Genomic DNA, 57,162 nt, shown 5'->3' with positions numbered 1-57,162 from the left:
ACCCGGATTTCTTCGAGGGCGGGTAATTCCAGTAGCAGATCCACTGCCTCGGACCGCATGGACTCCAGCAGTGCCACCGGGTCGATATCCGGGCGCAGCCGCAGCACGATCTCGGTATCGGCATCGTCTGCCGGCCGTTCTCGTGCCGTGTGCGGCCGATCAGCCGAAGGCGGCGAACCCGTCGCCGATCTTCTTATCGGTCTCCAGCGCGCGCTGCAGCGCGTTCTCGACCGCGATGGCGAGCTGATCCAGCTTGTGCAGGGTGTCCTCCAGTTCGGTGTTCACCGACTGGTGGGCGGTCTGGAAGCCTTCCTGGGCGCCCTGGCTGGCCATGGCGGCGAGGAAGTTGTCCTTGGCGGTGGCCAGGGCCTCGATCTCACCCTGGATCTTGCTGCCTTCGGTCTTCAGCGAGTCGAACAGCGCCTCCATGGTGGGGCGGTCGTACAAAATATCGCTCATGTTCCCAATTCCTTCTCAGTCGAGCAGATAGGTGACAGTGCTACCGATACGAGATCAGAGGCTGGTGTAGCCGCCGCCGGGGATGAAGGCGTCCTCGTCCATGCCCAGGATGGTCTGGGTCGCATCCTCGGTGGCCTTGGTCAGCTCGTCGAGCTTCTGGTTCAGGCGGTCGGATTCGTCGCTCCACGCCTGCGAGGTGGTGACGAACGACGCGTTCGCATCACCCTTCCAGCCCGCGCGGGCCGCATCGCTGGCCGAATCGACGGCCTTCACCGACTGCCGCAGGTTCTCGATGGCGGTGTACATTTCGCCGGTCGCCTTCTTGACCAGCTCGAGATCGAGATCAACACCCTGTGTAGCCATTACTGGGTTCCTTTCGTGAGGTTGTATTTCCGCCGAGATCGCAGGATCTCGCGCCGAAGAGAACGGTGGGTTATCACCTGGGGAATTACGGTGTCAGCCACCTCCCCCCGGGCAGACCCTCGAGCAACGTGGCGATTGCCTGCGTCACCCGGTGATCGCTACCCGTTGTGACCGTCGACCAGACCTGTTGATCCGGCGAGACAGTGGGCGCGGCCACGAGCCGGCCGCGTTCGGTGTCGTACACCGCTACGGCGCCCGGAGCGCGCGTGGTGCGACCGTCCTCGTGGGTGTAGGCCACGATTTCGGTGAAGGCCCGGCAGGAGGCGAACGCCGCGGCAAACACGGTGGCATCCCGGTCGGCCACGCCCAGGGCGTAGATGGCGTCCGCGAAATCGCCTGTGGTTTCCGCGGAGTCGAGCCGTTCGGCCAATTCCGCGGCCGGAGCGCTGAATCCGGCGACGGTGGCCGGTTCGGCGGGGCCCAGGGCGGTCAGCAGCGGCCCGGCCAGGGCGGCCGGCGAACCGTCGCACCAGATCGGCCGGATATCGAAACTGTCACCGTCGCGCACGGCCACCGCGTGTAGTTCGCCGCGGCGGGCCAGGCAGATTCGCAGCAGCCGATCCTCGGCGAAACCGCGAGCCACCAACTCCCGTTCGGGTTGGGCCAGGACGAACAGCGCCTGCGCCAGCGCGGATTCGACATCGCCTTCGGCATCGAAGATGCCGGCCGCGGTGAGCTCCGCGACCGCCCGGTCGCGGGCGGCCTGCCATTCGTCATAGGAGTCCTGTTGCGGTCCGGCGGCCAGCACCAGCGGCAAGGTCTGCACGCCGAGACGTTCGGCGACCGCGAGCAGTGCGTCATTGGTCAGAGTCGTCACGCACTACCTCCGGCTCGGACCTGCGGCGCGGCCGCCGGTGGCTCGACGCCACCGAGTACCGCGGGCGCGGCCCGCAGCTCGTTCTCGGCACCCAAGTGGTCGCCCTCGTCACCGGAGAGTCCGGCCCGCGGGAAACGCGAGGCCTCCTGCGCCGAACTCCCGGCGCCCGCCATCGCGCCCGGAGCCAGCGGCGCCGCCTGCGAGCTCGCACCCGCCGTGGCCGCCGGGGCGGTCTGCGGCGCCACTTCCCTGGTGACCCCGGACTGGGCGTAGATCGGCGCGTTGTAGGCCGTCTGCACCCGTGGCATCGCGGTGGGTATCGGCAGCGATCCGATACCCATCAGCCCCACCGGCATACTCCCCCGCGCCCCGGGCGCCGGGGCCGGCTTTGCCTCGGCGGCGGCCGCCGCATGTTCGGCGGCCAGCGCGGTTTCCGGCGCTATCACCGGCGGTGCGGTGTGCTGCCAGGCCAACGCGAGCGGTTCGGTGGCCTTCTCGTAGTTCTCCATCACGCGGGACGCCACGGCCTTCGCGACGTCCGAGTCGTTGTCCACCTCGGCGGCAACAGCTTTGATCGGCGCACCGACCATCCCCGTGACCGATTCCAGCATGCGCTGGACCTGCTGGATCTGCTCGATATCGGCGGTATGCGGCATGGCCAGCCGGGCCACCTCGTACGCGGCGACCTGCGCCTGGAACCGTGCCGCGTTGGCGGTCGCAGCCCCGGCCGCCTCGATCAGCCAATCACGCAGCGTCGAAACCTGGTGCAGCACTTCGCTACTGCGCCCGGAACCCCAGGCGCCGCGGATCTCGGTGACAGCCTTCTCGTACTCCACCACCGCCGCACCGAACGATGCCGCCAGCCGCGCCCACGCCTGGACGGCCTCGGCCATCGGCACCGAGCCCGGTCCGGTGGTGAGCTCACGGGCCAGCCGGTCGGCGGGGCGCGCGGGCCACACCACACCGGTGAAGCCGGGTTGTGGTGGTTCGATCATCGCTGGGGAATACCCTTCGCTCGTCGGCACTGCGGAAACCGGTCAGGCTTGCGGCGCGCCGCCGAGGTTTCCGGCGTTGTCGGTTTCCATCCCGTCGAACCGGGCGGTGCTGAGCCGCAGCGTGGCGGCCAGCTTGCGCATTTCCTGCACACTGGCCTGCGCGCTGGTCAGATACGACGTCGCGACATCGTTGTGGGTCTGCGACGCCCGGCCCGACACCTCGTCGGCACCCGCCGGGACCACCGTCAGCGCCTGCTGTACGGCCGCCAGATCGGCGGCCAGCCGGTCGGCCAGCGTATCCAGGCCCGACGACGCCTTCCCGGCCGCGACCGGGTCGAACCGGACGCCGTCGTACACCTCACCCATCTCTTTTTCCATGAGACCCTCCTGTGTCCTGGTAGCCGGCTCGCGTCACAGCGTGAGTTCTTTGTCCGGCGGTGGTTCCGATGTCGACTCCGCGGCGCCGACCACCGGCACCGCGACACCTTCGATTGATCCGACTACTTCGTCGCCGTGTTCGGCCGACACCAAGCCGCGCGCCGAACCATCGGTCACCGATTCGCCGTCGCGGGCCATTCCCGCGGCGCCCATCCCGGCACCCATCGGCATGTATCCGGGACCGTTGCCGGCGGCCGAACTGGTACCGCCGGTACTCGCCGGCGACGACATCCCGGCGACCGAACCCGCCGGATTCCCACCGAGCCCGCCCAGCGCCCCGACGGCACCGAGCGGGCCGGGTGCCGCCAATTTCGAACCCGGGAAGGCACCGAGCGGTGCCGGCGCGGCACCCACGGCGCCCACACCGGCGCCGAGTCCCCCACCGCCGGCCCCGAGACCACCGGCCCCGGCGGGGCGTTCGGAGTCGGGGCGGGCCCGGGGCGGCCCCGGGGGCCCCCCCCCCCGCGGGGGCGGCGCGGGGCCCGGGGGGGTGGGCGGCCCCCCCCGGCCCCCCCCCCGGCGCCGCGCCCCCCCCCCCCGCCCCCGCCCCCCCCGGCCCGGGGGGGGCTTGGGGTGGCGGGGGGGCCCGGTCCGCCCCGGGGGGCCCCCCCGCCGAGCGGTGCCGGCGCGGACAAGGCGGGATTCGCCTTCGCCAGCTGCCCCAGCGACTGTGCGGCCTGGCTCGCCGTACTGATCAGCGGCGTGACCATGCCGACCATCTGCATGAGCTGGCTCATCTGCTGGCTGGGGTCGACCCCCGTCGGCGCGTCGGTGATCTTCACCTTCTGGCCGGTTTGTGCCAGTCCGGCCCCCTCGACGCCGAGTTCGGTTTTGGTCTTGATCGTGATGGCCAGGGCTTCGGTCGCCGCCTCGATGGCCGAGGCCACCAGGTACGCCGCACCGGGGGCCGAGCCCGCGTACAGCGGAGCCAGCGCCAGCTTCGTCGAGAAGGCACCGACCACCAGCGCCATTTCCCCGCGACCGATCGCGACACTGGTCGCGCCTTTCAGGAGATGAGCTTTCTCGCCGGTGCTCTGCGCCTCGAGTTTGGCGGCGTCGGTCTGCGCCTGGCCCGCCTTCTCCGCCGCCTCCGTCGCCCCCATGCCCTGCCACATGCTCATCACGGCCTGCAGCGCGGAGGTGCCCAGCTGCAGCACGGTCTGCATCACCGTCGATACCTGGGACAACACCTGCGTGGGGTCCATATTCGGCGCCGGTGCGGGCGCGGCGGCCGGATCACCGGCACCGGGCGCGGCCGGCGCGGGAGCCGGGGGCGGCGCCCCCAGCTGCCCCGAACCGAAGGCCGATGCCAGATCGGTGAGCGGCCGCATCAGCGCACTCAGATCGAGCGTCGGCAGCGGCGGCAATCCCGGTAACTCGCCGAACGCCGGGAGTTCCGGCAAGTTCGGCAGACCCATGCTGTGGAGGACATCGTTCACCGGCATATCCAGCATGGGTGCCAGCGCACTGCCCCGCAGCAGCTCCAGGATGGTCGGATCCAGGGGGTCGGCGCCGGGTGGCGGCTCCACGCCCGGCGGCGGCGGAGCGGCTCCTGGCGTGCTCATGAGCGGGGGTTCACCGCGCCGATGTTCACAGCGTTACCGCCATCGGTGAGCTCGTAGCTCGCGGCGGCCTGATGCGCGGTGAGCGCGGTACCGGCGTGCACCGCGGCGAGTTCGGCGACAGAGGACAGATGGTTGGCCTGCGCGTAGGCGAAGGCGGCGAGGAATTCCTGGCCGATGAGCCCGAACGCCGGCACTGCGAAGGCAACCGTGGCCGCCTGATCGACCGCGGCGGTCGCCGCGATTCCGGCCGCCATGGCCGCGGATTCGCTGCCGTACACACGCACCGCATCCGGGACAACGTGAACGTGATTCATGTTTTTTGTCCAATCCCGAAACATCCCACAATGTTTCGTACTCAACGGTACCCAGCGGGTACCTCCGGCCGCGATCCTCGACCGGTTAACAGTCGGTGACTACCTCGTGCTTTCCGAATTGAAGGTGGTGATCAGCTCCGCCTTTTCCGAGATCGCCCGGCTCGCGGCCGCACGCGCTGTCTCGACCAGCGCTTTCTCGAATTCGGCGGGTGTCATCGTGGCGATCGCCCCGGTGAAACTCAGCCCGGTGAGGGCCGCGTTACCGTCCACTTCCACCGTCACCGCACCATCGGGTGACGTCTCGCGCACCGCGATCCCGGCCATCGCCTCCTGCAGGTCGGTCAGGCGGTAGACCTGCTGCTGAACGCGGGCGATGAGCTCATCCATCGTTTCGACCATGGCAACCTCACGAAATCTTTTCCGGCCCTACACTGATCGGAGCCAGCTCTCCGGTTCGGTCTCGTACTCCTGCTCGGCGACGATCTCCTGCCGCGCCACCTCTTCCTCGGTGGGCAAGCCCGTCAACCGCAGCATTTCGCTGGTGAAACCGGCCTCCTTCAGCTGTTTACGCCGCTCGAGACCCGCGCGTGCGGCGGACTGTTTGCACAGCCGCAAGATCTCCCCGGCCAGCGATTCGGGGTCGCGACGCAACTCGCCGGGCTCCACGGAGATCGCTACGGGCAAACCCATTTCGGATGTCCGGACCCGGATGGAGCCGGTAAGCGAATGGGCGGTGAACTCGGTGGGGAACTCGGCGTCCCCCGGAACTGCGCTCATCGTCCTCCTGCCGTATCTCTGGCGACGGAAACCGTCCCGAGTATGGATCGGGAAGGTGAACCGGGGGTTATGTCCCGGTATGAGAGAGAGTGCATGCTGCGAGAACGCCGAGGTCCGGTACCGGTTGCCAAGGCTGGGAACAGGGTCGGAGCGAACTGGCCGAGACCGGATATACGCTGGCGCCGTCCAATCCCGGGACTCCCACCCCCGGACCCCACAACTGAATCCCGAATCCGCCGGCGCGGCGCTGGCCGACCGGCCATGTCCTGGCGCGGTCCGGTTCCGGCCGCCGCACGGTGCACGCTGCGCCAATGAATGGATATCGCATAGCCATCAGCCCCTCCTGACCCCTCTTCACTCCCATGAGTGGTGCATCCGCATGCTCGGTCGAGGTTTCTCCCCCGGAACCAATTCTGTTAACAGTGTGCCCGTAGATCGGGTTGCACCGGAACCCCTTTCCCGTCCCGATCGCGAACTCGCAGGCCGACGCCGCGGTACCGGAGGACACGACCGCTACCACGATCACGGATCCCCGGTTTTCCGGTTACCTGCCCGATAACCTGGTCTACGTGCACGAACGGACGGGAGATCCGCAATGCGGCGTATCGACCTGAACTCCGACGACACGTCGATCGGCGACGACCTACGCCTGCACTACGAAGGCGTACCGTTCACCGGCGAGGTCGTCGAGGAGCTCGTACCGGGACAACTGCTGTCCCAGGAGTTCTACGTCGACGGCCTGCCGCACGGCAGCTACCGGGAGTGGTGGCCCGACGGCCGGCTGAAATCCGAAGGCGAGAACTACCGCGGTAAACCCCACGGGATGCTACGACGCTGGCATCCGGACGGCCGGCCCGCCGCGGCGATTCTCTTCGACGATCAGGGCGGTTCGGCGGCCGTCCGGGAATGGCACCACCACGGCCCGGCTCGGTAGTTTCCGGCGAATCAGTGCCGTTGCCGTTCGTCCTTGATCACCCGGACCACCTGCGCGATCTTCGAGTTCAGCGTCGTGGTGAACACCGCGGAATCGGCGGCCACCGCGACCGGCGGGTCGGAGTCGCGGATGATGTACCGTCCGTCGTCGATCAGATCGCGCCATTCGAATTCGAACCGCGCGATACCCCGCGGCCCGTATATCGAAAAGCCCTGTTCTACCGCGGCCGTGCCGGTACACAGCGTCGGCGCTGCCAGGAAGGCCGAACCGCGCTGCTGCGGAGTATCGGTGAACGAATCGTGGACGCTGGGGCCGCCGGGTGCCCGGTCGCCGTCGGACACCCGGCGCGGCAACTCGGTCTCCGGCCGGCCACCGGCCTCCCTTTCCGGCATCCGGGCGACCATTTCGTCGGCAAGTCGCAGCGCCTCACATTCGACTACTGTGAAACCCCCGCTGCGCCAGAATGTTTCGCCCGGCTTCGAGGTGACCACGAAACCCCTCGACTCCCGCCGCACGCCGATCATCCGGACGGTGCTCACGGGCTTTTCGGCGTCCCGATAATCACTACCGTTCAGGACGACCCGGATATCGGGGGCGATGAGGGTTTCCAGCACGGGATCGAAGCTGCCGCTCAGTCGTTCCCGCACCGCTGCCAGTGCCTGGGCCTTCTCCCGCCGGTAGGTTCCCGGGTCCTGAGTCGCGGTCGTGAAGTAGAACGGAAACGGTAACGGCGTACCCGTGGTCTCCGTCCACAGCGCGTGGTACTCGAGGTCGGTGAACGTCCAGGACCGCGGCGAACCGCCCGACATCACTGATCGACCACCGGCTTCGCCACGATCGACGGTTCGCCGATCCCCTCTTCCAGCCACTCCGTGGAATCGAGGTAATCCGCGCGTTTGTGATCCTTCTGCTGGCCGCCGCCCTGCGCACCGCCGGCGCCACCACCCATCGGCATCCCGCCCATGGGCGCGCCCGCCCCGGCCGGCGACGCCGCAACGACGCCGGTCGGCACCCCGCTGGCCGTGCCCGTCAGGACCGCGGCCCGCGGGAAGAGCTTGGACGCCTTCTCCACATTCGGGACCGGCGGCGACTTCGGCCCGCCGGCTGCGCCGGAACTTCCGCCCGCGCCACCGCCGCCGAGACCGGCGGGCAGTTTGCCGGCTTTCTGCAGCGCGGACTGGTAGTTCTTCACCGCGTCCTGCAGCGCCGGCATCCCGGGGAGCCCGGTGATACCGGCCTGCTGCAACGCCTGCTGCGCGGCCGTCGACAGTTGCTGCCCCAGCTGGCCCAGCTGTTGCAGGCCCTGCTGGGCGGCCTGCAGCATCTGCTGCGAGCCCTGCTGCTGTTCCAACGCCTGCTGTTGCTGCTGGAGCGCCTCTTGCTGCTGTTGGGCCTGGCGCTCGAGCTCCTGTTGCGCGGCCAGCAATTCGGCACGCTGTTGCTCGATCTGATCCACCGCGGCCTGCTGTTGCTGGAACGCACCGTTCTGACCGGGGCTGCCCCCTCCCGGAATGCCGCCACCGCCCCCGGTTCCGCCACCGCCGCCCCCGCCACCACCACCGTTGTTGTTGTTGGTGTTGTTGTTGTTCGGAGGGGGGAGGTTGGTCTGACCGTCGGGATCGGGCAGTTTCGGTATCGCCGTGGACGACAGTTCGATACCCGGTTCATACCAATTCCGGTATACCTGCCGGGCAAGCGTCTCGACCTGATAGACGAGGGTTTCGCCGCCCTCGGCATGGGTGTAGTAATGCGACTTCCGGGGCATACCCAGGCCGGTGTACATGATCCAGGCTGCCGCGTTGATCAAGTTGTCACCGAGCTGCCCCAGCGCGGTGACCAGCGGCGCACCACTGCCGAGGTAGGCGCGTACGGCCTGCGCGGCGCCGTCGGATCCGGTACCTGTCCAGCGGTCGGAGTCGAGCAGGCCTCGCATACCCTCGTTGAAATCGGTGAAACCGGTTTCCAACTGGGTTTTCATCCGGTACCAGTACGCGGCCTTGTCCTCGATGAACATCGAGTTGCCCCGAATCTGCTCGCCGAGCCACCAGAGCGGGTTGAACTCCATACTGTCCGCCGGCGGTACCTCGACGGAGAAGCCCTCCGCGCCCGGACTTCCGGGCAGGCCGGACAACGCCGCCGGGAGAGTGAACTTGCTGTTCGGGTCGCCGTAATTTCCCAGATCGGGAACGTCGGTATTGTCCTGCCGATAGCCGTCGGAATCCAGATGCGTGAACGCGTCTTCGACATCTCGACCGGCGTGGCTGGCATCGACCATCTCGGTGAAGAAGCCGCCCGCGTTCCCCTGGTCCGTATCCACGTACAGCTTTCCGGCCTCGACGAAGGCGTGGCCCAGATCGGTCACCCGCTCCCGATGCTTGGACATGATTTCGTCCTTGAAGTGGTCGGCCACCTCGTCGAACTTTGCCCGTAGCCGTTCGGCGCCGTCGGAAGGTCCGAGGCCCGTCATCGGTTTCAGCAGCGGCACGAGTCCCTCGACGACCCCGAAGACGCTGATCAAATCCGCGCACAGCCTGGCGGCGTCGGTGGCGACGCTCTTCTCGAACGAAAACCCGCCGCTCGCGGCTTGGTCTTTGAGGGCGCCCCAGGGATCGGCGGCCATATCTCACACTCCCGCAAAGTCGAAGGTCCGCGTGTCAGTGGTTTCCATTGGTGAGAAGTCGTCGTAGCGAAAAGCCGGTGGCCGGGAAATCATGGAACGGCCGCCCGAACGGTGATCGATCCGCTCACGCCCTCCTCCTCGCCGACAGCACGAGTTACAACCGAAGATCGCAGCCGGGACTTACCGTTGCCCCTCCACCGGCTGAACACGCGCCGAACCCTTCTCATACGGAGAGTACAAGCGCGTGAACAGGTACCGACGTGTCGAGCCGCTGGGTTCGCACGGTCAGATGAGCGTGCGGTTGCGGTGGCGGCACCGGCGCCGGAAATCCGGGAGGTACTGCGACGGCGCGACCGAGGACGACGAACGTTCCAGCACACCGTCGTCGGCCACATAGAAAATCGCCCGGCCGATCGCGATCTCGCCCGGCGCCACCGGGGCGAACACCATCCAGCCGCCGTCCACCCGGTCCGCGCGCAGAGTGTCCACCGGATAGCCGGACAGATCCTCCCCGCTCTCGGTGAGATATCGGCCGACCTGCTCTATCGCCTGCTGCTCCGGAAGCGGTTCCGGGGCGGTGACACCGCCCAGCATCAGCTGGTGGAAGGCGCTGTCGATATCGAAACCGTCCGCTTCGGGGAAGACGGCAGTCAATGCGGCGCGCGTGAGCGTGGCGGATTCGGCTGCGGCGATGAAGGTTTCGATTGCCGCCAGCCGTTCGTCGGACGGGTCGGACTCGAGGATCAGGCCGGAAACGATCCGGGCCACCGTTTTCGCGTCCCAGATACCCGGAACCGCACCCGCGACCGTCTCGGGAGCCGGGGACTCGCCCCGGTACCAGCGGTGACCGTCCCACCAGTAACAGAAGGTGAGTTGTCCCCTACTCGACCGCTCGTTCAGCACCGGCCCCGCGACCCATTCCGGCGCACCGCGGAACAACGCCGGCAGCGGTGCCTCCCGGTTGTAGGCCGCGTCCAGTTCCGGGGCGTTCCACACCCCACCCGAGAGCACGGCACGACCGCCCGGCAGCGAATGCAGCGTGCTGCCGCTGCGGCCCGCGCCCTCGAACCAGCGCACGCCGGGCGTCAGCCGGGGACCCCACTCCGACTTCACGGCCACGAACGCCGCGGACAGCACCGCCCACCGCGCCGCCAGCACCGGAAGGGCCGGAAAACCCTCCACGGGTTCGGCGGTTACCCCGGCCGAACGGTCCGCGGCGGCCTGGGCCGCAGCGGTCGCCGGGGAGCGCTGTTGCCGATCGCCGTGGAACAGGTAGGCGGCCAGCCACACGGGAAGGGTCTTGCGGGGAAATGCTTCCAGGTCGGCGCGATAGATCTCGGGCGCGAACAGCTGGTCCTCGGGAAACGGTTCGTCGCCGTAGTCGTAGTCGACCTCGATCTGCCCGGAACCGGTCAACCCGATCAGCAACCGCCACCACGGCCCGTCCCCCAATCGGGCGGATAGTTGCCGGTGTTCGCGGACCAGAGCCAGCACCTGCGGTGTCGGGGTCCAGCGGACGGCACGCTGTTGCGCGTCGGAGAAGATGGCGAAACCGACGTCGACCGCGATCGTCGAGGCGAAGACCGCGTCCACCCGCTCCCAGCCTTCGGGGGCGACCGCGCCCAGTTCCCGGGCTACCTGGTGCATCAGGGCACGGGCGCGTTCGGCGACGTCCTGCTCCCGGGGCGCCGCGGCCAGCGTGAAGCCGACATCGGGTTCGTCGTCGGGGGTCGGGGCGGCCGGCTGTTCCGGGGAAGCCGGCGCCGGCTGCCCGTCGATATCGGTGGGCGCGCCGGCAGCTGCACCGGGCGGCGCCTCGTCTGGTTTCGTCACTTGGGCAACATTCTCCTCGTACCGGTGCGCGGTCACTCGGGCCGCGGCGTTCAGCTGTCGCCGCGCGCGCGGCGCATCTCCTCGAACTGGCGGGCGAGTTCTTCGCGATGCTTACGGGCATTCGAACCATCGAGCTGACCGGCGAACGCCTCGCGGGCAGCGGTCACCAGGTCATCGGTGACATCCGGATACGCCCGCGCGATAGCCCACAGCGCTTCCTCGGTTTCCATATCGAGGCCGGTCTCGGTCCGCAGACCGCCGCCGTTGCGCACCGATTCGAGCATTTCGGCGAAGTTCTCCCGCAGCTCGTCGTCGGTCGGGTGGTCGATACGCATACCTGCTCCTCATCGATGTTGTTCCGGTCTCGGTCACGACGGCGCGCTCACTCCGCGAACACCCGGGCGCGGCGCTGCGGATCGGCGAGCACATCGCGCAGATAGGCGCCGAAATCCAGTTCCTCCGGGAGCGAACGATACGTCAGTTCACCGAGCTTGGACCCGCCCTGGAACAGGGCGAAACGGGTGGTCCGGTGGGCGACGGTGCCCACCTCGGCGACCACGGAATGCTCGAGGTCGATCGTATGGGTGCCGATCCGCAATCCGAGACGGCCGTGCTGCCGGTACAGGACGACGGGCACGCCGCCGATCTCACCGTACAAACCGCTGACCCGACCGGTGTTCGTCGGCGCGGCCTGCAGCGCGCCGGTATACGGGTTGAACTCGGAGGGCACGCCGAACCCGGCGAACGGCCGGACCAGCAGCGGAACGAACGCACCGGCACCCGCGGGGGGACCTTCGGCCGGTGGAGCTCCGCGGTACCGGGCCCGGGGGTCGGACTGCTGCGCCCCGCCGTTGGGCAGCGGCGGTACCACCGGTGGATACGGCATTCCCGGCGGGTACTGGTCCGCGGGCGCGCCACCACCGGGCGTTCCCGGCTGCGTGTGACCACCACCGCCCGGATGGCCCGGCGGATACGGCGGGTCCGGAGATGCGTAGTGCGGTGAGCCCGGGTACGGGCCCAGCGGCACTTCCGGATCCGGAGCCCCCGGAACCGGCGGCGCCGGGACCTGCGGCGGTGCCGGGTACGCCGGTGACCCCGGGGCCTGCGGTGGTGCCGGCTGCCACGGGAACTCCGGCCGCGCCGGCGGATGAGACGGACCAGGGTCGACCGGCGGCATCGGCAGATCCGGCGGACGGGGAACAACCGGCGGCTCGGGTGGTCCGGGCACGACCGGCGGTAAGGGCGGAACAGGCGGCACAGGAGGTCCCGGCGGAGCGGGTGGCTCCGGCGGCACCGGCGGAGCAGGCGGTACTGGAGGCACGGGCGGCGCAGGCGGAACCGGCGGAACCGGCGGCACAGGCGGCTCCGGCGGTACCGGAGGCACGGGCGGCACAGGCGGAACCGGAGGCACCGGCGGAACCGGCGGCACAGGCGGCTCCGGCGGAACCGGAGGCACCGGCGGAACCGGAGGCACCGGCGGAACCGGCGGCACAGGCGGAACCGGCGGCACAGGCGGCTCCGGCGGTACCGGAGGCACGGGCGGCACAGGCGGAACCGGAGGCTCCGGCGGAACCGGAGGCACAGGTGGCACAGGCGGAACCGGAGGCACAGGTGGCTCCGGCGGAACCGGAGGCACAGGTGGCTCCGGCGGCACAGGTGGCTCCGGCGGCACAGGTGGCACAGGCGGAACCGGCGGAACCGGAGGCACCGGCGGAACCGGAGGCACGGGCGGCTCCGGAGGCGCAGGTGGCTCCGGCGGGTCCGGGCGGTCGGGTAGTTCAGGGAGGGGGACCGGCCACGGTTTGCGTTCGTTTTCGAACGGAGGCGGGAAGTCCGGCTCCCATTCGTGTGGTCGTTTCGGGATATGGGAACGCAGGGAGGAACCGCGGGGTAGCGGAGGACGGCGGTTGGTACCGGAGCCTTCCTCGTCAGGTGTGTTCGGGCCGTCGGGACCAACGCGGTTCGTGCGGGGGGCCGGTCTTGTAGCGGGTTCTCCTCCGTTCGCCCGGCGGCCGGTCTCGTTCGTACCGGCACCGGATCCCTCGTCCGGTTGCGGCCGGTCGCGGTCGCCGGTTACCGGGTCGGTGCCGGCCGGCCGGCCGCGGTCGCTGCCCACGGGCTCGGATTCGCCGGGATCAACAGGATCACCCTCACGCACCACAGGATCGGATTCGCCGGGCCGGGCACGATCACCCTCACGCACCACAGGGTCGGATTCGCCGGGATCAACAGGATTACCCTCACGCACCACAGGATCGAGTTCGCCGGGCTCGGGTCGGTCACCTGTGCGCGGGGAGGGGTCCTCGTCGCCTGTGCTGGGGGCTGGGTGGTGGCCGTCCGGACTCGGTGCGGGTTCGCCGCCGTCCCGGCCGGGGACGGCGGGGAGGGCCGGGGCCGGGGTTTCGGGGTGGTGTTCACGGAGGCGTTCGAGTTCGGCGTCGAGCCGGGCGCGTTCGGCCTCGGCGTCGATCACCCGGCGGGCCGCTTCCTCGTATTCGTCGATACGGCGCTGGTACGCCGGCTGTTCGTCGACCCGCGTCGTCCGGCCGCGCAGTTCCTCGAGCCGCTGGTCCAGGGCGGTATGCGAGGCCAGATCCGATTCGTCCACGGGCAGGTCCGGATGGGGCGGCGGCAGGACCGCCCGGGCCCGCTCCACGGCGAGTTCGGCGCGGTCTCGTGCGGCAAGCAGCTCTGCCTCGTCCAGTTGCGCGGCACGCCGGGCGAGTTCGGCCAGGGCGGCGATCTCCCGGGCACGCTGGGTCACTTCACCGCGCAACTCTGCCTGCACCTCGGCGAGTTCGGCGGGAGTCAGCCGTTCGTCCTTGTCCAGGCGGCCGTCGCGGTACTTCTCGTAGACCTCGTTCCAGCGGTTCAGCTCGTTGCGGACCCGGACGAATTCGGGGTCGTCGTCGCCGATTTCGCCGCGACGGTGCCGGTCGAGGACATCGTCCCAGCGAGCCAGATCGGCCGGTGGCAGATCGACCCCGATCGTGCGGGCGAAATCGGGGTTCGCGCCGAGTTCCGTGGCGGGCAGCAGATCCGTTTCCGCGTCCAGCAGACCCATACGTTGCGGGGCGTCCGCGAGGTGGCGGAGGTCCTCGATCAGGTCCACCAGATGCCGCACCGCCCGGTGGTGTACGGGAATTTCGGCGCGTCCCACCCGCGGGTCGACGGCCCGGTCACCGTGCACCGCGGGATCGAAGATATCGACTTCGCTCAGGACCGCCAGATACTCGGTGAGGGCCGTGGCCAGATCGGCCCGGCTGGGCTCCCGGTACACCAGGTCCCGGATCCCGGCGCTGATCTGCCCGGGATTCGTGACCGCCACCGCATCGGACAGCGCGTCGAGACGACGCTGCAGGCGTATCGTCGCCCGCTCGACCGCCGCCTGGTCCAGCGATATCAGCGCCTTGGCGTAGGCGAGCATTCCCTCGATCTGCTGAATCCGCCGCGGGGCGGGAGTCGCGGGGTCGGCGATCACCGCCGCCGCGCGCCGGGCGGTCACCGGCGCGGACTCGGCCGGGTCGATCCGGGTCGCGAGGTTGCCGCGGGCCTGCGCCACCTCGTAGTAGGTGTCGATATCCCAGGCGGTCCGCGCATGGTCGATGATCGCCTCCAGCTGGGCGGCGCGGATCTCGTTCTCGTCGCGCAGCCCGGACAGTTCCGTGCGGAGCCGGCGGGGATCGGCCAGATCCTCGGCCGTGAAACCGAGCCGGCCGGCGAGTTCGCGCATGGCGTCGGCTATTTCGGCGCGAGTCAGCTCGCCGGGGACGGGCACGGTTACCGGCTCCACGGGGTCGTCCGGTACGATCCGCCAGCCGTCACCGTCGTCGATGAGCGTGACATCGAGGTGGCGCCCCTCGACCACGGCGGCGAGATGCCGGACCCGCGGAGTGCCCGCGTCGGCCACGATGATCCGTTCGGGGCCGAAACCGCCCTCGGGCAACGGTTCACCCGGCCGCACATGGGTGAGTTTGTAGTGCACCTCGACGTCACCGTTGTCGACGGCGTCGGCGAAGTCGGGATGACGGGCGAGCGCGTCGGCCAGCACCCGGTCGTGTTCGAGGTGGCCGTCGAATACGACCAACCGCAGTGGTCCGCCGGGCCTGCCGGGAGGTAGCAGGCCGAGGCCGGCCGGGTCGCCGAACATGACCCCGTCGTGTGTGAACACCCATTCCTGGGCGGCCATATCGCCGATCAATCCGGTGAGTTCGTCGACCTCGGCGTCACGGCGCAGGAATTCCTCGACCCGGCGGCCGAATTCCTCCACCCGCGGTGCGGCCTGCTGGATGCGGTCCAGCTGCTCGGCCAGGGTGTCGGCCAGCTGGTCGGCGGCGAGCGTGTCGAGGTCGACATCGCCGAGGACCTGCGCCCAGACGGAGCGTTCGTCGCGGATCTGATCGCGGCGCAGTGCCCGCTCCAAGTAGAGCCGGTTCCCGTCGTCACGACCGGGTTGGTCGCTGTCGAAGAGGTCGCCCCACTCACGGGTCGGCTCACCGCCGTTGTTCACGCCCTGCCAGTTGAGCAGGTCGGCCGGGCCGGGCCAGCGGCGCCGGATCGCCTCGGGCAGCCAGGCCGGCGGCTGCACCGGCTCCCGGTAGGCGTCGACCACTTCGCGCAGGAAACGGGCCAGCGGGTTCGCGTCGAAGAAGGTTTCGTAGTCGCCGTAGGGGATATCGGCGTGCTCGGCGTTGTAGCGGCGGGCGGCATCGGCGAGGCCGGTGAGCGCGCCGATCCGGCGCGCCTGCTGATAGCGGATCAGGTCGTGTGCCCGGCGAACGTTGTCCGGGGTCGGAGCACCGAGGTCGATTCCGAACGCGCGGGCGGCCTCGGCAAGCGCGGCGGCCTGCGCGTCGCGATGCGCTGCCGTCTCGGCCAGTTCGTTGATCCACTCGCCGATCTCCCCCACGCTGCGCGGCACCACGTCACCGGCCGGTTCGGCAGGGGCGATCCCGGCTACCGGATCACCGGGCCGGTGCTCTGAGCCCGGTGCGAGGGCCGGGTCGACCTGCCGCTTCAGCTCCTCGAGTTCGACCCCCAACTCCTCGCGGACCAGGTCCGGATCGGCCTCGTCGAGCCAGTAACGGAACTCGTTGTTGTTCTCGTCCAGCACGGGCGGGGCGTCGAGGCTGCGATCGGCGACCCGGGAGGTGAACCGCCGCACGAACGGCAACAGCTCCCGTTTCTTCCACAGCGTGATGCCCTCTTTGAGGATCCGCGCCGGATTGAACTTGGTCTGCAGGACCTCGTATTCGTCGCCGGGCCGCCCCGGTGTCGGATCCTCGGTCTTCGTCAGCGGAAGCCCGAACATATGGCCGAGCAGCGACTGACCGGCGCTGTCCAGCCCGGAGCCGGACGGGTACTTCGGGGTCTCCGCGGTGTAACCGTCCCCGAACAGGCGATCCCAGATCCGGCGCAACAGCGATTTCCGGGGCGCCGGGGGCGCGGGTTCCTCGGGAGGGGCCGGCGGACCGGTGCGTTCGGCTTCTTCGACGCGCCAGCCGTCGTGCTCGTCGGCGACCAGACGAGCCGGTACCCGCTCCCCGTCCACCACGATGTTGTAGCGGCGCGACTCGCCGGTGGCCGGTGGTTCGCCACCGGGTTCGGGTTCCTGCCCGGCCGCTCGGACAGCGTCGGTGAGTGCCGCGAGATCGTCGGCGGTGCGCAGCATCTCGGCGCGGGCCCGGTTCAGCACGGCCGCGGGGTCGCGGTCGAGCAGCGCAGGATCAGTGCCGAGCAGGCGTGCCCAGGTGTCGCGTGCGGTCTGCCGGTCGGCGCGGGCGACCGGATCGGTCGCTTCGTCGAAACGGACCTGGGCGGCGGCCAAGGCTTCCACCCCGGCCGCGCGCAACAGGATTCGATAGCGCTGATCCGCGAGGGTCGCGGCCGAGCTGTCCGGGGCCAGCGCCGCGTTGTCGAGGCCGAACCGCCGGGCCAGCTGGTCGCGGGTGGCGGCGACCGGCTCGGCATGGGGTGTTCCCGGCGCAGGTTCCCCGGCGCGCCGGCCACCATCTTCAGGCGCGCCCGCTCTCCCGAGCGCGGGAGTACCGCCGGGTTCGAGCGCGGACGGCGGCTGCCCGGCCGGCAGTTGCGGTGCTTCGACGGGCAGCCCGAGGCGACGCAGGTCCGCACGGACCTCGGCCGCGAGTTCGGGGTCGGCCTCGTGCTGCCAGTACTGCTCGTCGCCGTAGCGCTCCTCGGCGGTGAGCTCGGCGAAGTCGTCGGGGTATCGCATCCGCGGCCCGTCGCCGAGATCGTCGAGGAAACCCCGCACCCGCGCGATTTCGGCGAGCTCGACCAGCGCGGCGAGCGGGTCGCGCAGATGCCCGAACACTTCGCCGAGGTCGAGATGTTCGGCCAGCCTGCGCGCGTGTTCGGCAGCGGCGCCGGTCAGCGGTTGTGTATCCCGTTGGGCGGGCCAGTCCGCCTGATCGCGCAGGAAGGCGAGAAGGTCACGCATCGGGTCGCCGGTGCGGATCGCCGGAGTGCCCGGACCGCCGGGCGACGGGCCGCCGGGGCCGCCCGGATCATTCGGGTCGCCGGGATCATTCGGGCCGCCCGGACCATTCGGGCCGCCGGGATCATTCGGCCCACCCGGATCACTCGGACCACCGAGAGGCGGTCCGGCAGTGCCGCCCAGATCGTTGGTCCCTGCACGCTCGTTCGGTGTGCCGGGGTCGCTCGGCCCGCTCGGGCGGGCCGGGCTATCGGGGCTACCGGAACGCACCGGTGATTGCGCACCGTTGTTGTGGGCCGGGTCGTCACTGCCGCGGGCCGGCAGCGGCGGCCGGGACGGTGGCGTGCTGCCCGGTCCGCCGGTAGGTGACGTGCCCGGGTCGCTCGGATCGGGGCCGTCGGGATCCTCGGGGTTGTCCGGATCATCGGGATCCGCGTTGCGCTGCTCGGGAGTCGGCTCGTGCGCGTCACCGTCGCGGGCCGCCACATCCTCACCCGGCAATTCCAGCGTGTCACCGTCGCGGGCCGCCACATCCTCAACCGGCAATTCCAGCGTGTCACCGTCGCGGGCGGCGAGGGCCGGCTGTTCCGGGGTTGGCGGGGCGTCGCCGGCACGGGCGGCGGGGGGCTGGTAGGCGGGGTTCGGCTGGACCGGAGGGAGGGCGTAGTGCCGACCGGCGCGCCAATCGGTGAGCGGTGGGCGCTGCGCGTCCCAGTGGTGACCTTGGCCGATGGCGTAGGTGTTGGCCGCCTGCCAGGTGGCGCCGGGGTGGTCGGCCAGATACTGCGCCTCCGCCAAGGCGTCCTGCAGCAACACGAAATCCGCGGGTAGCGGATTGCCGTCGCGTAGCCGGTGCCAGGCTTCGGCGATATCGGCCAGGCGGTCCATGGGCCGCTTCGTCAGCTGGCCTTCGGGATCGTCCGCGTCGCGCACCCAATGTTCGTCGCCCATCAGGTGGTTTCTGATCTGCTCGAGTTCCTCAGGAGTGAAACGCGGTACGTCGTCACGCATCCGGCCGACGAGCTGTTGGGCGATCTCGTCGGGATCGGTGGCGCGCACGATCTCGTCAGGGTCGGCGCCGGGCACGATATCGGCCGGATCCACCACACCGAGCAGCAGTTCCCGCACCTGTTCGACCGTATTGCGGACCCGCTCCGGATCGTCGGCGACGAACCGGTCCCCGGCCTCCTCGGCCACCCGGTCGATCGCGGCCTCGATCCGGGCGAGCTGGGCCGGTACATCACCCAGCGGATCGATACCGCCCAGTTCCTCGACCAGCCGCCGGCGGACCAGATCGACGAATTCGCGGGCCGCTTCCCGCTGTTGGTTCTTCCGGTACTCGTCGATACCGGCGGCGACACGGTCGAGATCGGCGTCGTCGTTCAGGAAGAGCTCGTACTGTTCGTCGGCCCACTGCTGGACTTCGCTCCACAGTGCGGCCTCGCGCTCCCATTCGCGGCGCAGTCCTTCGGGGATATCACCCAGGGCGGCCGGGGGCAGATGCTCGCCCCGGTCCCACCGGCGGTGCATGGGCTGCACATTGGTTTCCGGCGGCGCGAACCATTCGTAACCGCGGAACACCGTGCCGAACGGCGGCAGCTTCTGCAACCACGGCCGGGCCTGCACCCACCGGCCGATTTCCGGGTGGCGCTGGATCCACGCCTTGACCGCCGGGTGTTTCGGCACCAGCGCGGCCATCAACAGCAGACGCATGACGTTGTAGGCGTCGGCGCCCCAATGCTGACCGAAGACGTCCTTGGGATCGACACCGGAGGTGTCGTACTGTTTCGGCGCCATCGGTGCGTTCACCGGCAGCGTACTCTCCGGGATCTTGCCCGCGGGCACATCGTCGGTGGGCAGCGTGATGTCGTTGATGACATCCTCGCTGGCCCAGCCGCTGACGCCGTCGGGAAGATCCTTCTGGCTGTACTTCTTCGGCAGTTCGGAATCGTCGCGGTTGGTCACCCAGTCCGGTCGCGTCGGGTCGACCGGATGCCAGGTGCCCTCGCTATCGCGCCACCTGGTCATATCCAGGCGGTTCCCGCCGACCCAGCCGGTGCTGATCCGCTCGACTTCCGGTGGGTCCATGGTGTCGTCGACCCGCCAGTTGTCCTCCCGGTCGACCAGCACCCGCCGGTACTGCACCGTGGTCTCCGGGCGCACGATCGCCTGCGCGACAGCGGAGTTGTTGCGCACCGCGTCGTCGAGTGCGGCATCGTGATCGGCACGCGGGTTCGCCGGATCGGGACGCGGGCCGAATACGATGATCCGCGGTTCGTCGCCGTCCACGATGCCGACCCGGTCGGTGACCATCCGGCCGCCCTCGGCCTCCACCAGTCCGCGCCAGACACCGGCCACCCGGGCCATATCGTCCTGCAACCGGCCGATCCGGTGGTGCGCGGCGTTCACATCGGCGGCCGACTCCGCCAGCGCGTCGATCCGCAGCAGCCGCTCCTGATACTGCGAGGGCCGCAGCCGGCCGTCCTGGAACTCCCGGTACGCACCGTCGCGCAACGCCCGCAGCGCGGAATCCAGTTCGTCAGGTGCGAGGAAATCCGCTACCAGGTCGCCGTTTTCGTCCACCAGACCGAGGCGCCGCGCCAGATCGTCGCGCATCACGCGGCGCGGTTTGATCCGCTGCAATTCGGCGGCGCGCTCACGGGCCAGCCGCTCCAGTTCGGCCGCGACGTCTTCGGGATGGGGGCGATCCAGGTGGTCCTGTTCTCGCTCCATCCGGCCGATCCGGCCGTCCAGTTCCCGTAGTCGCTCGCCGAGCCGGTCGAATTCGGCGGTCTGGGTGATCAGTTTGCGGATCTTGTCCCGGCGTTCCTGGCGTTCCCGTTCGCTGACCGGGGAACGGTCGCGCCGCGGGCTCTCCTCGATACCGCCGGTGATATCCACCGTGTCGTACCGGGACTCCTCGTCGAGACGCAGAATGACCCGCTCACGACCGTCCGCTCCGAGATTCGCCCAGGCCTCCGGGTTTTCCAAGCCGACATTACGGGCGCGGTCGGTGATCTTGGCGCGCAGGAACTCCCGCTCCCGGGTGACACCCTGCCGCTCCCGCAGCAGCCGGTCGTACTCGATCCGGCTGGACAGCCTGCGCACTTCCTCGTGGGCGCGGATGAGCCGAGGCATGAGTTCGGTGATCTCGTCGACCGCGCGCGCATCCTCGGCATCGAGATCCCGGCCGCGCAGATCGCGCACGGTGGTTTCGATCCGGTCCGGTTCGAAGGCGCCCGGGTCCACCGTGGTGTGCAGTGCCGACGCGAGGTCCCCGATCCGGGCCGCCAGCGCGTCACGCCGCAGGATCGCGTCGACCAATGCGTCACCGAGCAGTTCGGCCGGGTCCTGATTACCGGCCCGCCGGCCTTCCCGACCGGATTCCGGGCCACGGGATTCGTCCCCGCCGGCCTCCGGCCTGTCGCCGCCGGTCGTCGGCGTCGCCCCCTCGACCTCCGGGTTGTCACCCTCGGGCTTCGGCCCCTCGCCCTCGACCTCCCGCTCGGCGCCCGCGGACTCCGGCTCCGCGCCATCAACGTCCGGCTTGCCGCTCTCGGACTTCGGCTCCTCGCCATCGGCTTCCGGCCGGGCGCCCTCGGACTCCGGCCTCTCCCCCTCCACCTCCGGGTTGTCACCCTCGGGCCGGGGCTCTCCACGATCGACTTCCGGTTTGCTGCCGCCGGGCTTGTGCTCCCCGTAGGAGGTTTCGGGTTTTCCACCTTCCGGCTGCGGCAGCGGCTGCGCTTCGGGGTCGGTTCCGGCGTCCGGTTTCGACCCGGACGGCTGCGGTCCGGAGTCGGCGTCCGGGCCGCTGTCGCCGGGGCCCGGCGGAGTGTCGTCCGGCCCGTCCAGCATCCGGTGCCACCAGTCAGCGCGGTCCTCGGCCATCCGCGCGACCCAGTCGGCGAGGACGGCGCGCTGTTCGGCCAGCCAGTTCCCGGGGTCGACATCGGCCAGGAAACGTGCGCTGCCGGCCTCCATCCGAGCGCGCCAAGCCGCGCGGTCCACCTGGTCGAGGCGGATCCGGTCGAGTCGCTCCCGGGCGTAGCCGAGCTGCCGTTCCGCCTGTTCGGCACGGAACTGCAGCAGGTGGTCGTCCGGGTATCGGGCTGCCTCCCGCCGGAGCCAGGCGGCTTCGTCGGCGGCCGCGTCGACGGCGATTTCCGCACGGCGCAGTTCGACCCAGTCCATCAGTTCCGCATGCGTTTCGGGCAGCGACTCCTGCTCGGACCGCGCACCGCGCTCGGGACCGGCCTCGTCGTCCGGGTCGCCCGCGGCAGGCGGAGCCGCCGGTGGCCGGCCGTTGCCGCCACCGCCCGCGGACCCGGGCGGCACACTGTTCTCCGCACCGGGCTGCGGCGGCACCTCATCACGTTCGCCCTCGGGCGGGAGCGGGGTCTCACGCGATTCGGGGCCGGGTGGCGTCTCCCGCGATTCCGGGTCCGGCGGACGCGGGGGCTCGCCGGGGCCCGGCCGGGGAGCCTCGTTGCTCGTCCGGCCGGGCGGCGGGCCGCCGGGATCGACCGGCGGCGGGCCTTCGGGTCCGGGTGGTGTCCCGGCCTCGTCCGCGAGTTGCCCCGGCTCGGCGGCGGGGAGGCCGGATCGCGTGCTGCGGGCGTATTCGTCGAACAGCCGGAGCAGTGCCTTGATCGAATCGGCGCGGTCCCGGACCTCGCGGCGCAACCGATCGAGTTCGGCGGCGAGTTCTGTCGGGCTGAGCCCCTCGTGGTTCTCGATCCGGCCGTCGCGGTAGGCCTCGTAGATCTTCACGAAGGTTTTGTCGTCGGCGCCGGTCAGGTCGACGCCGACCAGCCGCGCCCAGTCGCGGTTCGCGGCCGGCCGCTCATCCGGATCGTTGTCGGGGATCCGGTGACTGTCCGGCCGGGTGGCGGCGTCGGCGACCGCGCGGGCGAAATCCTCGGCGCCGAGGGCGCGCACCGCGTCCGCGATGAGCCCGCGCAATCCACCCATGGCGTCGCGGTCGTGCATCGGGAAGCGCCCGTCGGCGATACGCGGGTCGGCGGCACGGTCACCACGGGGAACGTCGGTGAACGGGTCGATATCGAACAGGGCGTGCACGTACTCGCCGAGCGCCTCGCGCACCAGATCGTCCTGCCCGGCGCGTTCCAGGCGGCGGATCACCTGGTAGAGCTTCCGCGCGTCGAGTCCGCCGGTGTCCAGGGCGAACAGCCGCCGGCCGTTCGGCCCGTCGACATACCCGGGTGGCAGCAGGGCGGCGATCCGGCGGTCGACACCCGTCCGCTCGGCGGCCTTCGCACTGGACATCTTCCGTGCGAGGTCCTCGGATACCAGCCGTTCGGCCAGGCGATCGCGCGCCGCCTCGACGGCCGCCGCGTCGATCTCCCGCAGGCGTTTCGCATAGTCGGCCAGATCACCGAACTGCTGCAGCCGCAGTGCCCGGCGCGGTCCGGCGCTCAACCGGTCGGCCACTGCCTTCGGTGTGAGCGTTTGCTCCGGTGCGTCCGGGTCCGGAATCAGGTTCAGTCCGAGGCGTTCTGCCAGGTGGCTGCGGGCGTCGGTGAGTTCGTTGAACAGTTCGATATCGGTGGCGGACCGGATGAAATCGGCCAGCGCCTCCAACTGCACCGCACGGACCGCGTTGTCCAGCAGCAGATCGGCCGCAGTCCCGGGCAGGTTCTCGAAATCCACATCGTCCGGGGTGAGGCCGAGATCCCGCAACACCTGCGCGATATCGGCGGCGACCTGCCGGGCCGGGCGCGGCGGCGGATCACCGAGCGCGGCGCGATATGCCTCCGGGGAACCGGTGAGCTGCCGCCACGTACCGTCGTCGTCGCGGGCCAGCAGGACCTCGAGCTCGCGGCCCAGGATGGTTTCCCGCAGGTAGCGCAGCTGGGGGATCGGCGCCGGGTCGAGTACCGTTTCACCGGTCCAATCGCGCCGGGCCGTCCGGTAGTCCAGGACCAGTTCCCCGCTGTCGAGTTGCCGTTGCAGGCTCGGGTCGGCGGCGAGTGCGTCGGCGAGTACCTGGTTGCGGTCCCGCGGCCCGTCCACCACGACCAAGCGGTCCGGCTGTGCCGCTCCGCCGGGGAAACGCAGGATCTGCCGGCCCAGCAAATCGCCTACCGGGTCGCTGAGATCGGGTTCGGGCAGCGTGCGGCGTGCCGCGTCGACGAAATCCGCGACCCGTTGCGAGCGGGCCACATTCTCGGCGCGCAACCGGTCCACCACGGCCTGCGGGTCGGCGAGCAGATCTTCGAGGGAGAGGTCGCGCATGGCGGCCCAGCTCGCCAGCTCGTCGCGAATCTGATCGCGGCGCAGAGCGTTCTCGAAGAACCGGCGCAATCCCTGATCGCGGCCCAGCTCGTAGCCGTCACCCCACATCGGTAGCTCGTCGGCACCGTTCTCCACGGGCATGATGCCGAGCAGTCCCGGCTCGTGGCCGAAGGCCGCCAGGATTTCGATGAGGAACCGGCCCATCGGGTTCTGGTCGATGAAGCTGACGGCGTCGAGGAACGGGATCGCGCGACCCGCCGGATCCGGCGCCGCGAAGCGCCGCGGCCGGTGCGGAGCCGACGCACCTTCTTCCTCGTCGTCGAAGAAATCGTCGTCGTAGTAATCGTCGGGATCGTCGGTGGAACGCCTCGGCGGCCCGTCCAGTTCGCCCGGCGGTTGCGAACGCGGCAGCCCGCCCTGTTCGCTGTCCGTACCCGGGGCAGGGTCCTGCATGCTGTAGGGCAGGGTCTGTTCGATGAGGTAGCGCCGGACGGCGGCGGCCAGTCCCTCGATCGCGCCGGTGGCCCGGGCCACCCGGTATTGCTGCTCGTCGATGACCCGCGCCAGTGTTTCCGGGCTCTCGTCGGGCAATTCGATATCCAGCAGCCGCCGCGCGGCGTCGGTCAGGCTCTCCCCCTCCGGTGGCGGGCCCACCGGCAGCTCCGACCCGCGCGCATCACGTTCCTCGCTCAGCGCATCGGACAGCGCGTCGGCTTCGTCGTCGGAGATCAGCCCGCGGTCGCGCAGCTCGTCCAGAATTCGTTGCTGCCGGCCGGGTTCGGCGTCGGGGCGGCCCGCCACCGTCAGCAGGTCGCGCAGCGCCTGCTCGGGGGTGATCCGGCGCGTATCGAGGTCGGCGAGTAGCTGATCGCGCGCCGCGTCCAGGGTGCCGTCGGTGAGCCACGGCTGGTATTCCGCGCCGTCGCCCGGATACATCGGCACGAATTCGCCGGCCGCATCGCGCATCCGCGCGGACAAACGGCCGAAGAGCGGAATGTGCTCGCGGTTCTGGATCCACACAGGTGTCTGCTGCGCGATCCGCAGCAAGGTGGGATCGGGGGGACCGCTCTCCGGCGCCGGCCCCATCACCGGCTGGTCCGGGTTGGGCGGCGGAGTGGGCGGTGCGGGCGGCGGTGCCGGATTCACCACATCCGGAATTCCGGCGACCCCGTCCGCGATGGCCGCCTGGCCGCGACTGTCCCATCCGGAGCCGGACGGGTACTTGACCTGGGACTCACGGATCGGCCACATCCGCCGGATCGCCTCGATCTCGCGGCGCAGCGCGGCCAGCCGTTCGGGTGTGGCCGAGGGGAGTTCGCCCTGCGGGACCAGCCGCCAGCTGTCCGGACCGTCGGGGACGAGATCGAAAGTGATGCGCTCGCCGCCGAGGTCGAGCACCAGCGGGGGGATGATCGCATCGGGGTCGATCGGGCCGTCCTGCGCGGCGGGGTCGTCGCCCTCCGCCGGAACCCGTTGTTCCCCCGGATCTTCCGGCGACGCGGACGAATGCGGTGGCCCGGTGGGTGGCTTCTTCCCGCCACCGGCGCCTTCGGTCTCCGGCCGCCGGGGATCGGAGCCGTCCGCACTGCGTCCGGGCGGCTCACGGCCCGAGTCCATCGCGTCGCGGCCCGGGTCCGCTCCGTCGGTGTCCGGGTTCAGCTTGCGGGTCAACTCCTCGCCGAAGCCGGTCCAGGATCGCCCGTGTTCGGCGACCCCCATCAGCATGCGGAACAGTTCGTGCACCGGCCTGGGTGCCGCCGCACCCAGCATCACGTATTCCATGAAGGCTTCGGCCAGTGCTTCCGCCGACCACAGGTCGCCGTCGTCGGTTCGGCTGTACCCGCTCAGCTGTTTCAGCCACTCGCCGTAATCGGCGTCCGGATCGGCCAGCGCTCGATCGAGCAGGTGGGCTTCGGCCACCGCTCGCGCGAGGCCGCCGCCGGCGTAGTCCAGCGCATGACCGTATTCGTGCACCGTGACGGCATAGACCGCCCGGCGCAGGGCCGTGGGGGAGAAGCGTCCGTTGTCCACGGCGGTGCGGACCAGGCCCAGGAAGTTCTCGGCGCTGGTGGCGTGCCGGTAGTTGAGGGTGATGTCCCCGGTGTAGAACGTGTCGGTCGCACGGTCGAGTACCGGGCCCGCGTCGGCGAGGATTCCCTCACGAATGTTGCCGATCCCGATCGACCGGATATCGGTCTGCGGGAATCGCCGCTGCATATCGGTGATGGCGCGGGCGTATTCGCGCACCACCTCCGGGTTCAGGCCGGGCAGGTCGAAGCCGAAGGTGTCGAAATCCGGATTATCGGTCGCCACGCGCATCAGGTCGCGCAGCCGTTCGCCCACCTGCACAGGTGTCAGGTCGGACCATTCGTCCCGGACCGGGGCACCGAGCAGAGCGATATCGTCAGTGCCCGAATCGGGTGTGTGGTCCGGCCCGGCGGCGAGGTCGCCCGCCGCGTCGCCCGAGGCACTCTGTACGGGATCCCGGTGGCGCGCACCGGGTTCCGGTGCGTCCGGTTCCCGGCGTGTTCCGGATGGTCGCCGGTCCATGGCCTGGGCGATTCGGCCACGTGGTTTGCCCTGTGCGGTCAACTCGGCGGCCGGGTCGTTCAGGACCCCGGCGATCCGCCGGAGGAGCCGTTCCGGAGTCGGCTCGGTCATACCCGCGAAATACCGCGCGAGCGGCTGGGCGTACACGCTGTCGGCCGGCACCCGCCACTTACCGGCGCCGTCGGGCTCCAGCGCCACCTGGATCCGGTCGGCGCCGACCGTGATGTCGTACGACTGATAGTGACCGGGCATGCGGCCGTCGTCGACCAACGCAACCTGCCGGGTGTGCAACCGGTGCGCCACAGCGGCCGGATGAGCGGCATCGTGACCCAGCCCCTCGGCCAGCGCACGGTGGTGACCGGCCTGCAGGAAGTCCGGCCGCAAACTACCGGCCCGGTCGGCGCCTCGCGAACTGCGTTGATCGCGCCTGCTGTGGAACGCCTCCGGACCGAGCTGTTCCAGCCAGTCGCCGAACCCGAGATCGGTGCTCCCTTGCCGGCGGAACCGTAGGTATTCGGCGAGCATGACCTGCAACGCCTGATCCTTGCTCGGTAACCGGAACGGTCCCTCCGCCGTGTGGGCGTCGATTTCCGTCGAGGTCGGCGCACCGTCGGCGTCCGATCCGACCAGGAAGTAGCGGAGATCGTGCGAGCCGTCCCACAGCACGTCCGCGTATTTCGGATGGACCAGACCCAGCTCACGCACCGCGGCGACGTGATCTCCGGCCTCCGCCACGATCGCCAGGACGGGCCTCGTCCCGCGCGGACCGAGCAAACGAGCGACATTGTGGGTCAGTTCTCGCGCCGGCCAGTTGTACTCCGCCTGCAGACGGAACTTGCGCCGGGAGAACGCCTGCCACGCCCGGCCGGGGTCCGGCCGCGCGATGTCGTCGTTGTCCGAACCCACCGATTCCCGGGTGGGCCTGCCCCAGGCGGCGTGATCATCGGCGATGGCCGCGCGCACGACATCCATGATGATTTCGGCGTCCGCCGAGCCGGTCGTATCCAGGAATCGCCGCAGGGCCGCGCGCCCGGCCTCGTAGGCGGTCCGCTCGGGTGAATCGGTGCTTCCGGGTGCCTTCTGTGCCTTGGCCAGCGCCTTGTCATAGGAGTCGGTATAGGTGCGTTCGACGGGGCCGGCCGGAACGAACCGGCCGAGGTCGCGGACCGACCGCAACGTCTCGATCTCGTCGGCCAGGTTGCGTGCCAGCAATTCGCGGCCACGCGGTGTATCGGCGAGTGGGCCGCGGGTCTGCGGGGGCGCGGCGGTATCCAGCACGTCGTGGGCGCGGTCCCAGGTGGCGGCGAAATGATCACCGGGGGCGCGGCCGTCGATCAGCGCTCGCCCGGACAGAGCGGTCCGGACGGCGTGCGTGGCGGCACGGTGCGCGGCCGCATGCAGCAGCTCGTCGGAACCGCCGAGGGTCCGGCGGTTACCGTACGCCTCGGCCGCGGTCCGGTAGGCATCTGCGTAGGTGTCCACATAGGTTCGCGCGAGCGGATCCGCGCCGGCTGCGGGTTCGGCGTTGCGCGGATCGGCATCGACCAGCCCGCGCAGCGACAGCGCGTACGCGTCGGCGAGGCGGTCCAGCATCACATCGGCGTATTCGTCTCTGGACAGCGCCATCCGTTCCCACGCCGGGTCCACCGCGGACAGCTGCTCGGACATCCGCGCCGCGAAGATCAGCGCACGCGCATGCTGCTCGACCGTATCCCCCGCGAACAGGCGTACCGTCCGGGTAAGCGGGTCGAAGCCCGCGACGGCACCGGTGGCGGTGGGTTCGCCGCCGGGCGTGGTGCGGGCGAACGCCGGATCGCCACTCAACTCCACCCGAACCCCGCTGCGGTGCAGCGTATTCTCCGCCCAGCTACCGAGCGACCGGACGCCGATCCGGTCCCCGGTCTCGCGCAGGTAGTCCAGTGCCAGGGATCGGGCCTGATCGGTGGCTTCCGTCACGCCGTGGTCGATCCCGGTTCCGTAGGCCGACGCGTAGCGCGCACCGACCTCGCGGGTGGCCGCGGCCGCTGCCGCTGCCGCTGCGGCGGTATCGCCGACCAGCTGCATCGTCCCCGAATGATGCCACTGGACCCGCACTCCCGGTTCGCCGCCGTGCGCACCCTCGATATCGTCCTGCGCCATTTCGAGGAGATGGTTGCGCAACCAGGCACGTTGCGCGGCGATGCGGGTGAGCCGGTCCGTCAGGTCGCCCAGTACCCGCAGGTCGTGCGCGACCACGGGGTTCTCGGTGGTCCGGCCACGCGTACCGAGTTCGCGGGCGTACTCGGTACGGCTGCTGCGCTGCTCGTCTCCGACCGGTCCGAGTGCCGCCTCGAGACGGCCGGCGATCGCATCCCATTCCGACGCCAGTCGTTCCGCGCGACGGGCCGCCGCCGCTTCCGCCCGGATCGATCGCGCGATCTCCCGGCCCGCTTCCGGTGACGTCGGCACGTACTCCCGCAGGCCATCGGGCAATGACTTTTCCTGGAGCGCGTCCCACTCCGCGCCGGCTTCCTGCCGGCCGCTGATTCCGAGTTCCGGTCGATCCGGGTTGTCGAACAGCGGGTTGCTCAGCAGCGCACGGATACCCGCGCGACGCGATTCGGCGCCGGGTTCCTCGCCGGCCGCCGCCCGCGCACGATCCGCTTCCCGGTGGTACGCCTCTTCGGTTTCGCGGCGCCGCAGGCTGTCGATCGGATCGGCGGCGGGCCGGTCGGCGACGTCGTAACCGGCCGCCGCCAGTTCGCGATGGAATTCCGCCTGCGCGGCAAAGGCTTGGGCTTCGGCCGCCACCCGCGCCGATACGTATTCCGCGCGATCCATTGCGCGGATCCGGCCGGGCAGTACTTCGAGCGGTCCGTTCATCGCCGCCTCGGCCAGCGCCGCCGCGCGGATCACGGCCGCCGCCTGGCCGATCTGGTCGCGGCCGGCGGTCGCGATGACGATTTCCATGGCTTCGCCGTCGAAAACGTCACCGCGCTCGGCGGCCTCCGGGGCCGGGTCGAACCGGATCGGCGCAGCGGCGGCGCCGAGTACGGTCAGCGCGTGCCGGCCCGCGGCGGTGCCGGCCATGAGTTCGCCGACCTCGGCAGGCTCCGGCCCCGTCGACGAAGTGGTCCACCAGTGCGCACCGTCACGAATGAGCTCGAGGTCGGTGTCCGTGCGTGGTGGCAGCCCGGTGGGCGGACCGTCCGGCAGCGGCTGGGGACCCTTCGGCGCGGTGGTGTCCTCGCCGCGCCCGGGTTGCTCGCTGCCCCGGTGGGCGTCGGCCTCGTCACGGCCGAGTCGCTGTGGATCGCCGGCGGGATCGTCGTGCACATCACCCGGAACCGGCGCCTGCTCCGGCGGCGTGCCGTAGTCGGGGATATCGCGCGGCGCGGTGTCGCCGGACGGAACCGGGGTGATTTCCGGCGGGGTGCCGTAGTCCGGGTCCTGCGGCGGCCCCACGTGCGGTCGCTGCTCCAGTTGCGGGGCAACAGGTTCGGGGCGGTCGAAAACCCTCCACATGGCCTCGTATGCGGCGGTTTCCAGCCCGACCCTGGCAAATCGGATCTGATCCCACATCCGCCCGAGCACCGCGCCGGGCGAGTTCCGGTCCGCGGCCCGGACCAGCAGGTCGTGCAGCCGCACCATATGGGCGCCCGCGCCGTCCCGGCCGTGGGTCACAACCTGGTCGAACGCCTCCTCCAGCGCCCAGCCGCGGTCCATTTCGCCGGACGTGGTCTCGAATACGTGCCCGCTGAACACGCTCTTCAACCAGGTGACGTAGCCTTCGTCGCTCGCGTCGCCGAGTTTCTGCCCGAAGTAGTGCACGCGCAGCGCATTGTCGACCAGTTTCTGCGCCGACTCCCGGCCCGTGATGTCCAGGGCCCGCGCCCACTGCTGGACAGCGTTCGTATACGCCGGCCGGGTGTGCGCGCCCGACTTCGGGGCGTAGTAGTACTCGGCGGATATCCGCGGCATGGCGTACTTGCCGATATCCCGCGCCGCGTCGGCGTCGAACGTGATGGTTGCGGGACGCCGTGCCCCGGTTCCGGTCTCGGGCAGGGTGAGCGCCAGGTGGTAGCCGAACCCGAATCCCACACTGTGGACGTCGGCCATCGGGTACTTCCGGGCCGAATCCGTCAAGCCGCGCGCGATCTCGCGCACGACCACCGGATGCAGCCCAACGCTATCGAAGCCGAAAACCGTCAGCTCGGGGTTGCCCAGTTCGCGCAGTTCTGCCTGCAGTTTTTCGCCCACCTGCACCGGGGTGAGGTCAGACCACTCGTCATTGTGCGGGGCGCCCAGCACCCATTCGGGGTGCTCCGCCATGACCACCCGGTGCAATCCGGTGTCCGGGTCGAAGCCCGGGGCACGCGCCTCGATACCGTCCTGGGCGAGCAGCAGATCGTGCAGCAGGACGAAATGTGCCCCGGCCTGCTCCCGGCCGCGCACCGTCACCTCGGCGAAGGCATCGACCAGTAGTGTTTCCGGCTTCCAGCCCGCCCGGTAGCTCCCGACGCTGTCCGTCCGGAAGATATCGAACGTATCGGCCAGCCAATCGAGGAACGCGAGCCGGTGCTGATCGCCCAGCCGGTTGTACGAATAGTGCTGGGCGAGCGCCTCCCCGATCAAGCCTTCGGCCAGTCCCCCGGTCGTGCGATTGAGCAGCGCGCCGAATGCCCGCGCGGTCTGCCGATAGGTGGCGTTCAGGTCTGTCCGGTCCTCGGGCCCGCGGCCCGAGTCCATCCGGAGCACCCCATCCACCACTCGGACCGTGGCGCGGTCGTGCCGGTATCCCGGGGCGATCTCCACACCGCGCAACTGCACCAGCGGGTTCCGGGAAGCCAAATCGGCTACCGACCGGGCGAATTCGCGTACTTGCGGCAAATCCACCGCGTCCGCCGAGTGGGACGGATAGCCCTCCATCGGCCGGCGGGGCGCGGCATCGGCGGGTGGAGCCCAATCGAAACCGTGCACCTCGAACTCGGCGTTGCCGGTCACCGACCGCACATGGTCGCGGAGTTTGTCGCCGATTTCGGCGAGAGACAGCTCCGACCATTCGTCGGCGACCGGGACACGAACCGAATCGACCGGTCCGTCCGGAACCGGATCGTTATCACGGGCCGGCGGATCGGTATCCCCGCCCTCGATACGGTCCGGGGTATCCGGATCGCGAGGCTCATGCCCTTCCGCCGGAGCGTCACGGCCGGCCACGGTGGGAGTACCGGACGCACGATCCGAGTCGCGGCCGGGCCGCGGTTCCGGATCGGCCGCTGTTGCCGCAGTCGGTGTTTCGGGAAGATACGAGAGCAACAGGTCGTAGATCAACTGCCGCACCGGAGAGAGCGCCGGTCGCTCCGCTTCCGGTAGCAGCCGGGCCAGCTCGGCCTCGGCGAAGACCTCGGCAATCGCCTCGCCCTCGAAAAGGGTCCCGTCCGCGTGAAAGCTGTACGCGACCAGTTCGCTGCGCAGCCAATGCGGGAGGTCCGCGATGGACCCACCCACCTCGGATGCGTAGTGCCGAACCAGCGCGTATTCCACGGCCCACCGGGCGTCGCGGCCACCCGCGTAATCGACCGCATGACCGAACTCGTGCGCGACCATGGCGAAAACCGGCCGGATGAGCACGCTCGGGTTGTATCTGCCGATTTCGGCGCATATATGCACCACCTCCAGCAGACGGTCCGCGCTGCGTGCGAACGGGAGGTTCAAGGTGATCGACTCGGCCCGTACGGCTCCGGTCACCTCGTCGCTGACGGGCCTGGCCGACGCGATCGCGGTACCGATTTCGCCGATACCGGCACTGCGCAGATCGACCTGGGGGTATCGCCGCTGCATCTCGATGATCGACCGGGCGAATTCCTGCACCACAGCGGGATTCAGGTCGGGCAGATCGAAACCGAACACCTCGAAATCCGGATTGCCGGTGAGCTCGCGCATCTCGTCGCGCAATCGCCGGCCCACTTCCGCCGGGGCGAGATCGGACCACTCATCGGTGGGAGCGGCGAGCCACTCGGCGTCGGTGGGGTCTGCCCGGTAAGCGTCGTCGCCGGGCACCGGTTCCGAACTGTCCAGGAACTCGGTGTTGTCGTCGTCCCCCGCCCCGCCCCGCCGCGGGCGGGGCCGGGGCGGGGCCCGCGGGGGGGCCCCCCCCCAACCCCCCCCCCCACCTTTTGCGCCCCCCGCCCGGGCGTGGGGTTCCCCCCCCCCGCCTGCGGCGCGGGCCGCCACAACCCCTTCTGGGTGAAATGTGGTTACGGGCTCGCCACCGAACCGGTCAGCCCCAGCGCCAGGTATCCGCGCCGTACGCCCCGGCGGCCACCGGTTCCGCTGCCAGTTCCCGGAACGACGACCGATAGAACAGCAGCGGGGCGGCTTCCCGGATCGGCCCGACCGCGGTGACCCGCGCGATGACGATCGTGTGGTCCCCACCGGGCAGCTCCTCCTCGAGGGTGCATTCCAGCGAGACCAGCGACCCCGCCAAGGCGGGGGCACCGTTACCGCCCGGCGTCCACTCGACACCGGCGAACTTGTCGGTGCCGCTGCGGGCGAAGGCACGGCAGACCTCGTCCTGGTCGGCGGCGAGGATATTCACACAGAACCGGCCGGCCGCCCGGATCCGGGGCCACGAGGTCGAGGTCACCGCCGGACAGAAACTCACATACGGCGGCTCCAGCGACAGCGACGTGAACGACTGGCAACTGAACCCGGCCGGACCGTCCTCCCCGATCGCCGTCACGATGGTGACCCCGGAACAGAACCGGCTCAGCGCCGATTTGAACTCGCCGGGCGAGGGTTCGGAGCGCGGGGTAGCGGGTATCCCCGGCAGCCCGGTCGCGGCCGCCATATCCAATGCGGCGAGATGGGCGAACACCATCGAGGCCCCGATCGGGTTACCCCCACCCGGGTAGGCGGTGCCGCTCACCGCCGCCATCGAGTTCCCCGCGGCGTACAGACCGGGGATGACCGCACCGGTGGAGTCCAGCACGCGGGCCGCGGTATCGGTCCGCAGGCCGCCCTTGGTGCCGAGGTCCGACAGGCCGAACGCCGCGGCGCAGTAGGGGCCGCCGTCGATCCGCACCAGCGGGTTCGGGGAGCCCGGTACCGACCGGTCGTAGGGTTCGCCGCCGCGGTCGAAATCCGGGTCCGTTCCCGCGTCCACCGCGGCATTGAAACGTTGCACGGTCTCGGTCAGCGTCTGCGCCGGCACCCCGATGAGCCCGGCCAGTTCCGCGAGAGTGTCGGCGCGATGCCACAGCCCGGCCGCACGGTATGCCTCGTGATCGTCCAGCGGTATCCCGGCGAACAGGACCGGCGGCGCGAGATCCGGTGTGCCGCTGTAGATCATCCAGTAGGGCAATTCGATCCGGCCCGAATCCATAGCGGCGAGTACGTCCCGGCCGACGCGGTCGTAGGGTGCGGATTCGTTGGTGAAGCGGCGGCCTTCACCGTCGACGAGAATGCCGCCGGTGAACCACATCGAGAAGGTCGAGCTACCGTCCGGGTGGGTCAGGCCCGGGGCCCACCATGCCTCGTTCATCAGATCCACGTCGGCTCCCACACCCATCGCCGCTTCGATCGCCGCGCCCGTATTGCCGGACGGAGACATCGAATCGCGGGCGAAGTTCGGGACCCCGAAGGTGGTGCGCATCCGGCTGTTCCGCTCGAACCCGCCCGCCGCCACCAGCACCCCATGAGTGGCCCGGATCCGCCGCAGACCTTGCGGCGTCGATACCGACGCCCCCACCACCCGGCCGTCCAGCCGGATCAGCTCCCGGCATGCCGCTCGTCGTTTCAACTCGACGGTCGGCAGCGCCCGCAATGCCAGCAGCAGCCGGCCGATCAGGGCGCGGCCGCCTTCCAGCTGTTCGGGTACCGGCGCCGACCGGCGATCGGTGGCCAGCGGCGCCCGTACCTCGGCCGCCAGCTCCCCAAGAGCCTCCGCGTCCAGCGGGACCGGAATGATGTGCCGGCCCGTCGACCGCGCATACGGCGCGTTGCCGAAGTAATCGGGCCAGGGCAGCACCTGGAACCGCAGCGCCGGATCCTGTTCGAGGTACTCCACGAGGGGTGCGCCACCGGTCACGAAAGCCCGCTGGAGTTCGGCCGGCGTCCGGTCGCCCACCACGGCCCGGAAGTACTCCAGCGCATTCTCGGCCGTATCGTCGTCGCCCGCACGCCGCAGCACCGGGTTACCCGGAAACCACATCCCGCCACCGGAATACGCCGTGGTGCCACCGAACCGGTCCGTGGCCTCGGCGACGATCACCTGCAAGCCCTCACGGCCCGCGGTGTAGGCCCCGGTCAGCCCGCCACCGCCCGAACCGAGTACCAGTACCTCGCATCGTTCGTCCCATTCGACCGCTGAATCCACCCAGCTCATGGGGTAACCCTTTCTCACCACAATCGATGAGCCCCGGTCGCCGCTCGGGTGTCGCCCGCACACCGCAGGGCGGTGATCGGTGCATTGCTCATCTCCGGACCCGGCGATGGTGGCAGCAATACGGACCCGTGGTACGCCACCATTCCGTTCACCGAGATACCTACGCGAAACGAGGTGTCCAGTCAGTGAAATGTGACCCCGTTCACCGCCTCGGCAGTTGATACAACCGAGGAGTAGTGGAAGCCGCCGTTTCGCCGGCGCCTCAGCCCGCTTCCACACCATTGCTCGAGGAGAGTCCGATATGACAACGACGCAACCGGATCAGGACGTTCGGCAGATCGAAGCCGCGGCCGCGCCCACGCGGTTCGCCCGCGGCTGGCACTGTCTGGGTCTGCTTCGTGACTTCACCGCCGGAAAACCGCATACGATTCAGGCCTTCGGGACCAAACTCGTGATCTTCCGCGGCGAGGACGGCACCCTCAATGTCCTAGACGCGTACTGCCGGCACATGGGCGGCGATCTCAGCCAGGGCGAGGTCAAAGGCAACGAGATCGCGTGCCCGTTCCATGATTGGCGCTGGGGCGGGGACGGCCGCTGTAAGCAGATACCCTATGCTCGCCGTGTCCCGCCGCTGGCGCGCACCCGGGCGTGGACCACGCTCGAACAGGACGGCATGCTGTTCGTCTGGAACGATCCGGAGGGTAAACCGCCGACCGACGACGTCGCGATTCCGCGCATCGAGGGCGCGGGCAGCGACGGGTGGACCGACTGGCATTGGTACACCACGGTGGTGAATACGAACTGCCGCGAGATCATCGACAATGTCGTCGATATGGCCCATTTCTTCTATATCCACGGGTCGCTGCCGACGTATTTCAAGAACGTTTTCGAAGGTCCGATCGCCACGCAGTACTTCAAGAGCGGTTCGCGGGCGGATTTCCCGGCGCCCGAGGGACAGCCGAAGATGCTCGGCACCTCGTCGGTGGCCTCCTACTACGGCCCCTCGTTCATGATCGACGATCTCACCTACCACTACGAGCAGGGCGACCAGCGGACCGTACTGCTCAACTGCCACTACCCGATCGACTCCGAATCGTTCGTGCTGCAATACGGCATCATCGTCGAGAAGTCCGCGGGCCTGCCCGACGAGGAGGCGATGCGCGCCGCCGTCGCACTCGGCGACTGGGTGAAGATCGGTTTCGAGCAGGATGTCGAGATCTGGAAGAACAAGGCGCGTATCGACAATCCGCTGCTGTGCGAGGAAGACGGCCCTGTGTATCAGCTTCGGCGCTGGTACGAACAGTTCTACGTCGATGTCGCCGATATCCGCCCCGAAATGGTGGACCGTTTCGAGTTCGAGCTCGACACCACCCGCCCGCTGGAGGCATGGAATCGGGAGATCGAGGAGAATCTCGCTCGGCACGCCGATACGACGGGTTCGGCGACATGACTGCCGCCCGTACCGACAATCGCCTGCTCAATACCCCCATGCAGCCACTGCGGTGCCGGGCGTGCGCCGCCGAGCTGCTGGTTCGTAAGAGCAGCTGGCACCAGACCAGCGTGCAGTGGAACGCCGAGGCGTTGGCGTCGTGCCGGGAACTGGGCGCGGCGCCGATGCCGGGGCCGTCCCTGGCGGGGTGCTCACAGTTGCAGGAGACGATCCGGGATGCCGCCACCTCCGGCAATCTGCCGGTCGTGGAGCGCACCCCGGCCTGACCACATCGTCGGGCACGCCGGCCGCCGGCGTGCCCGACGCGTGTCCCCCGGCCCGCGGCTTCCGCCCGTCTCAGCGTCGGATGCGCAGCGAACCGCAGACCGGCGCCGGCCAGGTCAGCCCATTACCGGCCGCGATCTTGCGATCGAGCGCCGCCGCAAGATCATCCGGGACCGGGCTCGCGCGCCGCTCTTCCAGATCGACGTGCACCAGCATGATCTCGAGCGTATTGGACAACACATCACGTTTGCCGTCCACCAGGAACGTCATCAGATGTATCGCTTTATCACTGCGTTCCAGAACCCTCACGTGCACGGTGAACGGATCGCCCGCGCGTAGTTCGCTGTAGTAGACGAGATGATGTTCGGCGGTGAACACGCCCAGCCGGCGGTCTCCCCGGTAACTCTCGTCCACTCCCAGCTCACGCATCAGCACGTCCGCAGCCTGTGAGCTGAGATCCAGGTAGTGCAGCACGTTCATATGGCCGTTGTCGTCGATCTGGCGCGCGGTCACCGCCGCGGAGAGCGCGGCCGGGATCTCACGGATCTGCTCGGCTGTCGGAATACCGTGTCTCATGCTCCGATCCTCCGATACGCCCGATCTTCTCCGCTCCCGAGTGTCCGCTCATCGAAACACTCCGCGGGTCCGGCTCCGGGCCGCCAGCGCCCACTGAGCGGAAGCACCTCACCGGCGGCCGGCCGGGCTATGCCAGTCTCGGCAGTCCGGGCGGCGCCGCCACTGAGTTCCGCCCCTGAACACAGGAGCAAACCGATATGGGCGTTCTCCAGCGGTACAGCGGCCGCCGGGTACTGATCACCGGGGGCGGGTCGGGTATCGGCCAGGCCAGCGTGTTGCGAATACTGGAAGAAGGCGGGCAGGTGGTCGCCGCGGACATCAGCGAGGCCGGGCTGGCCGACACCGCCGAGAAGGCGAAAGCCGCCGCACTGAGCACCCTGACCATGGATATTGCCGACGAGGAGTCGGCGCGGGCGGGTGTCGCCGAAGCGGTACAGCGGCTCGGCGGGCTGGACACCCTCGTCAACGCGGCCGGTGTGTTGCGCTCCGCCCATTTCGAACAGACCACGCTCGCCGATTTCGAACAGGTGCTGCGCATCAACCTCATCGGTACCTTCCTGGTAACCCGGGAATCGATCCCCGCGCTGCGTAACGGCTCGGGACCGGCGGTGGTGAACTTCAGTTCGACATCGGCGGCCTTCGCCCACCCCTATATGTCCGCTTACGCCGCGTCCAAGGGCGGTATCCAGGCGATGACCCATGCGCTGGCCCTGGAATTCAGCAAACAGGGGATCCGGTTCAACTCCGTACAGCCCGGTTCGATCTCCTCCGGGATGACCGACGGCACCGGCGAAGCCAAACAGAGTCTCGGCCCCGGACTGCCCGAGGACGTGGACTTCGGGATGTTCGCCAAGGCCTCCCCCGCCCTCCCGCTCGATGGCGGAGCCATCTTCGCCGGGCCCGATGCTGTGGCCGCAGTGGTGGCCATGCTGGGTTCACCGGATGCGTATTTCATCACTGGGACAGAGGTCCGGGTCGACGGCGGCTCGCATATGTGACGCGCTGACCCCCGCACTGTTCGCGAGTGGGCCGGAGCAACACGCTTCCGGCCCACTTCGCTGTCCTGCGACGGCCGGCTACTCGCCGGATGTAGTTGTTCCGGTGTCCGCAGCAGAACTTGCCGCGGCATGCCGGGCGGCGATGTAGCCGTAGACCAGGCCTTGCCCGATGGTGGCGCCGGCGCCGGGATAAGTTGCGCCGAAGGCGTTGCCCGCGGTGTTGCCGACGGCGTACAGACCCTCGATGAGGCTTCCGTCCTCCCGGAGCACCCGGGCGTGCTCGTCGGCGACGACACCGCCGCAGGTCCCGAGGTCGCTGAGGACCATCCTCACCGCGTAGTACGGTGCCTTCCGCAGGGCGGACAGGTTCGGGTTCGGGCGCACCGTGGGGTCGCCGTAGTATCGGTCGTAAGCGCTTGCGCCACGCTGGAATTCGATGTCCTCACCGGTCTCGGCGTATCCGTTGAACTGAGCGAAGGTGCTGGTGAACGCCTCCACCGGCACGCCGATGGCCTGTGCCAGTGCGGCCGGGTCGTCGGCGCGATGCGCGATACCCGCCTCGTACCAGGCCTCCGGGACCGGCTGTCGGGGGAAGATTCCACCGGCCATGGTGTAGCTGTTGCGGTAGCGCTGGTCGAAGACCAGCCACATCTCCGTGACCGGGTCGCCGGCGCGTTCGCGTGCCAGTATCTGCTGGCCGTAGGTCATGTAGTCGGTGGCTTCGTTGATGAAGCGCCGGCCGGACTGGTCGACGACGAACGACCCCGGAAGCGAACGTTCCGCGAGCATCACGGCGGGCGCGCCACCGGGCAGCGGCGCGAAGGCAGGGAACCACCAGGCCTGATCCATGGAAACCGTGCCCGCACCGAGCTCCTGCGCCGCTTCGATGGCATCGCCGGTGTTCCCCTCGGCACCGAGGCTTGCGTGCGGAATCAGCGAAGGCGACTGGTACTTGTGCCGTGCGGCGATATCGTGGTCGAAACCGCCGGCCGCCAGCACGACACCGCGGCGGGTCCGTACGGTCACCTCTCGCCCGCCCTGGCGTAGCACAGCACCCGAGACCCGACCGTCCTCCTGTACCAGTCGCACCAGGCTCGTTTCGGTCCACACCGGGACCCCCGCACGCAGGATGCCCGCGAACAGGCCGGCCGCGAGGGCCTGCCCGCCCGCGAGGTATTCCCGTCCGATGAGCATGCCGCCGATCCCCAGCGCCGCCCGGCGCAGGATGCGCGGCACCGCTTTCAGTGGCTTGCGCGCAACGAGGTTCATCCACTTGTAGTCGGCGCCCGTCACCGGCATCGGCATCGGTGCCGCCATCACACCCGGCCGCAGCCGGGGCCGCTCCGCGCCCAGAATCGAGGCGTCGAACGGCCGGCATTAGCAGGTCCGCCCGGCCGCCCGGCCACCCGGCTTCTCGGGATGGTAATCGGAATAGCCCTCGGCCCAGAAGAATCGCATGGGGGTGGTCCGCTGCAGCATCGCCACGGTGTCGGCACCGTGGTCCAGGAACGCCGTGCCGCGTTCGGCCGGAGCCGAATCCCCTACGACGGCACCCAAATACGTGGCCGCTTCCGCCACACCCGGTTCGTGCGGTTCCGGCAGGATCGAACTTCCCGGTATCCAGAAGGCACCGCCGGAACGCGCGGTCGACCCACCGACGTAGGCCGTTTTCTCGGCGATCACCACCGACAAACCCAGTTCGTGCGCGGCGAGCGCGGCCGACATACCGGTGCCCGACCCGATGACGAGGAGGTCGACGATCGTGTCGTGAGCAGGTACTAACGGGGGCATCTTCTTCACCATCTGGTCCGGGCTCCACATTCCGATCGGGACGACAAGTGCAGGTAAACGTAAGCCGCTCGAGCCGGTGCCCCGGCCGGGTTTTCCATTGAGCGGGAAGCTCGCCTGACCTCGCATCTTCGTGAGCTGCTTCACATACCGCCGGGTCTATGGCACCATTTCTAATAGAAATAGCCATGTCAGAGCGATGGCGCAGGTAGGCAAGGGAGCCAGCATGACAATCACCACCCAGGAGATGCACACCGGTACGGCCGCGACCCCCAGCGCCATCCTCGACCGCATCTCGCTTGTTCTGGAAGCCTTCAACGGTCAAGAGAGCCTCGGATTGTCCGAGATCGTCCTCCGCACCGGCCTGCCCCGATCCTCCGCCCACCGCATGCTGGACCGGCTCGTCCAGTTGCGCTGGTTGCGCCGCGAAGGCCGCAGCTACAGTCTCGGAATCCGGCTGGTCGAACTCGGCTCACTCGCCGTGCACCAGAACCGAATCCACGCCGCGTCCGCCGAACACCTCCACCACCTCTACCGAGCAACCGGCATGGTTGTGCACCTCGCCGTCCTCGACGGCAACGACGTCGTGTATCTCGACAAGATCGGCGGCCGGCTCGCCGCGCATGTGCCCACGCGGGTGGGTGGCCGGCTGCCGGCCGCGCGCACAGCGCTCGGAAAGGCGCTGCTGGCCTTCAACGGCGGCAGCGGTCCGGAGCATGCGCGCATCCGCGAGCTCGGCTACGCCACCGATCGCACCGAGGCCGTCCACGGCTTCGGGTGTATCGCCTCGCCGATCGGGCCGGTCGGCGAGGCGACGACCGCGGTGTCGATCTGCGGGCCCTTGACGAAGCTGACCTTCGACAGCCGGATGACCAGCCCCGTCCAACTCGCCGCCCACGCAATCTGGCGCAGTGTCTCTGCCGGGGTACGCGTCACTCCGACGCTTCAGCGCCGCAACATATTGCGGGCGCTACCCACCGCGCCGAGCGTCCTCGCTGAGGGGTGACCGCACGGTCGTCACGAGTCGTGGGAGGAACCCTCGCCCACCGTGCGCCATCTACCCGGCTGCCGCGGTATCGGCATATCGTTTTCGTCACGCATCGCCGATTCGCGATACCGGGCGGCCACCTCATCGATCTCGGCCAGCAGCTGCTCGGCCAGTTCTATTTCTGCCGCGAAGTACCGTTGCGACCAGCGCAGGCTCATCTGGGTGAAGGCCCAGCCGGGTTCCGGTTCGGAGTGGTCGGCATGCACCTGCGCCTGCTGGGCCCGGTCGCGCAGGTTCTCGATATGCCTGCGCACGATCGTCTTCAACTGATCGGGGTCGTGCAGATGGCCCATCCAAAGCCGAAGCATCACACCGTGTTTGAGCACCGGCATATCGACCTCGGCATCCCGCGACCAGTTGCGCAACGCGCGCAGGCCGAGATCGGTGATCCGGTAGAGTCGCCGGCCGCGCACCCCCTCATCGGCGACCACATGGGAGTGCACCAACTCGAGCTCCTCGAGCTTCTCCAGCGCGCCGTACACCTGACTCACCGACGGGCTCCAATAGAAGAACCCGATACTCCAATCCGCCCATTTCTTCAGATCGTTGCCGGTCAGCTCCTCACCGAAGGACAACATGCCCAGGACGGCCCAACTGGTCGCGGGCAGGTTGGGGTACGAATCAGGGTCGGCGGCCATGATCGTGCAGCCTACAAGGCATCCCACGGTCAGAACTCCCGACCACCGGGAGACACCGGCACCGGCCCAGACGGCAGCGCTTAGGTTCGGAACATGGACGACCGCACCATCTTCATCATCGATCGGATCGTGCTCACGCCCGGTAGCGCACGCGCCTTCATCGACGCCTATCTCAGCGGCTACGCGCCGCGGGCACGCGAACGGGGGCTGACGCTCGATCGGATTCTGGTGAGCCCGCCGGCCTGGATCGACGGTGAACAGAACACCGTCACCGCCACCTGGACGGTGCCCGGTCCCGGAGCCTGGTGGGCGGCAGCGGTCGATGCCCGCCACGACCCCGAACCGGCCCGGTGGTGGGAATCGATGGCGCCGATGATCGTCGAACGAACCCGGTCCATGGCGAGCCGCGCCGAGGATGTGGAAGGACTGTGCGATGTATAAGGTGACGTGTCTGCTACGCCTCGCGGATCCCGCCGACACCCTGACCACGGAGATGACCGTCAAACGCATCACCGCGGCCGCGGAAGGGGCGGGGGCGCAGCGACCGCTGGTCGCCCGGACACTGCCGGGAGTGCGCAACGGCGGCGATCTGCTCGCACATTTCCGGTTCGCCTCGAAAGCCGAGTGGCTGTCCGTTCGCGACGCGGTCCACGAAACCATGGCATGCCCGGCCATCGACCATATCGACTCCGCCGAGTATTCCGGTGGCCGTGCCGGAGACGGCCGCAGCGGGCGTCGCAGCGACGCGCACCCATCGACGGTCTACCGCACCCTGCTCTTGCGCGTGGACGATGCGGCCACACCGGCCGAAATCGCCCGGTTCGAACACGCGACCCTGCAAATGCCGCGCCATATACCGGCCATCCAGGCGTGGCAACTCAGCCGCGTCGAGCATGCCGCGGGCACCTCCCGATGGACGCATGTCTGGGAGCAGGAATTCGCCGATGTCGAGGGCCTGCTCGGTCCCTATATGAACCATCCCGTGCACTGGGCTCTGGTGGACCAGTGGTTCGACCCCGAGAGCCCCGAGCAAATCGTCAAAGACCGTATCTGCCACAGCTTCTGCGCGATTCCGGAGCCGGTGATCGAACCGGCTCCGGAATCGGCGTCCTCGACGGGGGGCGATCCCGCGTCAGCGGCGGAGGAACGCTAGGACGGTCGCTTCCCAGGCTTCCTTCTGCTCGATCATCACCCAGTGGCCGCAGTTGGGGAAGATGTGTACCTCACCGTTGCGGAGGGTGCGCATCGGGAGCAACGCCATATCGACCGGGCTGACCCGATCGTCACGTCCCCAGGTGACGAGGGTGGGTACCGCGAGCCCGCCCAGTTTGGCCCAGTTCGGTGTGGTGTCCACGCTGCGGGCGGCCGCGGCCATCCGTGCCAGCGCCGCGCTGCTGTACATCCGGCGCGAATTCTCCAGCGTGGCCGGATCGGTGGCCTGCTGCCAGCGTTCCTCGATCAGCTCCTCGGTTACCAGCGACTGGTCGAACACCATCGAGCGCAGCCACGCCACCAACGCTTCGCGGGTGGGATTGTCGACGAACTCGCTGAGCCGGATGATTCCTTCCCCCGGCTGCGGGCTGAGCACCGGGGTACCGATACCACCGATGGTGACCAGCCGCTCGACTCGGTCGGGGGCGGCGAGTGCGAAATCGGTGGCCACGAAACCACCCATCGAGTTGCCGATGATGCGGACCCGGTCGAGTCCGAGGCCGTCGAGGAATGCGGTGACCGCCTGCTGGGCCGACATCATCGGGTGCACCGCACCGAAATCGTCGCTGACACCGAATCCGGGCAGCTCCAGGACCAGGGTCCGGTAGTGCTCGGCGAAGGTGGCGAAGTTGCCGCCGAAGTTGCGCCAGCCGGTGACTCCGGGGCCGGATCCGTGCAGCAGCAGCAAGGGCGCGCCGTCGCCGGCTTCGCGGTAGCGCAGTACGCCTCGTTCGGTGGGCAGTTCACGCAATTCGGGAACAGTTCGGGTATCGACTGGGGTACTCATGGCTACCGAGCCTGCCACCGGCGTGGGGCTGCGTCGGCGCATGCTCCCGGTGAGCGGCACAGCCACTCCCGGCCAGGCCACGACATGCCGAGCACCGGCGCCGCGGCGGACCGCAGGACCACGGAAGTCCGCGACGGTGCAGGTCAGTGCAGTCTGGGAATTGCTTCGCCGTGTGGCAGCTCGAGCCGCGATTCGGGCAGTACCTGCTCGCGCACCGCGCGATCGATACTGCGATGCAGTACCTCGCATTCGCGTTCCCGGTCGCCGATACCCCGGCTGCGGGCCGCGATCACCGGGCATTCCCGGGGATCGGAGGTCCATTGCACCGCGGTATGGACGGGGCTGAACTTTTCCACCAGCACCCGGTTGCCACACCTCTCACAGGCGAGCGGTCGCATGGTCATCGCTTCCACCCCTTCTTACTGGGTTCACCTGTCATAAGACCACTCCTCCTGCTGGGTATGCTCTCGGTGCGACGGTATCGGCTCCCCCACCGGCAGGGCCTGCGCCTCCCGATGACCGGAACGACCGATTCGGTTCCACCAGCGCAGCCGCGGTGAGAGGGGCCACCGTGCGGCGGGCAGGGATCGTCAGCCCGATACGGCCGAAGCCGGCCGGCGGGAACTCGATGAGCTCGTCGCCGACCGGCTGCCCGGGCGAATGTGTTCGTATGCTACGCGTTCGATGATCCGCTGCGGAAGGTCACCGGAGCAGAGGCGGCGACCTCCACGCGGTCATTTTCCGGCGCTACCGTTCGAGATGAATGTCAGGTCCTCCGGCTGCGGCTCCCGCATCAGGGTCCAGTAGTCGACCAGGCGCCACGGACAGGGCACCACGGCCCGGCCGGAACTGTTGCGGTAGTACCCGTTGGTCTCCGCGCCGGGATGTACCCATACGGTCTCGTCGAGTGCTTCGTCGACTCGCCTGTTGTACTCGTCCTGCGCCGCCTGGGTTACGTCCATGGCGGCGTGCTCGTTCTCGAGCAGGTACTGCAGGCATTCGATGACGTAGTGGACCTGTTCCTCGCCGGTGATGTTGTGGCCGGCGCCGTGGTTCGGAGCCGAGTTGGGTCCGGCGGTGATGAACAGGTTCGGGAAACCCGATACCTGCACGCCCCGATAGGCCCGCGGGTCCTCGCCGCCCTTCCAGAGTTCGGCCAGGGTACGGCCGTCCCGGCCGGTGATATCGATCGCGGTGGTGAACTGGAGCCGGAATCCGGTGGCGAGCACGATCACGTCCGCGGGGATGAATGTTCCTTCTGTGGTGACGACACCGTCCGGGGTGATCTCCCGGAAGGCCGCCCGGTGCAGATTCACATGCTCCCGGTTCAGCGCCGCGAAGAATCCGGGGTCCTTCACGATCCGCTTCGAATACGGCCGGAAGTCGGGGGTGAGTTTCTCGATCAGATCGGGGCGATCCGGGAAGCTCTTCTGCAGATACTCCAGCGCCGTGTTCAGCACCATATCGTTGGCCGGCGAGGCCGATCGATGGGTGGCCGCCCACTCTTTGTCGATACGAGGCAGTACGTAGAGGTTGTCCGAGGCGAACCAGTACGTCCGCAACCGGAACCACCGGTCGTAGAACGGCAGATTGGCCATCGCCCACTTCTCGCCGTCGGGCACCTCCCCGCCCACGGTTTTCTCCGGGACGAGCCAGTGCGGGCTGCGGACCACCACGTCCAGCGATTCGACATCGTCCACGATATCGGCCACCACCTGCACCGCGGTGCAGCCGGTGCCCAGGACGACCACACGCTTGCCGCGCAGGTCGAGATCGGTATCCCATTCGGCGGTGTGGGTGATCGTGCCGGCGAACGTGTCCATACCCGGTACGTCGGGGATATTCGGGGCGTTGAGCATGCCGAGTGCGGTGACGACCGCACGCGCCCGATGGTGGCGCACCGTGCCGGTACGGTCCTCGGTCACCACCTCCCACCGGTTCTCCTCGTTCGACCAGGTGGCCGACCGCACGCGCGTGCCGAACCGGATGTTCTCGCGCAACCGGTACTTCTCGACCACGTCGAGCAGATAGTTCTGGTATTCGACGCCGGTCGGGTAATACTTCGACCAGTTCGGATTGAGTTCGAACGAGTACGAGTAGTAGTGGCTGGGGGTATCGACGGCCGCACCGGGGTAGGTGTTGCGATGCCAGGTCCCGCCGATATCGTCGCGTTCCTCGAAGATGGTGAACGGGAAGCCGGCTTCGCCCAGTTTGATTCCGGCGTTGATTCCGACCATTCCGGCGCCGATCACGATGACTTCGAAATCGGCGGGCGGTGTGGTGGTCACCGGCACATGGCGCCGGTCCTTCTCGAAGCCCGCCTGTTCCAGCAGGAGCGGAAGGAACTCGGTGTCCACTCGTTCCGAGGTGCATACGGTGGCCATCCGGCCGAACAGTTCCTCGTCGGGCACCCCCAGCTTCGGCTCGACTCCGGGCGTGAGGAGTTCGCGGGCACGGGCGCGGATATCGGCCGCTACGTCTTCGGGATAGGTGCCGGGCGGAGTGGCCGGCCGGGTACCGGTGCGGTAATGGTTGCCGGGTTCGGTGATGGTCAGCCGGGCGCCGAATTCCTCGAGCAGGCCGATATCGCCGGTCGCGTGCACCATCGACATCAGCAGCGGGGCGGGGTCGGCCTCCGCTATCGCGTTGTGCAGCAGAGTTTCCGGCTCGGCGGAGGCGTCGATACCGGCGTCGATGATGTCTGTCATGAGCTGCCTTCCGGAAGCGGCACGCCCATCCGGGCGAGCATATCGCGTGGGTTCGAGGGCGGGTTCTGATCGATGAGCTGCCGGCCGCGCCGGGTCGCCGCAGCCGTGCACATCTCGTCGTCGGAGAAGACCCAGAAATCGCCGCGAGCGATCTGTTCGAGCATATGAGCGGCCGCGTCGAGCGGATCGAGCCCTTTCTCGACGTTGTCGCGCTGCATGGCCGCGAAAACGGCGTTCGCGGTGGGGTTGTCCGTGGGCGCCTCGCGCTGGGCGGCGAGGAAGATCTCGCTGCGGATGGAATGCGGGACGACCGCGCTGACCTGGATCGGCGCGCCGACGATGGACAGGTCCTGGTGCAGGCATTCGGTCATCGCCTGTACCGCGAATTTGCTGACGATATAGGGCGATTGCACCGCGACGGTGTTGAGCCCGCCGACAGAGGACAGGTTGGCGATACAGGCCGGTGTGCCGGCGTCGATCATCCGCGGCACGAATGATTTCAGGCAGTGGAAAACGCCGTCCACATTGATCTGCATCACCCGCTGCCATCGCTGCGGGTCGATGTCCCACAGCAGGCCGGACGATTCGACACCGGCGTTGTTGATCAGCAGCTCCACGCTGCCGTAGCGCTCGAAGACCGTCGCCGCCAGCGCCTCGACTTGCGCGAGGTCCGCGACATCGACGCCGAAACCTTCCGCGCGGCCGCCATTTTCGACGATCTGCGCCGCTGCCTCCGCGGCGCGTCCGGTGTCGATATCGGCGACGACGACGAACATTCCGTACTCGCCGAGGCGCTGCGCCAGCCCTTTTCCGATCCCCGCCGCGGCGCCGGTGACCACGGCGGTCCCCCGCCCGAACCGTTCCTTCGCGGTGGTGGCCATCAGATACCCTCCGGCCTGATGTTCGGGTTCGCCCACGCCGGCGGCTCACGCCGCGGCAATTCGGTGCGTCCGTCGAGCGACATGACGGGGGTGTTCGTCGCATACGGGTAGTGCAGGCTGAAGGCGACCAGCCCGGTGCGCTCGGCCGCCGGCATCGTGCACATCTCCAGCACCGTCTGCACGAGATATTCGACCGGTTCGGTGTCGTAGCCGTCCGGCAGCAGGGCCGCCGCGCCCGGCGTCATGACGGCGGTCGACGGTCCTACCGCGTTGACCGCGATACCGTCGTCGAGGACTTCCGCGGCCAGCCCCTGGGTCAGCCGGTGCAGACCGGCCTTCGCGGAAGCGTAGACGACATCGCCGGAGGTCTTGTTGTACTCCCGGAACGGCCGGATGGGGTCGAGCCCGGTCGAGGACCCGATATTGACGATCCAGCCCGCACCACGCCGGCGCATATGCGGGATCGCGGCGCGGCTGAGCACGAACGGGACCTTCAAATAGTGCTCGATGGTCCGATCGAAGGTCGCATCGCTCATCTCGGCGATCGAGCTGTAATCGGCGAACCCCGCGTTGTTGACCAGAATGTCGATACCGCCGGCCGCTTCGACGACCTTGCCGATCAACCCGGCACGCTGCTCGGTGTCCTCGAGGTCGGCGGGGATCGCGATCGCCTTACCGCCGGCGTTCTCGATCGCCCGCACGGTCTCGTTCAGCGAACCGGACAGCAGATGGGTCTCGCCGTCGCGGACCGACGGTGTCGGTGCCGCGGCCGACCGGGCGGTGACCACGACGGTCGCGCCCTCCGCCGCCAGCCGCTGCGCGATCGCGCGACCTATTCCACGGCTGCTGCCGGTCACCAGGGCTGTCCGGCCCGCCAATCGCTGCGCCATAGTCCTCTCCGTGCTCATCGGGTTCGCGTCCGGTCCGGTAGTCGTCCTCCGGTGGCCGTCATCCGGCCGCTCCGCTCATATCGGTGGCCGGCGAGTTCTCGGACGTCGCGAGCACATCCCGCATCAGTTGCCAGAGTTTCTCGCGGGCCGGGCCGGTGAGCGAGAGCGACGGGAAGGTCAGGAAACCGTGGAACAGACCGTCGAACCGGTGTGCGGTGACCGGAACCCCTGCCGCGGCGAGCCGCCGGGCGTAGTCGTCACCGGCCGAGCACGGCGGGTCGAGTTCGGCGGTCGCGACGATCGCCCGGGGCAGTCCGGCCAGTGATTCGGCGCGGGTCGGGACGAGATACGGGCTGTCGGTTCCGTGCGGCGCGTACTGCTGCCAATACCAGCGCATGGCCTTGGTGGTGTTGTAGTAGTTCTCGCCGTAGAGCCGGTAGGACTCGGTGGTGAAATCGTCGTCGATCACCGGGTAGAGCAGGACCTGCGCGGCGATCGCCGGGCCGCCGCGGTCGCGGGCGGCCAGGCTCACCGTCGCCGCCAGATTGCCGCCGGCGCTGTCCCCGGCCACCACCAGCCGGGCCGGGTCGCCGCCGAACTCCGCGGCGTGTCCGGCCATCCAGCGCACCGCGGCGTACATATCCTCCAGTGCCGCCGGTCCGGGATGCTCGGGTGCCCGCCGGTAATCGACCGAGACGACCACGACATCGACCGCCGCCGCCATCGACCGGCAGAATTCGTCGTGACTGTCGAGATCGCAGAAGACGAAGCCACCGCCGTGGGCGAAGACCACCACCGGCCGCGGACCGGTGCCGCCGTGCGGGACGTAGACGCGAACGGCCAGGTCACCGCCCGGGCCCTCGATCGTCCGGTCCTGTGCGATCCGCATCTGCGGTTCGCGGGTCAACGGTGCGCGACGCGCGGCGATGATCTCGCGTAGCTCCGCCGCCGTGTGCTGGGTGACATCCGGAAACGATTCCAGTGCCGAGAGCATCGCCTCGACATCCGGATGCAGGTCGGACCTTCGTTGTCCGCCCATCTCGACCACGTCCTCACATTTCGTCGTACGGGAAAGGCACGCTCGTGCCGGAGTATTCGATGCGGAAGCTCAGTTGCCGGCGGTCCGGCCGTCGAGCGCGAAACCCTTGTATCCGGCCTCCGCCACCTCGGCGCAGAGCGCGTTGTAGTTTCCGAAACCGCCGATGTAGGGCATGAATACGCGTGGTTTACCGGGGATATTCGCGCCCATGTACCAGGAATTCGCGGACGGGAACAGGGTGCCCGCGGCTTTGGCGTTGCATTCGGCCACCCATTCGTCGGCCGCTTCCCGGGTCGCTTCGATCGTGGCGATCCCGTGGGCGTCCAGGTGGTCCATACAGTCGGCGATCCAGTCGACGTGCTGCTCGGCCATCAGGACCATATTCGCGAGCACGCTGGGGCTGCCGGGGCCGGATAAGATGAACATATTCGGGAAACCGTCGACGGCCAGCCCGAGATAGGTGCGCGGTCCCGCCGACCATTCGGCGCGCAGTTCGCGGCCTTCCCGGCCGCGGATATCGATCCGTGCCAGCGAACCGGTCATCGCGTCGAAACCGGTCGCGAAGATGAGAATATCCAGCTCGTAAGAGGCCGCGTCGGTGCGCACACCGGATTCGGTGATCTCGGTGATCGGGGTGCGCCGCAAGTTCACCAGCGTCACGTTGTCGCGGTTGTAGGTCTGGAAATATCCGGTGTCGGTGACAATGCGCTTGGTACCGATGGGATGGTCGGTGGGGATCAGTTGATCGGCGACCTCCGGATCCTCGACCATCTCCCGGATCTTGGCTTCGACGTATTCGCGCGCGGTGTCGTTGGCCGCCTTGCTGACCATCTGATCGGGAAATGCCTTGGTGAACAGATAGCCACCGCGCTGCCACCATTCGTCGTACACCCGGAGGCGCTCGGCCTCGTCGACCTCCAACGCGCCCTTGGGATGCGGACTGTTCGGGGTACCGCCACCGCTGATCCGGGACAACCGGCGCCGCTCGGCATAATTGGCCTTCACCTCGGCCAGGAGTTCGTCGGACAGCCGCCGGTTACCGGCGGGAATCGAATAATTGGGGCTGCGCTGGAATACGACGACCTGTTCGGCCTCTTCGGCGATGATCGGGATGGCCTGGATACCGGAGGATCCGGTACCGATGACGCCGACTCGTTTCCCGGCGAATTCCACCGGCTCGTGCGGCCATTCACCGGTGTGATAGGTCTCGCCGGCGAAGGTGTCGCGGCCGGGGATATCCGGTTTGTTGGTGGCCGACAGGACGCCGGTCGCCATAATGCAAAATCGAGCCGTCACGGTTTTCCCGGTATCGGTCGTAATGGTCCACCGGCCGGCCGCTTCGTCGTAGACGGCCGAGGTCACCCGGGTGAGGAAATCGTAGGCCGACCGCAGATCATGGCGATCCGCCACATGCTCGAGGTAGCGCAGGATCTCCTCTTGCGTGGCGAACCGTTCGGTCCAGGTCCATTCCTGCTGCAACTCTTCGTCGAACGAGTAGGAGTAGTCGATACTCTCGACATCACACCGGGCACCGGGGTACCGATTGTGATACCAGGTGCCGCCGACTCCCTCGGCCGATTCGAAGCCGTGTACGCGCATCCCGCGCTTGCGGAACTTGTACACCGCATACAGGCCGGAGATCCCGGCACCGACGACGACGGCGTCGAAATCGCTGTCCTGGGTTGTCACAACATTCACTTCCCTCGCTGAGGTACCTGTGTTCGAAGTCAAATTAAGGGCCCTGCGGCACGAGTCGAGCGCTTGTTCCCACCCAGCGGTCCACCAATTCGAGTCCTGCCCTCCCCAGCCGGGAACCCGCCGGTCGCATTCCCCCGCGTAGCCCCGATCAGGGCGGTGACCCTGCAGCCGAGGTGCCTGGATTCAGCGGCCACCGCCCGGCGGCCCGCTGGTCGAATCCGTTCGGCTCGGCAGTCGGGTACCTGGCAGTGCCGCTTCCGCCGGTCCGGCGACCGGACCGGCCGGATCCCCGTCTGCCACACTTTCGGACCGGCTCGCCGAAGTCCGGCTACCGGCTGTCTCCAGCAGTGCACAACCGCACCTGTGGTGCGGCTGTGCACTGCTGCGGCCACCACCGACTCCTGCGGCCGGTGTGTCACCGCCTGAATTTCAGACTCGCGCCGGTTCCCCGTTGCCGGCTTCCGCGGCCCGCTGCGCTTCCTTCATCTCCCGGGCCCACATCCATTCATGGCCCCAGTAGCTGTCGGCGGTGATCTCCTCGGCCGTGTAGTAGGTCTCGTCGACGGGCCGGCCACCGGTGCCGTATTCGATATCCCAGCCGCCGGGCACCCGCACGTAGAAGGAGATCATCTTGTCGTTCGTATGCCGGCCCAGTGTCGAGGACACGGGGAAGTTCCGGGCCATCACCTGGTCGTAGGCGCGACCCACCGCGTCGAGTTCGTCCACCTCCACCATCACATGGATCAGCCCCGGATCACGGCCCTCCATACTGGGCATGATCGCCAGACTGTGGTGACGCTGGTTGACGCCCATGAACCGGATCCGCAGCGGCCCCGCTTCCGGTGGTGCGGGCATCCGGAAGGCGCCGCGGGACAGGAAGCCCAGCGTCTCGGTGTAGAAGGCGAACGATTCGTCGAAATTGGTCGTCGGCATCACCACATGCCCCAGGCCCTGGTCGCCCGTGATGAACTTCTGGCCGTACTTGGTGATCACCGGGCTGTGCTCGAGCACCGGCCCGTAGAAGAATTCCAGCGGGGTGCCGCCGGGATCCTTCATGCAGATACCGGCCTCCACCTTGCGCCGGTCGGCCAGTTCCTGCGACATGGGCGTGTACGCGAACCCGGCCTCGTCCAAGATCGCGGTCAGCCGGCGCAGCGCAGGCGCGTCGCGGACCTCCCAGCCGACCGCGGTCACCCGGTCGACATCCCCTCGTTCGACGGTGATGCGCGAGGGTCGTTCGTCCATCCGGAAGTGCAGGGCGTCGGTTTCGTCGCCGAATCCAGGCGCGAAACCCAGCACCTCGAAACCGAGTTCGCGCCAGCGGTCCATATCCGTCGCCTGCACTCGTACATAGCCGAGCGCTTTGATTTCCGTCATCGTTGTGGGTCTTCCTTCCGAGCCGTCAGATCATCACGCGCAGCGGCCCCTGCGGGACCTCTACACCGAGCGAAGCCATGGCGGCCGCGTGATAGGTGGTGCTGGTGACGTGGATGGCGTGGTGCAGACCGGCATGCGCGTCACGCCAGAACCGCTGTAACGGGTTGTCCATCCGCAGCGCGTTGCCACCGGCGCGGTCGAAGATCTCGTCGGCCGCGCGGACGGCCCGCCAGGCGGCGCGGGCCTGATCCCGGCGCACCGCGGCCCGCATTTCGAAGTCGATCTCCTCGCCCCGGTCGACCAGGTCGAAGATGCGGTCCACATTGGCCAGCAACTGCTGGCGGGCCGCGTCGATCTCCGACGCCGCCTCCCCGAGTGCGTGCAGCACGTACGGATCGTCCTTGACGAGAGTGCCGGTGGCGCCCACGCGGTTGCGCTGATAGTCGACGCCCGCCGCGAGCACGCCTTCGCAGATGCCGATGGTCGCGGAGGTGATACCCAGCGGGAACATGGTGGACCACGGCATCTTGTACAGGGTTTCGGTGACGCCGTATTCCTTGGCGGCCGTCCCGTCCATCACCTTCGCCGAATCCATCACCCGGTACTCGGGGATGAAGGCGTCCTTGACGATGATGTCCTTGCTACCGGTTCCGCGCAGGCCGACGACGTCCCAGGAATCCGCCACGATCTCGTAATCGGATCGGGGCAGGATCACGTGCAGACCTTGCGGCGGCATCAGCGGTTTGCCGTCCGCGCCGCCCACCATCGCGCCGAGGAAGATCCAGTCGCAGTGGTCGGTGCCCGACGAGAACTGCCAGCGGCCGTTCATCACATAGCCGCCGTCGGCCGGCACCGCGACCCCGCCGGGCATATACGGCGAGGCCTGCCAGGTATCGCTGTCGGTGCCGAGAACCTCCTCCTGCACCTTGGGGTCGGCGAAGGCGAGCTGCCACGGATGCACACCCACGATGCCGCCGACCCAACCGGCGGAACCGTAGAAACTCGCGGTCTTCATCACGGTTTCGGCGAACTCGCGCGGATGCGCTTCGTAGCCGTTGTACTTCTTACGCTGCAACAGCCGGATGATCCCGGCATCCTTGAGGCCTTTGGCCATATCGTCGGGCAGGCGGCCGAGGGAATCCCCCTCCTCGGCGCCGGCCCGGAGCTCGTCGGCGAGGGCGACGATCTTGTCGAGTACTTCGTAGGACATCGGGACTCCTGGTCCGGGTTGCTGAAGGGATGAAGGGATGGTCAGGAGGTCGCGGACGCGGCCTGACGGTGTGCCGGAATGGCGCTGCGCCCGGCTGCCAGATTCGCGTCGACCTCGGCCTGCCAGTTCTGCAGGGCGCGTTCGGTATCGATCTCGAACTCGAACCGGTTGACCATCTCCGGCTTGATGTCCTCGACATCGACGTAGAACTGTTCGTACCAACGGCGCAGCTGGTACACCGGGCCGTCTTCCTCGCACAGCAGCGGATTGTCGATCCGCGATTTGTTCTTCCAGATCTCGACGTCCTGTTCGAAGCCGATCGCGACGCCCTGCGCCACGGCGGCGGCGACCTGCTCGGCCGCGGCGTCGTCCATTCCGGTCGGCTTCTCGACCATGACGCCGTACTGCAGCCGGAACGAGGTCGGGGTGATCGGGTAATGGCAGTTGATCAGGTAGATATTCGGCTCACCGGCACCGGCCCGGCCGCCGCTCCAGAGCTTGTCCACCATGTAGGAAGGTCCGAAATATGTCGCGTCCGACTGGCTTTCGGTGCTGTAGTTCGTACTGGTACTCACCCCGGCCGCATCGGCACGCGGCAGCGACCGCATGATCTGGGTCGCGGTATGCCCCTCGAAGACATTGCGGAAATAGGTCGGCATGCCGTAGTGGACATAGAAGAAATGCGCCATATCGACGACGTTGTCCACGATCTCGCGGCAGTGCGAACCCTCGACCTCGATCGAATTCCACACCCAGTCCGTCCACCCGGGATCGCCGTAGGTGGGGATCGCCGGAATCGCCAGCTCGGCGGGCGGCTTACTCCCCTGCGGATCGTTCCAGACGAACAACTGCCCGCTGACCTCCATGGTCGGCCATGCCTTGGTCCGGGCAAGCGGGGGAACCCGGCGGGCATACGGGATGGCGGCGCATTTGCCGTCCCCGCGCCACCGCCAGTCGTGGAAGGGACAGGCGATATCGTTGCCCTTCACGGTGCCGTGGGCAAGATTGCCGCCCATATGCGGGCAGAACGCGTTGAGGACGTTGATTTTCCCGTCCTCCTCACCGCGGAAGACGACGAGTTCGGTGCCGAACGCGGCGATCTGGTGGGGTCGGCCATCTGCGAAATCACGGGTCAGACCCAGGCAGTGCCAGCCCCGCGCGTAACGCGCGGGCGGCGCGCCGGTGTCGATGACACGGACCTCTTTGCCGGTGTCGGTCGTGGGATTCACGATACCTCCTGGTCAAATGATTGCGACCGCGAAACTCGTCGCAGTGTGTCCACCTTCGCAGCCGAGGACCCGGTGTGACGCGGATCTCCTGCTGAGTGGGATCTTTTTCCGGCCGAGCCGGACACGCACGGCAGCGCGGACAAACCGCGCATAAAGAGCGGGGCTTTCCGGCAGCACTTCTGTGCTCGTGCCGACGTGTGCCCGAACTCAGTACTCGATCGTGATCTCGCCGCTCACCGGCTCGGCCTGACACGCCAGGATGTAGCCCTCGGCGAGATCGTCCTCGGTGAGGATCTCGTTGTGCGCCAGGTTCACCCGGCCCGCCTTCAGCGAGCAGACGCAGGCACTGCAGGCGCCCTCCCGGCACGAATAAGGAGCTTCGAGACCGGCGTCCAGGAGCGCGTCGAGAAGTTTGCGGCCGGCTGTCCACGGCACCTGATGGTCGGCGCCGTCCAGGGAGACCCGCACCCGGCAGACGACCTCCCCGGCGGCCGCCGGATCGACACCCGCCGGGTCCGGCTCGTCGGCGAACGGGTCCCTGCGTAGTGAGAGAAAGCGCTCCGAATGCACATGAGCCGCCGGAAACCCCACCTCCGAACACACCTGGGCGGCGAGATCCATGAGGGGGCCCGGGCCGCAGATGTACACAGCCCTTTCCGTGTGCGGCGCGAGCAGCGTGGACAGCAGGCGACGACTGGGGTAGCCCTGCACCGATTCGAGCACGTGCACGACGTGGAACCGGTCACCGAATCCCGATTCCAGCATCCGCAGCTCCTCGGCGAAGATCACCGCCGCCTCGTCCCGGTTCGCGTAGACGAGCACGACATCGCCCGTGCCGCCGAACAGGATGGACTTCGCGATGGCGATCACCGGAGTGATGCCACTGCCACCCGCGATCAGCACCACCGGGTCGTCGAGCGAACCCGGCGTGAACGTACCCGCCGGCGGTAACACCTCGAGCTCGTCGCCCGCCGATACCGAATCGCAGAGCCAATTGGACCCGTGCCCACCCGCGACCCGTTTGACCGTGAATTTCAGCGGGATATCGGTATGCGGCGAACTCGACAGTGAATAGCAGCGGCCGGATCCACTGCCGATATCCGGCACGCGGACGGTCAGGAACTGGCCGGGCCGGTAGTCGAAGGACCCCGCATCTCCGAGACCGGGCTCGACGACGAACGACCGGGCGTCCGCGGTCTCCTCGATCACCTCGACCACGCGGACGCGGCGTGCACGCGACTCCGTCGCGGCGGCATCGGTCTGCACCGTCGGGTCGGCACCGGTCTTCGTGGGCATCCGCTCTCCTGATCACTCGTATCCCGCCTGCGGCGTCCTGGGCGGGTTCGGGTCTCCGGCAGGCTACGGTCCCGATCCCGGCGGTTCGGGCCGACGTCTCGCTGATCGGGAGACTCGCTCGGCAGCGCGGGGTGTGGGATGCCATCGTCGGTGGCGACGCCGGACACGGTCCTTTGAGCTGCACCCAGACGTGGTAGTACCGTGATTCCTGTCACAGAGTTGTGATGCGTGCTGGGAGGCCGAATGAGAACATCAAGCCCTGCCGGGGTGCCGGTATCGGTGGTCGAGCGGATATCCCTGGTTCTGGAGACTTTCAACGGGGCCGGGCCCCTCACCCTCGCTCAGGTCACCGCGCGCACCGGCCTGCCCCGCTCGTCGGTCCATCGACTGCTCGAGCAGCTCACGAACACGGGCTGGCTCGCACGGTCCCCCGAGCAGACCTACGAACTGGGAGTCAAGGCCTACGAGATGGGCCAGGCCGCGCTGAACCAGAACCGCCTGTTGCACGGCGCGCGGCCGATCATGCAGGCGTTCGCGCATCGCACCGGACTGACCATCCAGCTCGCTGTTGTCAGTCGCGGCGATGCCGTCTACCTGGCCAAGGTCAACGGTCGCTCGTCCGGTCCCACCCCGACCGCTGTCGGGCAGCGGGTACCCGCACACCTGACCGCGGTGGGTAAGGCACAGCTGGCGTTCGCCGATCAGTCGGGCCGGCGACCGGTTTTCGATGAGCTGCGGCGGACCGCCGACGGCACGCTGGTACGGCAGACTCCGCAGAGCATGACGAGCGAAGCCCAGCTCGCCGACGATCTGGCGGCCGTCCGCGACCGGGGCGCGGCGTTCGATCGTGGCGAGGCGTTCACCGGCCTCGGTTGTGTGGGTGTCTCCCTGGGGCCGCCCGACCACATCTACGGAAACCTGGCCGGGATATCCGTGTGCGCGCCGGTCACCTCGCTCGACTACCGCACGCTGGTAGGTCCGGTGCGGGTGGCGGCCCGCGAGATCTGGGATCGGTGCGTGGCGGCGGACCTCGCGTCCCACTAGCCCCCCAGCTGCCACGGGTACGAGGACGGCCTCGTGCCGAATGTCCCGACAGTGCGGGCGGCGGAACTTCTGGAACGGCCAGGGGCCGGGGGGGGGGGGGGGGGGGGGGGGGCCCCCCCCCGGGGGGGGGGGGGGGGGGGGGGGGGGGGAAAGAATTAAAAAAAAACGCCCCCGCCCAAGAAAAACCCCCCCCCCCGGCCCCCCCCAACCCCACCCCCCCCCCC

Annotated in this window: 37 protein-coding genes and 2 pseudogenes; 8 read left to right on the top strand and 31 right to left on the bottom strand. The window is 68.7% G+C overall.

Going from position 1 to position 57,162, the window contains the following annotated elements:
- Positions 1–159: 159 nt before the first annotated feature.
- From QH276_RS20075 to QH276_RS20030, 10 genes are all read right to left on the bottom strand, one after another.
- Positions 160–459, bottom strand: a complete 300-nt coding sequence (locus tag QH276_RS20075) for a type VII secretion protein EsxR (RefSeq protein ID WP_280398185.1) — start codon at positions 457–459, stop codon at positions 160–162.
- 54 nt (positions 460–513) lie between these two features.
- Positions 514–822, bottom strand: a complete 309-nt coding sequence (locus QH276_RS20070; RefSeq protein WP_280398184.1) for a WXG100 family type VII secretion target — start codon at positions 820–822, stop codon at positions 514–516.
- An 85-nt stretch (positions 823–907) separates the two neighbouring features.
- Positions 908–1,699 (bottom strand): ESX secretion-associated protein EspG, encoded by a 792-nt coding sequence (locus tag QH276_RS20065; protein ID WP_280398183.1) that lies wholly within the window; start codon positions 1,697–1,699, stop codon positions 908–910.
- Positions 1,696–2,694 carry a PPE domain-containing protein gene (locus tag QH276_RS20060; protein ID WP_280398182.1) on the bottom strand — a complete coding sequence of 333 codons (999 nt, stop codon included), beginning with the start codon at positions 2,692–2,694 and terminating at the stop codon, positions 1,696–1,698. Before QH276_RS20060 ends, QH276_RS20065 begins: the two co-directional genes overlap by 4 nt.
- A gap of 42 nt (positions 2,695–2,736) precedes the next feature.
- Complete coding sequence (locus tag QH276_RS20055) at positions 2,737–3,072, bottom strand: PE domain-containing protein (protein WP_280398181.1); 336 nt, start codon at positions 3,070–3,072, stop codon at positions 2,737–2,739.
- A 33-nt stretch (positions 3,073–3,105) separates the two neighbouring features.
- Positions 3,106–3,249 carry a hypothetical protein gene (locus tag QH276_RS20050; RefSeq protein ID WP_280406853.1) on the bottom strand — a complete coding sequence of 48 codons (144 nt, stop codon included), beginning with the start codon at positions 3,247–3,249 and terminating at the stop codon, positions 3,106–3,108.
- Positions 3,246–4,697 carry a hypothetical protein gene (locus QH276_RS20045; protein ID WP_280406852.1) on the bottom strand — a complete coding sequence of 484 codons (1,452 nt, stop codon included), beginning with the start codon at positions 4,695–4,697 and terminating at the stop codon, positions 3,246–3,248. Before QH276_RS20045 ends, QH276_RS20050 begins: the two co-directional genes overlap by 4 nt.
- A complete protein-coding gene (locus QH276_RS20040) occupies positions 4,694–5,011 on the bottom strand; it encodes a type VII secretion target (RefSeq protein WP_280398179.1) in 318 nt (105 codons plus the stop codon). The genes QH276_RS20045 and QH276_RS20040 overlap by 4 nt, the downstream gene beginning before the upstream one ends.
- 99 nt (positions 5,012–5,110) lie before the next feature.
- Positions 5,111–5,398, bottom strand: coding sequence for a YbaB/EbfC family nucleoid-associated protein (locus tag QH276_RS20035; RefSeq protein ID WP_280398178.1), 288 nt, complete (start codon positions 5,396–5,398; stop codon positions 5,111–5,113).
- 39 nt (positions 5,399–5,437) lie between these two features.
- Positions 5,438–5,788, bottom strand: a complete 351-nt coding sequence (locus tag QH276_RS20030; RefSeq protein ID WP_280398177.1) for a hypothetical protein — start codon at positions 5,786–5,788, stop codon at positions 5,438–5,440.
- A 595-nt stretch (positions 5,789–6,383) separates the two neighbouring features.
- Here QH276_RS20030 and QH276_RS20025 point away from each other — a divergent pair.
- The gene (locus QH276_RS20025) at positions 6,384–6,722 is read left to right on the top strand and encodes a toxin-antitoxin system YwqK family antitoxin (RefSeq protein ID WP_280398176.1); all 339 of its coding nucleotides are present in this window, start codon (positions 6,384–6,386) and stop codon (positions 6,720–6,722) included.
- An 11-nt stretch (positions 6,723–6,733) separates the two neighbouring features.
- Here the strand turns inward: QH276_RS20025 and QH276_RS20020 are convergent, their stop codons facing one another.
- The 7 genes and pseudogenes from QH276_RS20020 to QH276_RS19990 form a co-directional block, all read right to left on the bottom strand.
- Positions 6,734–7,531: an ESX secretion-associated protein EspG gene (locus tag QH276_RS20020; protein WP_280398175.1), complete on the bottom strand. Its 798-nt coding sequence runs from the start codon at positions 7,529–7,531 to the stop codon at positions 6,734–6,736.
- Positions 7,531–9,342 carry a hypothetical protein gene (locus QH276_RS20015; RefSeq protein ID WP_280398174.1) on the bottom strand — a complete coding sequence of 604 codons (1,812 nt, stop codon included), beginning with the start codon at positions 9,340–9,342 and terminating at the stop codon, positions 7,531–7,533. Before QH276_RS20015 ends, QH276_RS20020 begins: the two co-directional genes overlap by 1 nt.
- A 285-nt stretch (positions 9,343–9,627) precedes the next feature.
- On the bottom strand, positions 9,628–11,175 hold the full coding sequence (locus tag QH276_RS20010) for a hypothetical protein (RefSeq protein ID WP_280398173.1): 1,548 nt from the start codon (positions 11,173–11,175) through the stop codon (positions 9,628–9,630).
- Positions 11,176–11,225: 50 nt separating this feature from the next.
- On the bottom strand, positions 11,226–11,510 hold the full coding sequence (locus tag QH276_RS20005; protein WP_280398172.1) for a hypothetical protein: 285 nt from the start codon (positions 11,508–11,510) through the stop codon (positions 11,226–11,228).
- A gap of 47 nt (positions 11,511–11,557) precedes the next feature.
- Positions 11,558–32,479 (bottom strand): hypothetical protein, encoded by a 20,922-nt coding sequence (locus tag QH276_RS20000; RefSeq protein WP_280406854.1) that lies wholly within the window; start codon positions 32,477–32,479, stop codon positions 11,558–11,560.
- A gap of 220 nt (positions 32,480–32,699) precedes the next feature.
- Positions 32,700–33,269, bottom strand: a complete 570-nt coding sequence (locus QH276_RS19995; RefSeq protein ID WP_280400400.1) for a flavin reductase family protein — start codon at positions 33,267–33,269, stop codon at positions 32,700–32,702.
- Positions 33,258–34,805, bottom strand: a pseudogene (locus QH276_RS19990) (FAD-binding protein); the annotation flags it as partial. The pseudogene QH276_RS19990 and the gene QH276_RS19995, both read right to left, overlap by 12 nt.
- A gap of 301 nt (positions 34,806–35,106) precedes the next feature.
- Here QH276_RS19990 and QH276_RS19985 point away from each other — a divergent pair.
- Positions 35,107–36,255 carry a Rieske 2Fe-2S domain-containing protein gene (locus QH276_RS19985; protein ID WP_280400380.1) on the top strand — a complete coding sequence of 383 codons (1,149 nt, stop codon included), beginning with the start codon at positions 35,107–35,109 and terminating at the stop codon, positions 36,253–36,255.
- Positions 36,252–36,521, top strand: coding sequence for a ferredoxin (locus QH276_RS19980; RefSeq protein WP_280400381.1), 270 nt, complete (start codon positions 36,252–36,254; stop codon positions 36,519–36,521). Before QH276_RS19985 ends, QH276_RS19980 begins: the two co-directional genes overlap by 4 nt.
- 70 nt (positions 36,522–36,591) lie before the next feature.
- Here the strand turns inward: QH276_RS19980 and QH276_RS19975 are convergent, their stop codons facing one another.
- Entirely contained in the window at positions 36,592–37,095 is a 504-nt protein-coding gene (locus QH276_RS19975) for a thioesterase family protein (protein WP_280400382.1), read from the bottom strand.
- Between the two features lie 197 nt (positions 37,096–37,292).
- Between QH276_RS19975 and QH276_RS19970 the strand changes: the two genes are divergently transcribed.
- A complete protein-coding gene (locus tag QH276_RS19970; protein WP_280400383.1) occupies positions 37,293–38,093 on the top strand; it encodes an SDR family NAD(P)-dependent oxidoreductase in 801 nt (266 codons plus the stop codon).
- Between the two features lie 78 nt (positions 38,094–38,171).
- Here QH276_RS19970 and QH276_RS19965 read toward each other — a convergent pair.
- A pseudogene (locus QH276_RS19965) lies at positions 38,172–39,896 on the bottom strand (3-ketosteroid-delta-1-dehydrogenase).
- A gap of 211 nt (positions 39,897–40,107) precedes the next feature.
- On the opposite strand from QH276_RS19965, the gene QH276_RS19960 reads away from it, so the two are divergent.
- Positions 40,108–40,887 (top strand): IclR family transcriptional regulator, encoded by a 780-nt coding sequence (locus tag QH276_RS19960; protein WP_280400385.1) that lies wholly within the window; start codon positions 40,108–40,110, stop codon positions 40,885–40,887.
- An 11-nt stretch (positions 40,888–40,898) separates the two neighbouring features.
- Here the strand turns inward: QH276_RS19960 and QH276_RS19955 are convergent, their stop codons facing one another.
- Complete coding sequence (locus QH276_RS19955; RefSeq protein WP_280400386.1) at positions 40,899–41,567, bottom strand: PadR family transcriptional regulator; 669 nt, start codon at positions 41,565–41,567, stop codon at positions 40,899–40,901.
- 93 nt (positions 41,568–41,660) lie between these two features.
- Between QH276_RS19955 and QH276_RS19950 the strand changes: the two genes are divergently transcribed.
- Both QH276_RS19950 and QH276_RS19945 read left to right on the top strand, forming a co-directional pair.
- A complete protein-coding gene (locus QH276_RS19950; protein WP_280400387.1) occupies positions 41,661–42,008 on the top strand; it encodes a hypothetical protein in 348 nt (115 codons plus the stop codon).
- A complete protein-coding gene (locus QH276_RS19945) occupies positions 42,001–42,720 on the top strand; it encodes a Dabb family protein (protein WP_280400388.1) in 720 nt (239 codons plus the stop codon). The genes QH276_RS19950 and QH276_RS19945 overlap by 8 nt, the downstream gene beginning before the upstream one ends.
- On the opposite strand, the gene QH276_RS19940 is transcribed toward QH276_RS19945, so the two are convergent.
- The 11 genes from QH276_RS19940 to QH276_RS19890 form a co-directional block, all read right to left on the bottom strand.
- Positions 42,700–43,566, bottom strand: a complete 867-nt coding sequence (locus QH276_RS19940) for an alpha/beta fold hydrolase (protein ID WP_280400389.1) — start codon at positions 43,564–43,566, stop codon at positions 42,700–42,702. The two genes, QH276_RS19945 and QH276_RS19940, sit on opposite strands and share 21 nt — an antisense overlap.
- 143 nt (positions 43,567–43,709) lie before the next feature.
- On the bottom strand, positions 43,710–43,970 hold the full coding sequence (locus tag QH276_RS19935; RefSeq protein WP_280400390.1) for a hypothetical protein: 261 nt from the start codon (positions 43,968–43,970) through the stop codon (positions 43,710–43,712).
- A 330-nt stretch (positions 43,971–44,300) separates the two neighbouring features.
- Complete coding sequence (locus QH276_RS19930) at positions 44,301–46,274, bottom strand: flavin-containing monooxygenase (RefSeq protein ID WP_280400391.1); 1,974 nt, start codon at positions 46,272–46,274, stop codon at positions 44,301–44,303.
- Positions 46,271–47,155 (bottom strand): SDR family NAD(P)-dependent oxidoreductase, encoded by an 885-nt coding sequence (locus tag QH276_RS19925; protein WP_280400392.1) that lies wholly within the window; start codon positions 47,153–47,155, stop codon positions 46,271–46,273. The genes QH276_RS19930 and QH276_RS19925 overlap by 4 nt, the downstream gene beginning before the upstream one ends.
- The gene (locus QH276_RS19920) at positions 47,155–48,045 is read right to left on the bottom strand and encodes an SDR family NAD(P)-dependent oxidoreductase (RefSeq protein WP_280400393.1); all 891 of its coding nucleotides are present in this window, start codon (positions 48,043–48,045) and stop codon (positions 47,155–47,157) included. Before QH276_RS19920 ends, QH276_RS19925 begins: the two co-directional genes overlap by 1 nt.
- Positions 48,046–48,103: 58 nt before the next feature.
- On the bottom strand, positions 48,104–49,084 hold the full coding sequence (locus QH276_RS19915; RefSeq protein ID WP_280400401.1) for an alpha/beta hydrolase: 981 nt from the start codon (positions 49,082–49,084) through the stop codon (positions 48,104–48,106).
- Between the two features lie 69 nt (positions 49,085–49,153).
- Positions 49,154–50,773 carry a flavin-containing monooxygenase gene (locus tag QH276_RS19910; RefSeq protein ID WP_280400394.1) on the bottom strand — a complete coding sequence of 540 codons (1,620 nt, stop codon included), beginning with the start codon at positions 50,771–50,773 and terminating at the stop codon, positions 49,154–49,156.
- A 438-nt stretch (positions 50,774–51,211) separates the two neighbouring features.
- Positions 51,212–52,159, bottom strand: a complete 948-nt coding sequence (locus QH276_RS19905) for a VOC family protein (RefSeq protein WP_280400395.1) — start codon at positions 52,157–52,159, stop codon at positions 51,212–51,214.
- A gap of 25 nt (positions 52,160–52,184) precedes the next feature.
- Positions 52,185–53,369: an acyl-CoA dehydrogenase family protein gene (locus tag QH276_RS19900; protein ID WP_280400396.1), complete on the bottom strand. Its 1,185-nt coding sequence runs from the start codon at positions 53,367–53,369 to the stop codon at positions 52,185–52,187.
- A 41-nt stretch (positions 53,370–53,410) separates the two neighbouring features.
- Positions 53,411–54,598, bottom strand: coding sequence for a Rieske 2Fe-2S domain-containing protein (locus QH276_RS19895; protein ID WP_280400397.1), 1,188 nt, complete (start codon positions 54,596–54,598; stop codon positions 53,411–53,413).
- Between the two features lie 207 nt (positions 54,599–54,805).
- On the bottom strand, positions 54,806–55,894 hold the full coding sequence (locus QH276_RS19890; RefSeq protein WP_280400398.1) for a ferredoxin--NADP reductase: 1,089 nt from the start codon (positions 55,892–55,894) through the stop codon (positions 54,806–54,808).
- Between the two features lie 243 nt (positions 55,895–56,137).
- Here QH276_RS19890 and QH276_RS19885 point away from each other — a divergent pair, with 243 nt between their 5' ends.
- Complete coding sequence (locus tag QH276_RS19885; RefSeq protein WP_280400399.1) at positions 56,138–56,938, top strand: IclR family transcriptional regulator; 801 nt, start codon at positions 56,138–56,140, stop codon at positions 56,936–56,938.
- The last annotated feature ends 224 nt before the right edge of the window (positions 56,939–57,162 follow it).

The sequence above is a fragment of the Nocardia carnea genome (assembly GCF_029869215.1).
Lineage (GTDB): Bacteria > Actinomycetota > Actinomycetes > Mycobacteriales > Mycobacteriaceae > Nocardia > Nocardia carnea_B.
Note: the sequence above shows the minus strand (reverse complement) of the source record. Positions and strands in the feature narration are given on the sequence as shown.

What these genes read in the sequence shown, in the direction of transcription:
- QH276_RS20075 (WP_280398185.1), bottom strand. Translation starts at nt 459, where the DNA reads ATGAGCGATATTTTGTACGACCGCCCCACCATGGAGGCGCTGTTCGAC.
- QH276_RS20070 (WP_280398184.1), bottom strand. Translation starts at nt 822, where the DNA reads ATGGCTACACAGGGTGTTGATCTCGATCTCGAGCTGGTCAAGAAGGCG.
- QH276_RS20060 (WP_280398182.1), bottom strand. Translation starts at nt 2,694, where the DNA reads ATGATCGAACCACCACAACCCGGCTTCACCGGTGTGGTGTGGCCCGCG.
- QH276_RS20055 (WP_280398181.1), bottom strand. Translation starts at nt 3,072, where the DNA reads ATGGAAAAAGAGATGGGTGAGGTGTACGACGGCGTCCGGTTCGACCCG.
- QH276_RS20045 (WP_280406852.1), bottom strand. Translation starts at nt 4,697, where the DNA reads ATGAGCACGCCAGGAGCCGCTCCGCCGCCGCCGGGCGTGGAGCCGCCA.
- QH276_RS20040 (WP_280398179.1), bottom strand. Translation starts at nt 5,011, where the DNA reads ATGAATCACGTTCACGTTGTCCCGGATGCGGTGCGTGTGTACGGCAGC.
- QH276_RS20035 (WP_280398178.1), bottom strand. Translation starts at nt 5,398, where the DNA reads ATGGATGAGCTCATCGCCCGCGTTCAGCAGCAGGTCTACCGCCTGACC.
- QH276_RS20030 (WP_280398177.1), bottom strand. Translation starts at nt 5,788, where the DNA reads ATGAGCGCAGTTCCGGGGGACGCCGAGTTCCCCACCGAGTTCACCGCC.
- QH276_RS20025 (WP_280398176.1), top strand. Translation starts at nt 6,384, where the DNA reads ATGCGGCGTATCGACCTGAACTCCGACGACACGTCGATCGGCGACGAC.
- QH276_RS20020 (WP_280398175.1), bottom strand. Translation starts at nt 7,531, where the DNA reads ATGTCGGGCGGTTCGCCGCGGTCCTGGACGTTCACCGACCTCGAGTAC.
- QH276_RS20015 (WP_280398174.1), bottom strand. Translation starts at nt 9,342, where the DNA reads ATGGCCGCCGATCCCTGGGGCGCCCTCAAAGACCAAGCCGCGAGCGGC.
- QH276_RS20005 (WP_280398172.1), bottom strand. Translation starts at nt 11,510, where the DNA reads ATGCGTATCGACCACCCGACCGACGACGAGCTGCGGGAGAACTTCGCC.
- QH276_RS19995 (WP_280400400.1), bottom strand. Translation starts at nt 33,269, where the DNA reads ATGGCGGCCGCGACCGGGCTGCCGGGGATACCCGCTACCCCGCGCTCC.
- QH276_RS19985 (WP_280400380.1), top strand. Translation starts at nt 35,107, where the DNA reads ATGACAACGACGCAACCGGATCAGGACGTTCGGCAGATCGAAGCCGCG.
- QH276_RS19980 (WP_280400381.1), top strand. Translation starts at nt 36,252, where the DNA reads ATGACTGCCGCCCGTACCGACAATCGCCTGCTCAATACCCCCATGCAG.
- QH276_RS19975 (WP_280400382.1), bottom strand. Translation starts at nt 37,095, where the DNA reads ATGAGACACGGTATTCCGACAGCCGAGCAGATCCGTGAGATCCCGGCC.
- QH276_RS19970 (WP_280400383.1), top strand. Translation starts at nt 37,293, where the DNA reads ATGGGCGTTCTCCAGCGGTACAGCGGCCGCCGGGTACTGATCACCGGG.
- QH276_RS19960 (WP_280400385.1), top strand. Translation starts at nt 40,108, where the DNA reads ATGACAATCACCACCCAGGAGATGCACACCGGTACGGCCGCGACCCCC.
- QH276_RS19955 (WP_280400386.1), bottom strand. Translation starts at nt 41,567, where the DNA reads ATGGCCGCCGACCCTGATTCGTACCCCAACCTGCCCGCGACCAGTTGG.
- QH276_RS19950 (WP_280400387.1), top strand. Translation starts at nt 41,661, where the DNA reads ATGGACGACCGCACCATCTTCATCATCGATCGGATCGTGCTCACGCCC.
- QH276_RS19945 (WP_280400388.1), top strand. Translation starts at nt 42,001, where the DNA reads ATGTATAAGGTGACGTGTCTGCTACGCCTCGCGGATCCCGCCGACACC.
- QH276_RS19940 (WP_280400389.1), bottom strand. Translation starts at nt 43,566, where the DNA reads ATGAGTACCCCAGTCGATACCCGAACTGTTCCCGAATTGCGTGAACTG.
- QH276_RS19935 (WP_280400390.1), bottom strand. Translation starts at nt 43,970, where the DNA reads ATGACCATGCGACCGCTCGCCTGTGAGAGGTGTGGCAACCGGGTGCTG.
- QH276_RS19930 (WP_280400391.1), bottom strand. Translation starts at nt 46,274, where the DNA reads ATGACAGACATCATCGACGCCGGTATCGACGCCTCCGCCGAGCCGGAA.
- QH276_RS19925 (WP_280400392.1), bottom strand. Translation starts at nt 47,155, where the DNA reads ATGGCCACCACCGCGAAGGAACGGTTCGGGCGGGGGACCGCCGTGGTC.
- QH276_RS19920 (WP_280400393.1), bottom strand. Translation starts at nt 48,045, where the DNA reads ATGGCGCAGCGATTGGCGGGCCGGACAGCCCTGGTGACCGGCAGCAGC.
- QH276_RS19915 (WP_280400401.1), bottom strand. Translation starts at nt 49,084, where the DNA reads ATGGGCGGACAACGAAGGTCCGACCTGCATCCGGATGTCGAGGCGATG.
- QH276_RS19905 (WP_280400395.1), bottom strand. Translation starts at nt 52,159, where the DNA reads ATGACGGAAATCAAAGCGCTCGGCTATGTACGAGTGCAGGCGACGGAT.
- QH276_RS19900 (WP_280400396.1), bottom strand. Translation starts at nt 53,369, where the DNA reads ATGTCCTACGAAGTACTCGACAAGATCGTCGCCCTCGCCGACGAGCTC.
- QH276_RS19890 (WP_280400398.1), bottom strand. Translation starts at nt 55,894, where the DNA reads ATGCCCACGAAGACCGGTGCCGACCCGACGGTGCAGACCGATGCCGCC.
- QH276_RS19885 (WP_280400399.1), top strand. Translation starts at nt 56,138, where the DNA reads ATGAGAACATCAAGCCCTGCCGGGGTGCCGGTATCGGTGGTCGAGCGG.